Source organism: Streptomyces sp. NPDC059828, from assembly GCF_042731955.1.
Lineage (GTDB): Bacteria > Actinomycetota > Actinomycetes > Streptomycetales > Streptomycetaceae > Streptomyces.
Genome location: NZ_JBHWIW010000039.1, coordinates 1 through 55,748 on the forward strand (window position 1 = coordinate 1; position 55,748 = coordinate 55,748).

54 protein-coding genes and 2 pseudogenes are annotated in these 55,748 nt (G+C 70.5%); 36 read left to right on the forward strand and 20 right to left on the reverse strand.

Annotated elements, in window-relative coordinates; all coding sequences use genetic code 11:
- Positions 1-258 precede the first annotated feature (258 nt).
- Positions 259-1,515 carry a beta-propeller fold lactonase family protein gene (locus tag ACFV6V_RS22285; protein WP_385567671.1) on the forward strand — a complete coding sequence of 419 codons (1,257 nt, stop codon included), beginning with the start codon at positions 259-261 and terminating at the stop codon, positions 1,513-1,515.
- A gap of 65 nt (positions 1,516-1,580) precedes the next feature.
- Positions 1,581-2,177 carry a hypothetical protein gene (locus tag ACFV6V_RS22290; protein WP_385567673.1) on the forward strand — a complete coding sequence of 199 codons (597 nt, stop codon included), beginning with the start codon at positions 1,581-1,583 and terminating at the stop codon, positions 2,175-2,177.
- A gap of 90 nt (positions 2,178-2,267) precedes the next feature.
- On the opposite strand, the gene ACFV6V_RS22295 is transcribed toward ACFV6V_RS22290, so the two are convergent.
- Both ACFV6V_RS22295 and ACFV6V_RS22300 read right to left on the reverse strand, forming a co-directional pair.
- Positions 2,268-3,023, reverse strand: a complete 756-nt coding sequence (locus ACFV6V_RS22295) for a decaprenylphospho-beta-D-erythro-pentofuranosid-2-ulose 2-reductase (RefSeq protein ID WP_385567676.1) — start codon at positions 3,021-3,023, stop codon at positions 2,268-2,270.
- A gap of 52 nt (positions 3,024-3,075) precedes the next feature.
- Complete coding sequence (locus ACFV6V_RS22300) at positions 3,076-4,512, reverse strand: FAD-binding protein (RefSeq protein ID WP_385567678.1); 1,437 nt, start codon at positions 4,510-4,512, stop codon at positions 3,076-3,078.
- 150 nt (positions 4,513-4,662) lie between these two features.
- On the opposite strand from ACFV6V_RS22300, the gene ACFV6V_RS22305 reads away from it, so the two are divergent.
- The 3 genes from ACFV6V_RS22305 to ACFV6V_RS22315 are packed head-to-tail and all read left to right on the forward strand — an operon-like array spanning position 4,663 to position 7,174.
- Complete coding sequence (locus ACFV6V_RS22305; RefSeq protein ID WP_385567682.1) at positions 4,663-5,217, forward strand: phosphatase PAP2 family protein; 555 nt, start codon at positions 4,663-4,665, stop codon at positions 5,215-5,217.
- Complete coding sequence (locus tag ACFV6V_RS22310; RefSeq protein WP_385567685.1) at positions 5,210-6,187, forward strand: decaprenyl-phosphate phosphoribosyltransferase; 978 nt, start codon at positions 5,210-5,212, stop codon at positions 6,185-6,187. Before ACFV6V_RS22305 ends, ACFV6V_RS22310 begins: the two co-directional genes overlap by 8 nt.
- Positions 6,188-6,238: 51 nt before the next feature.
- Positions 6,239-7,174 (forward strand): YihY/virulence factor BrkB family protein, encoded by a 936-nt coding sequence (locus ACFV6V_RS22315; protein WP_385567687.1) that lies wholly within the window; start codon positions 6,239-6,241, stop codon positions 7,172-7,174.
- On the opposite strand, the gene ACFV6V_RS22320 is transcribed toward ACFV6V_RS22315, so the two are convergent.
- Complete coding sequence (locus tag ACFV6V_RS22320) at positions 7,122-8,441, reverse strand: D-alanyl-D-alanine carboxypeptidase family protein (protein ID WP_385567690.1); 1,320 nt, start codon at positions 8,439-8,441, stop codon at positions 7,122-7,124. The two genes, ACFV6V_RS22315 and ACFV6V_RS22320, sit on opposite strands and share 53 nt — an antisense overlap.
- Positions 8,442-8,571: 130 nt before the next feature.
- Between ACFV6V_RS22320 and ACFV6V_RS22325 the strand changes: the two genes are divergently transcribed.
- The 3 genes from ACFV6V_RS22325 to ACFV6V_RS22335 all read left to right on the forward strand — a co-directional run bounded on the left by ACFV6V_RS22325 (position 8,572) and on the right by ACFV6V_RS22335 (position 11,075).
- Positions 8,572-8,826 (forward strand): SCO4848 family membrane protein, encoded by a 255-nt coding sequence (locus ACFV6V_RS22325; RefSeq protein WP_385567692.1) that lies wholly within the window; start codon positions 8,572-8,574, stop codon positions 8,824-8,826.
- A 14-nt stretch (positions 8,827-8,840) separates the two neighbouring features.
- The gene (locus ACFV6V_RS22330) at positions 8,841-10,196 is read left to right on the forward strand and encodes a metallophosphoesterase (protein WP_385567695.1); all 1,356 of its coding nucleotides are present in this window, start codon (positions 8,841-8,843) and stop codon (positions 10,194-10,196) included.
- Positions 10,197-10,403: 207 nt separating this feature from the next.
- Positions 10,404-11,075 carry a TMEM175 family protein gene (locus tag ACFV6V_RS22335; protein WP_385567824.1) on the forward strand — a complete coding sequence of 224 codons (672 nt, stop codon included), beginning with the start codon at positions 10,404-10,406 and terminating at the stop codon, positions 11,073-11,075.
- 61 nt (positions 11,076-11,136) lie between these two features.
- Here ACFV6V_RS22335 and ACFV6V_RS22340 read toward each other — a convergent pair whose 3' ends face one another.
- Genes ACFV6V_RS22340 through ACFV6V_RS22355 form a run of 4 tightly spaced genes read right to left on the reverse strand, consistent with a single transcriptional unit; the run spans position 11,137 to position 13,734 of the window.
- Positions 11,137-12,099 carry an alpha/beta fold hydrolase gene (locus tag ACFV6V_RS22340; RefSeq protein ID WP_385567698.1) on the reverse strand — a complete coding sequence of 321 codons (963 nt, stop codon included), beginning with the start codon at positions 12,097-12,099 and terminating at the stop codon, positions 11,137-11,139.
- 35 nt (positions 12,100-12,134) lie between these two features.
- Positions 12,135-12,875 carry a TetR family transcriptional regulator gene (locus tag ACFV6V_RS22345; RefSeq protein WP_385567700.1) on the reverse strand — a complete coding sequence of 247 codons (741 nt, stop codon included), beginning with the start codon at positions 12,873-12,875 and terminating at the stop codon, positions 12,135-12,137.
- A gap of 11 nt (positions 12,876-12,886) precedes the next feature.
- Positions 12,887-13,291 carry a thiol-disulfide oxidoreductase DCC family protein gene (locus ACFV6V_RS22350; RefSeq protein WP_385567826.1) on the reverse strand — a complete coding sequence of 135 codons (405 nt, stop codon included), beginning with the start codon at positions 13,289-13,291 and terminating at the stop codon, positions 12,887-12,889.
- Between the two features lie 8 nt (positions 13,292-13,299).
- Positions 13,300-13,734, reverse strand: a complete 435-nt coding sequence (locus tag ACFV6V_RS22355) for a hypothetical protein (RefSeq protein WP_385567703.1) — start codon at positions 13,732-13,734, stop codon at positions 13,300-13,302.
- Between the two features lie 174 nt (positions 13,735-13,908).
- Between ACFV6V_RS22355 and ACFV6V_RS22360 the strand changes: the two genes are divergently transcribed.
- Positions 13,909-14,733, forward strand: a complete 825-nt coding sequence (locus ACFV6V_RS22360) for an alpha/beta fold hydrolase (RefSeq protein ID WP_385567706.1) — start codon at positions 13,909-13,911, stop codon at positions 14,731-14,733.
- Here ACFV6V_RS22360 and ACFV6V_RS22365 read toward each other — a convergent pair.
- Positions 14,719-15,279 carry a hypothetical protein gene (locus ACFV6V_RS22365; RefSeq protein ID WP_385567708.1) on the reverse strand — a complete coding sequence of 187 codons (561 nt, stop codon included), beginning with the start codon at positions 15,277-15,279 and terminating at the stop codon, positions 14,719-14,721. The genes ACFV6V_RS22360 and ACFV6V_RS22365 overlap by 15 nt on opposite strands.
- Positions 15,280-15,359: 80 nt before the next feature.
- Positions 15,360-16,292, reverse strand: a pseudogene (locus ACFV6V_RS22370) (SMP-30/gluconolactonase/LRE family protein).
- Between the two features lie 100 nt (positions 16,293-16,392).
- Between ACFV6V_RS22370 and ACFV6V_RS22375 the strand changes: the two are divergent.
- Positions 16,393-16,839, forward strand: coding sequence for an Lrp/AsnC family transcriptional regulator (locus ACFV6V_RS22375; protein WP_385567828.1), 447 nt, complete (start codon positions 16,393-16,395; stop codon positions 16,837-16,839).
- A 36-nt stretch (positions 16,840-16,875) separates the two neighbouring features.
- Positions 16,876-17,148: pseudogene (locus ACFV6V_RS22380) on the forward strand (MarR family winged helix-turn-helix transcriptional regulator); the annotation flags it as partial.
- A 44-nt stretch (positions 17,149-17,192) separates the two neighbouring features.
- On the opposite strand, the gene ACFV6V_RS22385 reads toward ACFV6V_RS22380, so the two are convergent.
- The 6 genes from ACFV6V_RS22385 to ACFV6V_RS22410 form a co-directional block, all read right to left on the reverse strand.
- Positions 17,193-17,741 (reverse strand): hypothetical protein, encoded by a 549-nt coding sequence (locus ACFV6V_RS22385; protein ID WP_385567711.1) that lies wholly within the window; start codon positions 17,739-17,741, stop codon positions 17,193-17,195.
- Positions 17,742-17,855: 114 nt separating this feature from the next.
- On the reverse strand, positions 17,856-18,620 hold the full coding sequence (locus tag ACFV6V_RS22390) for a succinate dehydrogenase iron-sulfur subunit (protein WP_385567714.1): 765 nt from the start codon (positions 18,618-18,620) through the stop codon (positions 17,856-17,858).
- Complete coding sequence (gene sdhA / locus ACFV6V_RS22395) at positions 18,620-20,374, reverse strand: succinate dehydrogenase flavoprotein subunit (RefSeq protein WP_385567716.1); 1,755 nt, start codon at positions 20,372-20,374, stop codon at positions 18,620-18,622. The genes ACFV6V_RS22390 and sdhA overlap by 1 nt, the downstream gene beginning before the upstream one ends.
- Positions 20,375-20,398: 24 nt before the next feature.
- Positions 20,399-20,875 carry a succinate dehydrogenase hydrophobic membrane anchor subunit gene (locus tag ACFV6V_RS22400; RefSeq protein ID WP_385567719.1) on the reverse strand — a complete coding sequence of 159 codons (477 nt, stop codon included), beginning with the start codon at positions 20,873-20,875 and terminating at the stop codon, positions 20,399-20,401.
- An 8-nt stretch (positions 20,876-20,883) separates the two neighbouring features.
- The gene (sdhC, locus tag ACFV6V_RS22405) at positions 20,884-21,264 is read right to left on the reverse strand and encodes a succinate dehydrogenase, cytochrome b556 subunit (RefSeq protein WP_147987791.1); all 381 of its coding nucleotides are present in this window, start codon (positions 21,262-21,264) and stop codon (positions 20,884-20,886) included.
- A 155-nt stretch (positions 21,265-21,419) separates the two neighbouring features.
- Positions 21,420-22,070, reverse strand: coding sequence for a 2-oxo-4-hydroxy-4-carboxy-5-ureidoimidazoline decarboxylase (locus ACFV6V_RS22410; protein WP_385567831.1), 651 nt, complete (start codon positions 22,068-22,070; stop codon positions 21,420-21,422).
- Positions 22,071-22,312: 242 nt separating this feature from the next.
- On the opposite strand from ACFV6V_RS22410, the gene ACFV6V_RS22415 reads away from it, so the two are divergent.
- From ACFV6V_RS22415 to ACFV6V_RS22425, 3 genes are all read left to right on the forward strand, one after another.
- Positions 22,313-23,941, forward strand: a complete 1,629-nt coding sequence (locus tag ACFV6V_RS22415; protein WP_385567833.1) for a glycoside hydrolase family 20 protein — start codon at positions 22,313-22,315, stop codon at positions 23,939-23,941.
- A 143-nt stretch (positions 23,942-24,084) separates the two neighbouring features.
- Positions 24,085-24,906 carry a DUF4328 domain-containing protein gene (locus tag ACFV6V_RS22420; RefSeq protein ID WP_385567721.1) on the forward strand — a complete coding sequence of 274 codons (822 nt, stop codon included), beginning with the start codon at positions 24,085-24,087 and terminating at the stop codon, positions 24,904-24,906.
- A 115-nt stretch (positions 24,907-25,021) separates the two neighbouring features.
- Positions 25,022-25,549, forward strand: coding sequence for a hypothetical protein (locus ACFV6V_RS22425; RefSeq protein WP_385567724.1), 528 nt, complete (start codon positions 25,022-25,024; stop codon positions 25,547-25,549).
- A 7-nt stretch (positions 25,550-25,556) separates the two neighbouring features.
- Here ACFV6V_RS22425 and ACFV6V_RS22430 read toward each other — a convergent pair whose 3' ends face one another.
- Positions 25,557-27,215 (reverse strand): N-acetylmuramoyl-L-alanine amidase, encoded by a 1,659-nt coding sequence (locus ACFV6V_RS22430; protein WP_385567726.1) that lies wholly within the window; start codon positions 27,213-27,215, stop codon positions 25,557-25,559.
- 271 nt (positions 27,216-27,486) lie between these two features.
- Between ACFV6V_RS22430 and ACFV6V_RS22435 the strand changes: the two genes are divergently transcribed.
- The 9 genes from ACFV6V_RS22435 to ACFV6V_RS22475 all read left to right on the forward strand — a co-directional run bounded on the left by ACFV6V_RS22435 (position 27,487) and on the right by ACFV6V_RS22475 (position 35,298).
- Complete coding sequence (locus tag ACFV6V_RS22435; RefSeq protein ID WP_385567729.1) at positions 27,487-27,945, forward strand: hypothetical protein; 459 nt, start codon at positions 27,487-27,489, stop codon at positions 27,943-27,945.
- Positions 27,946-27,992: 47 nt separating this feature from the next.
- Positions 27,993-28,544: a hypothetical protein gene (locus ACFV6V_RS22440; RefSeq protein WP_385567732.1), complete on the forward strand. Its 552-nt coding sequence runs from the start codon at positions 27,993-27,995 to the stop codon at positions 28,542-28,544.
- Between the two features lie 25 nt (positions 28,545-28,569).
- Positions 28,570-29,817, forward strand: coding sequence for an MAB_1171c family putative transporter (locus tag ACFV6V_RS22445; protein WP_385567735.1), 1,248 nt, complete (start codon positions 28,570-28,572; stop codon positions 29,815-29,817).
- Positions 29,814-31,379, forward strand: coding sequence for an amidase (locus ACFV6V_RS22450; protein WP_385567738.1), 1,566 nt, complete (start codon positions 29,814-29,816; stop codon positions 31,377-31,379). Before ACFV6V_RS22445 ends, ACFV6V_RS22450 begins: the two co-directional genes overlap by 4 nt.
- A 226-nt stretch (positions 31,380-31,605) precedes the next feature.
- Positions 31,606-32,088 (forward strand): MarR family winged helix-turn-helix transcriptional regulator, encoded by a 483-nt coding sequence (locus ACFV6V_RS22455; protein WP_385567740.1) that lies wholly within the window; start codon positions 31,606-31,608, stop codon positions 32,086-32,088.
- Entirely contained in the window at positions 32,085-32,531 is a 447-nt protein-coding gene (locus tag ACFV6V_RS22460) for a MarR family transcriptional regulator (RefSeq protein WP_385567743.1), read from the forward strand. The genes ACFV6V_RS22455 and ACFV6V_RS22460 overlap by 4 nt, the downstream gene beginning before the upstream one ends.
- A gap of 183 nt (positions 32,532-32,714) precedes the next feature.
- On the forward strand, positions 32,715-33,239 hold the full coding sequence (locus tag ACFV6V_RS22465; RefSeq protein WP_385567745.1) for a GNAT family N-acetyltransferase: 525 nt from the start codon (positions 32,715-32,717) through the stop codon (positions 33,237-33,239).
- Positions 33,240-33,487: 248 nt separating this feature from the next.
- A complete protein-coding gene (locus ACFV6V_RS22470; protein WP_385567836.1) occupies positions 33,488-34,228 on the forward strand; it encodes an RNA polymerase sigma factor in 741 nt (246 codons plus the stop codon).
- A complete protein-coding gene (locus ACFV6V_RS22475; RefSeq protein ID WP_385567748.1) occupies positions 34,228-35,298 on the forward strand; it encodes a hypothetical protein in 1,071 nt (356 codons plus the stop codon). The genes ACFV6V_RS22470 and ACFV6V_RS22475 overlap by 1 nt, the downstream gene beginning before the upstream one ends.
- Positions 35,299-35,527: 229 nt before the next feature.
- Here ACFV6V_RS22475 and ACFV6V_RS22480 read toward each other — a convergent pair whose 3' ends face one another.
- A complete protein-coding gene (locus ACFV6V_RS22480) occupies positions 35,528-36,397 on the reverse strand; it encodes a L,D-transpeptidase family protein (protein WP_385567750.1) in 870 nt (289 codons plus the stop codon).
- A 155-nt stretch (positions 36,398-36,552) separates the two neighbouring features.
- Between ACFV6V_RS22480 and ACFV6V_RS22485 the strand changes: the two genes are divergently transcribed.
- Together ACFV6V_RS22485 and leuE are read left to right on the forward strand one after the other, a co-directional pair.
- Positions 36,553-38,142 carry a methylmalonyl-CoA mutase gene (locus ACFV6V_RS22485; protein ID WP_385567753.1) on the forward strand — a complete coding sequence of 530 codons (1,590 nt, stop codon included), beginning with the start codon at positions 36,553-36,555 and terminating at the stop codon, positions 38,140-38,142.
- 78 nt (positions 38,143-38,220) lie between these two features.
- Positions 38,221-38,874, forward strand: coding sequence for a leucine efflux protein LeuE (gene leuE / locus ACFV6V_RS22490; RefSeq protein ID WP_385567755.1), 654 nt, complete (start codon positions 38,221-38,223; stop codon positions 38,872-38,874).
- A gap of 3 nt (positions 38,875-38,877) precedes the next feature.
- Here the strand turns inward: leuE and ACFV6V_RS22495 are convergent, their stop codons facing one another.
- Positions 38,878-40,347: an FAD-dependent monooxygenase gene (locus ACFV6V_RS22495; RefSeq protein ID WP_385567758.1), complete on the reverse strand. Its 1,470-nt coding sequence runs from the start codon at positions 40,345-40,347 to the stop codon at positions 38,878-38,880.
- A gap of 38 nt (positions 40,348-40,385) precedes the next feature.
- On the opposite strand from ACFV6V_RS22495, the gene ACFV6V_RS22500 reads away from it, so the two are divergent.
- Complete coding sequence (locus tag ACFV6V_RS22500; protein WP_385567761.1) at positions 40,386-41,048, forward strand: TetR/AcrR family transcriptional regulator C-terminal domain-containing protein; 663 nt, start codon at positions 40,386-40,388, stop codon at positions 41,046-41,048.
- Here ACFV6V_RS22500 and ACFV6V_RS22505 read toward each other — a convergent pair.
- Positions 41,045-42,439 carry a polysialyltransferase family glycosyltransferase gene (locus ACFV6V_RS22505; RefSeq protein WP_385567763.1) on the reverse strand — a complete coding sequence of 465 codons (1,395 nt, stop codon included), beginning with the start codon at positions 42,437-42,439 and terminating at the stop codon, positions 41,045-41,047. The genes ACFV6V_RS22500 and ACFV6V_RS22505 overlap by 4 nt on opposite strands.
- On the reverse strand, positions 42,436-43,455 hold the full coding sequence (locus tag ACFV6V_RS22510) for a glycosyltransferase family 2 protein (RefSeq protein WP_385567765.1): 1,020 nt from the start codon (positions 43,453-43,455) through the stop codon (positions 42,436-42,438). The genes ACFV6V_RS22505 and ACFV6V_RS22510 overlap by 4 nt, the downstream gene beginning before the upstream one ends.
- A 187-nt stretch (positions 43,456-43,642) precedes the next feature.
- Here ACFV6V_RS22510 and ACFV6V_RS22515 point away from each other — a divergent pair, with 187 nt between their 5' ends.
- The 10 genes from ACFV6V_RS22515 (at position 43,643) to ACFV6V_RS22560 (ending at position 55,738) form a co-directional block, all read left to right on the forward strand.
- Complete coding sequence (locus ACFV6V_RS22515) at positions 43,643-44,977, forward strand: DUF6716 putative glycosyltransferase (protein WP_385567767.1); 1,335 nt, start codon at positions 43,643-43,645, stop codon at positions 44,975-44,977.
- A gap of 32 nt (positions 44,978-45,009) precedes the next feature.
- Positions 45,010-46,302, forward strand: a complete 1,293-nt coding sequence (locus ACFV6V_RS22520; protein ID WP_385567769.1) for a cytidylyltransferase domain-containing protein — start codon at positions 45,010-45,012, stop codon at positions 46,300-46,302.
- Positions 46,303-46,312: 10 nt separating this feature from the next.
- A complete protein-coding gene (locus ACFV6V_RS22525) occupies positions 46,313-47,269 on the forward strand; it encodes an N-acetylneuraminate synthase family protein (RefSeq protein WP_385567772.1) in 957 nt (318 codons plus the stop codon).
- A gap of 5 nt (positions 47,270-47,274) precedes the next feature.
- Positions 47,275-48,363, forward strand: a complete 1,089-nt coding sequence (locus ACFV6V_RS22530) for a hypothetical protein (RefSeq protein ID WP_385567774.1) — start codon at positions 47,275-47,277, stop codon at positions 48,361-48,363.
- 198 nt (positions 48,364-48,561) lie between these two features.
- Entirely contained in the window at positions 48,562-49,785 is a 1,224-nt protein-coding gene (locus ACFV6V_RS22535) for an amidohydrolase (protein WP_385567838.1), read from the forward strand.
- A gap of 287 nt (positions 49,786-50,072) precedes the next feature.
- Positions 50,073-51,134: a BMP family protein gene (locus tag ACFV6V_RS22540; protein WP_385567777.1), complete on the forward strand. Its 1,062-nt coding sequence runs from the start codon at positions 50,073-50,075 to the stop codon at positions 51,132-51,134.
- A 224-nt stretch (positions 51,135-51,358) separates the two neighbouring features.
- Positions 51,359-52,927, forward strand: a complete 1,569-nt coding sequence (locus ACFV6V_RS22545; protein WP_385567841.1) for an ABC transporter ATP-binding protein — start codon at positions 51,359-51,361, stop codon at positions 52,925-52,927.
- Positions 52,924-54,036 carry an ABC transporter permease gene (locus ACFV6V_RS22550; protein WP_361280301.1) on the forward strand — a complete coding sequence of 371 codons (1,113 nt, stop codon included), beginning with the start codon at positions 52,924-52,926 and terminating at the stop codon, positions 54,034-54,036. Before ACFV6V_RS22545 ends, ACFV6V_RS22550 begins: the two co-directional genes overlap by 4 nt.
- Positions 54,033-55,304 (forward strand): ABC transporter permease, encoded by a 1,272-nt coding sequence (locus tag ACFV6V_RS22555; protein ID WP_385567779.1) that lies wholly within the window; start codon positions 54,033-54,035, stop codon positions 55,302-55,304. Before ACFV6V_RS22550 ends, ACFV6V_RS22555 begins: the two co-directional genes overlap by 4 nt.
- The gene (locus ACFV6V_RS22560) at positions 55,301-55,738 is read left to right on the forward strand and encodes a cytidine deaminase (protein WP_385567782.1); all 438 of its coding nucleotides are present in this window, start codon (positions 55,301-55,303) and stop codon (positions 55,736-55,738) included. Before ACFV6V_RS22555 ends, ACFV6V_RS22560 begins: the two co-directional genes overlap by 4 nt.
- Positions 55,739-55,748: the final 10 nt, after the last annotated feature.

The following is a 55,748-nucleotide window of genomic DNA, read 5'->3' on the forward strand; positions in this document are numbered from 1 at the left end:
GACGAGGATCCGGGGCCGTCGTCTGACCGCGACCTGGTCAGGTCGGATGTATGCCCGGTCCCGTTCCCCTGAATGGTCCTGCGGCCCGGCCTGGGTTGTCGCTCATCCGGCCCCATTGGGAATGTCGGATGATTATCTGCCCATTGCCGGTGCTTAGCGTCGCAGTCGAACCGGCGAGCCCGGACCCGCTCCGGGTCCACGAGCTGCCGGGACCCTCAGACTCGAACACACACCTCGGTGTGCACGTGGGAGGTCTTCATGTCGCGTATCGCAGTGCTGCGGGTGCCTCCACGGGCACCCGCCCCAGGAAGGGAAGATGGGCACGGGCGCTCGTGGTGGCTGCGCCTGCGGTCCTTCGCCGCGGGAGTGGCCGTGGTGGCGGGGTTGACGGCCCCGCTCGCCCTGGCCGCTCCCGCGGCGGCGCAGTCCGGCACCTATGCCTTCGTGGCCAACCAGGGCTCGGACACCGTGTCGGTGATCGACACCAGCTCCAACACGCTTGTCGACACCATCAACGTCGGAGACTTCCCCACGGGTGTGGCCCTCTCCCCGGACCGCACCCGCGCCTATGTCAGCAACCTCCTCGGCGGCACGGTGTCGGTGATCGACACGTTCACTCACGACGTCGTCGCCACCGTCCTCGGCGTCGGCGGCGGACCGGGCGGGCTCGCGGTCACCCCGGACGGCACCCTGGTCTACGTCGCCAACGAGACCTCGGGCGATGTGGCGGTGATCGACACCACCACCAACACCGTCACCGCCACCATCGCCGTCGGCGGAAACCTCGTGGACGTGGCGATCACCCCGGACGGTGACACCGCCTACGTCAGCAACGTCGGCAGTGGCAGTGTCGCGGTGATCGACATCGCCACCAACACGGTCACCACCACCATCCCGGTCGGTACCACCCCCATCGGGCTGGCGGTCTCGCCGGACGGCAGCGAGGTCTGGGTCGCCGTCCAGGACTCGGACCAGGTGACGGTGATCTCCACCACGACCAACACGGTCACCAACAACATCCCGATTCCCACCACCGACCCCCGCGACGTGGCCTTCACCCCTGACGGCGCCACGGCCTACGTTCCCGACCTGGGTAACCCGGGCAACGTCTCGGTGATCGATACCGCCACCGAGACGGTCACCACCACTGTTTCCGTCAACAACAACCCCGTCCAAGTGGCCGTCACCCCCGACGGCGGGTTCGTCTACGTCACCAACTACCAGTCGAGCAACGTGTCCGTGATCAACACCACGACCAACACCGTGACGGACACCGTCGGCGTGGGCGGCAACCCGTTCGGTGTCGCGATCGGGGACATCCCCGCCTCGTCCCTCGCCGAGTGCCCGGTTGACAGCGTCATCACCGGCGGCGGACACGAGATCAGCGGGCCCCCGCCGAGCGACTTCACCAGCAAGCCGGTCGGCGACGCCTGGCAGGTGTCCCTGACCAACGAGGGCGACGAGCCCATCACCTTCACGCCTTACGCGGTGTGCGCCCCTGAGACCACGCCTTAGCGACAGTGCCCCCGTCCGGGTCCGCACGGGGCCCGACGGCCGCTCCCTGATGACAGGAGACACGTATGACCGCTCACCACACACCGCCGCCATCCAGACTGCTGGGACCCCTGCCCCGTTGGGGCGCATGGCAGACCGGCGGCGCGATCGCCTCCCTCGCGCTCGTCCTCATGGGAACCGCGATGCCCGTGGCCACCGCCGTGCAGAGGCCCGGCGCCCCCGCTGCGGCCGGTGCGGAGAATCCCGGGCAAGGCCGGGACGGCAGGGACGGGTGCGACAACAAGCCCTGGCCGAACGGCGTGAGCCTGAGCGACGGGGCCGACAGGTGCAAGCCGAACGGCCCCAAGGGCGGTGCGACCGGTGCGACCGGTGCGACGGGATCAACGGGACCAACGGGTCCGACCGGACCCACCGGCCCGACCGGAACCACCGGGGCCACCGGGTCCACCGGGGCGACCGGGGCCACCGGTCTGACCGGGGCCACCGGGGCGACTGGTCCGACCGGGGCCACCGGACCGACCGGGCCGACCGGGGCGACCGGGCCGACCGGGGCCACCGGGCCGACCGGGGACACCGGTCCCGCCGGTCCGACGGACACGTTCATCGTCGTCGGCCCCACGGTCACCGTCCCCCCGCCGGGGGACCCTGGCCTGACTTCCTGACCCACCGCGGAGTGACGAGGCTCCCGCACCGGGCACAGACCCGGGGCGGGAGCCCGTCGCCGTACGGGGCGGATGCGCCCCGCGGGTCACTCAGACCGGTAGCCTCCGGAACACCGCTCGTGGCACATGCCGCAGCGCCGACATCACCACCCGCAGCTGCCCCGGCACCCATACGGTCTCGGCCCGCCGCCGCAGCCCCGTCTCGATGGCCAGAGCGACCACATCCGGAGTGGTGGACAGCGGAGCCTGAGGCAGCCCGGCCGTCATCTTCGACCGTACGAAGCCCGGCCTGACCACCATCACGTGCACGCCGGTCCCGTGCAGCGCGTCGCCGAGACCCTGGGCGAAGGCGTCCAGGCCGGCCTTTGACGACCCGTAGATGAAATTGGCTCGCCTGGCCCGCTCGCCGGCCACGGACGACAGCACGACCAGCGAGCCGTGCCCCTGGGCCTGGAGGGCCGCCGCGCACACCAGGCCGGCGGAGACCGCGCCGGTGTAGTTGGTCTGGGCGACCCGGACCGCCGAGAGCGGCTGGGCCTCGTCCCGTGCCTGGTCACCGAGGACACCGAAGGCGAGCAGAACCACGTCGATGTCGCCTTCGGCGAAGACCTTGCCGAGCACCTCCTCGTGCCGGGCGGGTTCGAGGGCGTCGAAGGGGACGGTACGCACCTCCGCGCCCAGGACCCGGAGGGCGTCTGCGGCCTCGTCCAGGGCGGGGGACGGCCGCCCGGCCAGCCACACCGTGCGCGCACGCCGCGCCACCAGCCGGCGCGCGGTGGCCATACCGATCTCGGATGTGCCGCCGAGGACGAGCAGGGACTGGGGTGCTCCGAAGGCGTCCTTCATGAAGTGCTCCTTCTCCGATGGGGCTTCGATCAGGCTTCGATCACGGCGGACGTCACAGGGACAGGCGGCGGGACAGATCCGAGACGAACACCCCGCGCGGATCGAGCTCGGCGCGCAGCGCCCGGAAACGCTGCACCTCCGGGTACATCGCCGTCAGCAGTTCGGGACGCAGCCGGGAGTCCTTCGCCAGGTACACCCGTCCACCGGCCTCCGCCACGTCCTCGTCCAGCGCGTCGAGCAGGGGGCCGAGACCCGGCAGCCCGGCCGGGACGTCCAGCGCGAGCGTCCAGCCGGACATGGGGAACGACAGCCAGCCCGGATCGGCCGCGCCGAACCGTTTGAGCACGGCGAGGAACGAGGGGCAGCGATGCCGTGCGATACGCCGCACGATCCGGTGCAGTGCCTCCTCCTGACCGAACCCGACCACGAACTGGTACTGCACGAAGCCGCTGCGCCCGTACACCCTGTTCCAGTGCGGTACGCCGTCCAGCGGGTGGAAGAAGGCGGAGACCGACTGGAGTTCACCGGCGCGCGCACGCGGCGCCCTGCGGTACCAGAGGTCGTTGAAGCAGGACACCGACGTACGCCCGATGAGCCCTCTCGGCACGAAGTCCGGTGCGAGTCCGGCGAGTCCTGCGAGTCCTGCGAATCCGGGGGCGCCCGGGAGCGGGCGCGGCCGGAACTCCAGGGGCCGCCGCAGGGCACGCGGCGGGAGGGCCTCGAGCGGGGCGTGGTCCCCGCGGGTGAGCACCGCACGCCCGGTCGATCCGCCTCGCGCGAGCAGGTCGATCCAGGCCACCGAGTAGCGGTAGCGGTCGTCTCCGGCGGTGAGCCGGGCCATCAGCTCGTCCAGGTCCGGGGCCCGTTCCGTGTCGACGGACATCAGGGAGGACTCGACGGGGTGCAGCCCGATCGTGGCGGACAGGATCACCCCGGTCAGGCCCATGCCGCCCGCCGTCGCGTCGAACAGCTCCGTGCCGGGCAGGGTGGTGCGCACCTCGCCGTCGGCGGTGAGCAGTTGCAGCGAGCGCACATGGCGGGAGAAGGAACCGGAGGCATGGTGGTTCTTGCCGTGGATGTCGGCGCCGATGGCCCCGCCGACGGTCACATAGCGGGTGCCGGGCGTCACCGGGACGAACCAGCCGAGCGGCAGCAGCACCTCCATCAGGTGGTGCAGGCTGACACCCGCGTCGCACACCACGATGCCGGCCTCGGCGTCGATGGCGCGGATCCGGTCGAGGCCGGTCATGTCGAGTACGGCGCCCCCCGCGTTCTGCGCGGCGTCGCCGTACGCCCGGCCCAGTCCGCGCGCGATGGCGCCGCGGGCGCCGCAGCGCCGTACCGCCGCCGCCGTCTCCTCGTGGTTGCGGGGCCGGACGAGCCTCCGCGCCGCGGACGGGGCGGTGCGGCCCCAGCCGGTCACGGTGACGGGGCTCGCCGGGGTGTCGGCGGCGACGGTGCGGGAGTCGGTGGGGCGGTCAGCGGACATACCCGGACGCTAGCGCCCCTTATAAGTGAATTTGCCCGGATCTGTCGGCTGACTCGGCTGACTCGCCTGACTCGCCGAAATGGGTGATTAAACGAGTGTCATTAAAGATGTGCCGCGAATGACGGCCTCTAGTTGAGAAGAGTCGCCCATATGCGACACGTCAACTGGGAGCACGCCGACCGCCGTCTGCTGGCGGCCCTGCGCGACTGCGGACGGGACCCACGGGTGGCCGCCACGGCCCGCGCCCTCTCGCACGGCGGCGAGCACGGCGCGGTGTGGCTCGCGGCGGGTCTGGTGTGCGCGGCGGCCGACCGGGAACGCCGCCAGGGCTGGCTGCGCGGTACCGCGCTGGTGGGCGCCGCCCATCTGGCGAGCATGGGCGTCAAACGCGTGGTACGCCGCCCGCGTCCCCGGCTGCCCCGGCTCGAGCCGCTGGTGAAGACCCTGGGCAGGCACTCCTTCCCCAGCTCGCACGCCACCGCCGCGGCAGCGGCCACCGTCGTCTTCGGCGCCCTGCGCCCGGCGGGAGGACGGCTTGTGCCACCGCTGGCCGCCGCGATCTGTGTGTCCCGGCTGGTCGTCGGGGTCCACTACCCGACCGACGTGGCCGCTGGAGCACTGCTCGGCGGCCTGACGGCACGTCTGGGCGCGGGCTGGCTGCGGGCCGCGGCCGACGCCTGTTGCGGGAGCGACAGTCATGGCTGAGCCCAGCACCGCCGTCCTGGACCAGCCGGAACGGCGTCCGGAACGCCCGGACGCCACCGAGTCCGCCCCCGCCCGCCGCCATCCCGGCGTCATGCTCACCGGCCTGGTCAGGACGGCCCGCCCACGCCAGTGGATCAAGAACATTCTGGTGGCCGCGGCCCCCGCGGCGGCCGGTGACCTGGCTTCCTGGCACACCGCCGCCCAACTGGCCCTCGTCTTCGTTCTCTTCACCACCGCCGCCTCGTCGGTCTATCTGATCAACGATGCGCGTGATGCCGAAGCCGACCGCGCCCATCCGGTGAAGTGCCACCGCCCCGTGGCGGCGGGCGAGGTTCCGGTATCCGTCGCCTACGCCGCGGGGACCCTGCTGACGCTCGCCACGATCGGCGCGGCCGTGGCCCTGTGCGACGCGCTGTCCGCCGGGCTGCTGAGCGCGTACATCGCGATGCAGCTCGCCTACTGCGTACGGCTCAAGCACGTGCTCGTCGTGGACCTGGCCGTGGTCACCACCGGATTCCTGATGCGCGCCATGATCGGCGGGGTGGCGCTGTCCATCCCGCTGTCCCGGTGGTTCCTGATCACCGCGGGGTTCGGGGCGCTGTTCATGGTCGCGGCCAAACGCTACTCGGAGGCCGTGCGGATGGCGGACTCGGGCGGGGCGACCCGGGCGCTGCTCACCTCCTACACCACCAGCTATCTGCGCTTCGTCTGGCAACTGGCGGCCGGGGTCGCCGTCCTCGGCTACTGCCTGTGGGCACTGGAGTCCGGCGGCGGTGCCGCGGGCGGCTCGGTGCTGCCCTGGCGCCAGCTCTCGATGATCGCCTTCACCCTGGCCGTGCTGCGGTACGCGGTCTTCGCCGACCGGGGCGCGGCCGGTGCCCCCGAGGAGGTCGTCCTCCGGGACCGGCCGCTGGCCGTCATCGGGCTCGTCTGGCTGGCGATGTACGGCATGGCCGTGGCGGGCATCTGACATCCAGGTTCATGGATGGATCGTTCCCGCTCAGAAGGGCAGGCGTACGGCATGGACTGGCTGACCCGACTCCCCGTCATCGGACCGCTCGTACAGCGCCTGATGAAGACCCACGCCTGGCGCACCTACGAGCGGCTCGACCGGGTGCACTGGACCCGGCTCGCCGCCGCGATCACCTTCATCAGTTTCCTGTCCCTCTTCCCGCTGATCACCGTGGCCGCGGCGGTCGGCGCGGCGCTGCTCAGCGACAGCCAGCTCAAGGACCTGGAGAAGAGGCTCACCGACCAGGTGCCGGGGATCTCCGACCAGCTCGACATCGAGGGTCTCGTCGCCCACGCCGGCACGATCGGGCTGATCGCCGGTGCGCTGCTGCTGCTCACCGGCGTGAGCTGGATCGGGTCGATGCGCGACTGCCTGCGCGCTGTCTGGCAGCTCGACGACACCGACGAGGGCAACCCCATCGTGCGCAAGGCCAAGGACGCCCTTGTGCTGCTCGGCTTCGGAGCCGTGGTCCTGGCCTCGTTCGCCGCTTCCGCACTCGGCTCCACCGCGCTCGGCTGGAGCGCCGACCGGCTCGGCATCGACCGCGCCGGGGCGGGCGGGGTCCTGCTCCAGACCTGTGCCCTCGCCATCGCCGTGCTCGCCGACTTCCTGATGCTGCTCTACGCCCTGACCCTGCTGCCCTCCGTGCAGCCGCCACGCCGCAGGCTGATCGTCGCCGCACTGCTCGGCGCGGTCGGCTTCGAGCTCCTCAAGCTGCTGCTCAGCGGCTATATCTCGGGCGTCGCGTCGAAGTCGATGTACGGCGCCTTCGGGGTGCCGGTGGCCCTGCTGCTGTGGATGAACTTCACCGCGAAGCTGCTGCTGTACTGCGCGTCCTGGACGGCGACCGGAAGCGCGGGGGCCGCCGCCCAGGAGTCCGCCCGGACAGGCTCTAGCGACGAGGGAGACGGCGGACCAGCTCCGGCAGCGGCCAGCGCCGGTTGACCAGGAACACCCCACCGGCCAGCAGCACCAGTACGCCGCCGGTGATGGAGAGCGCGATCCCGACGCCGCTGGAGCCCTCGTGGGCAGCGGCGGACGCGTGCTGCGGACCGGAGCCGTTCTTCGGGCTTTCCTTGGCGCCGCTGACGGTGCCCTCGTCCTCACCGTCTCCGCCCGACGACGCCTCAGAGCCGCCCGAGGGGCCGGTGTTGGCGGACCGGGGGGCGACCAGCTCGCCGACCGGCTCCACCTTTCCGGCCGCGGTGAAACCCCAGTCGAGCAGGCGGGCGGTTTCCTTGTAGACGGCCTGGGGCTCCTTCGACGACGGGTTCATCACCGTCACCAGCAGCACCTTTCCGTTCCGCTCCGCGACGCCGGTGAAGGTCGAGCCCGCGTGCGTGGTGTTGCCGTTCTTGACTCCGGCGATGCCCTGGTAGGGGGAAACCCCGGAGGCCCCGGTGAGCAGCCGGTTGGTGTTCTGGATCTCGAACGTCTCGCGCTTCTTGCCGGGCTTCTGCTCGCCGGGGAACTGGGCGCGCACCGTCGAGCAGTACTCCCGGAAGTCCTTCTTCTGGAGGCCGCTGCGGGCGATCAGCGTCAGGTCGTACGCGCTCGACACCTGCCCCGTCTCGTCGTAGCCGTCCGGGGTGACCACATGGGTGTCCAACGCCTGGAGTTCCTCCGCGTGGTCCTGCATGTCCTGGACGGTCTGCTCGACGCCGCCGTTCATCGAGGAGAGCACGTGGACGGCGTCGTTGCCCGAACGGAGGAACACGCCGAGCCAGAGGTCGTGGACGCTGTAGCTCTGGTTCTCCTTGACCCCGACGAGGCTGCTGCCCTCGCCGACGCCCATGAGGTCCGCACGCGTGACCGTGCGCACGTCGTCCTTGTTCATCCGGGGCAGGAGCGTGTCCGCGAACAGCATCTTCAGCGTGGAGGCGGGCGCGAGCCGCCAGTGGGCGTTGTGGGAGGCGAGCACCGCGCCGCTCTCCGCGTCCGCGACGATCCAGGAGCGGGCGGAGAGGTCCTTGGGGAGCACCGGGGCGCCGGCACCCAGGTTGACCTGGGTGCCCGGAATGCCGAGCTGAGAGCCGCCGACCGTGGACATCTGCGCGGGAGGGTTCGGTGCCTTGGCGTCCGTTTTGTTCGCATGGTTCGCGCCGGCCGCTGCTCTGGTTCCTGAGGTGGCCGCCAGGGCGGGTGCGGCGGTGATCGAAGGCAGCAAAGCGGCGGCGATGACCGTCAAAGCGGTCTTTTTCAAAGCAGACACGATCGAGAAAGTACATGGACTAGTCAGAGAATCTGACACCGGTGGGATGACCCGCCGCGAGCTCCGCCAGGACAGCCCATCCACCGGACCCCGCCGCACCGGTGTGGCGGACAGCGGTGATACTGACTCCATGAAGCTCAGCCGCCCCGTCTCCTGGTTCCTGCTCGCGTTCGGGGTGTGGAGCTGGGTCATCTGGGTCACTTTCGTCAAGAACCTGTGGCAGGACGCCAGCGGGCTCGCCTTTGACGACGCGGGTGACCCGACTGCGTACTTCTGGGTCCATCTACTGCTCGCCATCACGTCCTTTCTCCTGGGGACGGCGATCGGGGTCATCGGGTTGCGTGGTCTGCGCGCCTTGCGCCGCGGCCCCGAGAACCACGGGTGAGGGGGAGCGCTGTCGTGCTGGTGGTCCTGCTGGTGATCGTCCTGGTCCTCGCCCTGCTCGTGGGCGTGCACGGGTACGTGTGGCGGCGACTGGTCCGCGACACGACGGCGCCGGGCAGTGCCGTACGTCACGCCGGCACCGCGGCCGTGGTGCTCCTGCCGCTGCTCTCCGTGGGGGCGTTGACCTCCGGACGGGCGGGCGCCCCGTTCTGGCTCCAGCAGGTGCTGGCCTGGCCCGGCTACCTGTGGCTCGCGGTGCTGCTGTATCTGACGCTCGCCCTGGTGGTCGCGGAGGGTGTACGGCCGCTGCTGCGGCGGTGGCTGGAGCGCAGGGCTGACGCGGCCTCAGCCGACGCCGGGGCGGTGGTCGTGACGATGGCCGCCGAGGCCCCTGCCACCGCGGTCGCCCAGGGCGCCGGGGCGACGGCCCCGACCGCCGTGCTCCCGGAAGCCGCACCCCCGGGCACGGCGGCGAACGAGACCGCTGACGGGACCGTCACCGACGCGGCGGACCCGGTGGGTCGCCGGCCCGCCTCCTCCGGGGAGCTGACGCGGCGGCTGTTCGTCGCGCGCGCCGCGGGCGGTGCGGCGGTGGCCGCCGCCGCGGGGACCGTCGGCTACGGGACGTACGGCGTGCTGCGCGGGCCCCGGGTGAAGAGGGTCACCGTGCCGCTCGCCAAGCTGGCCCGCGGGGCGCACGGCTACCGGATCGCCGTCGTCAGCGACATCCACCTCGGGCCGGTCCTCGGCCGCGCCCACAGCCAGCGGATCGTGGACACGATCAACGCCACCCAGCCCGATGTTGTGGCCGTCGTCGGCGATCTGGTCGACGGCAGCGTCGCCGATCTCGGCCGGGCCGCCGAGCCCCTGGCACAGCTCAGGGCACGCGACGGGGCTTTCTTCGTCACCGGCAACCACGAGTACTTCTCGGGCGCCGACGCCTGGGTCGACCATGTCCGCGAGCTCGGACTCACCCCGCTGCGCAACGACCGCGCCGAGCTCGCGGCATTCGACCTCGCGGGCGTGGACGACGTGGCGGGCGAGCGCGAGGGCCATGGCCCCGACTTCGCCCGCGCACTCGGGGACCGCGACCGCTCCCGTGCCTCGGTGCTGCTCGCCCACCAGCCCATCGTGATCCACGACGCGGTACGGCACGGCGTGGACCTCCAGCTCTCCGGCCACACCCACGGTGGCCAGCTCTGGCCGGGCAACTTCATCGCCGAACTGGCCAACCCGACCGTCGCGGGCCTGGAACGCTACGGCGACACCCAGCTCTACGTCTCGCGCGGCGCGGGGGCCTGGGGCCCACCCGTCCGCGTCGGCGCGCCGTCCGACATCACCGTTGTGGAGCTGGCCTCCCGCCAGGCCTGAGACCTCGGGACCGTGGCCACGGTCACGGGAGCGAGAACACGGGACGCCATCACGTTCGACGACAGGGCAGCCGGCGGTCGGCCGGCTCCGCACTCGTTGTCATACAGACGGATCATGGGGGCTGATCCTTTCGCGGCGATGTGCACCCGGCAGGACGGTCCGGCGCGGGGACAAGGCGCGTGAGCGGTCTACGGTGCGGTCATGGGTGTGATCGGCACGGAAAGCACGGCGGACGCCGGCGAGCCCGCGCACATGGAGAGCCCCGTGCGACTGGCCGCCCTGTCCGACGGGATCTACGCGATCGCCATGACGCTCCTGGTCCTCGACGTCTCCGTCCCCGGGGGCCTGGACGCGGCGGGCTTCCGGCACGAGATGGGTCAGGTCTGGCCCCAGCTCGCCGCCTACGCCCTCAGTTTCGCCGTACTCGGCGCCTTCTGGCGCGACCAGCGCCAGATCCTCCAGCGGGTACGTCGTGTCGACACTTTCACCATCCGGCTGACCCTGGCAGGCCTGGGCGCGGCCGCGCTGCTGCCGTTCCCCACCGCGCTGCTCTCCGAGTACGGCAGCGAGGAACCGCTCGCCGTGTCCGCCTACGCGGCCGCCATCGCGCTGCTCAGCCTGCTGCACCTCGCGCTGTTCACCAGTGTCTGGAGGCGTGAGCACCTGCAGGCCCGGCCCATTCCCGACCGTGTGGGCTGGACCGTCGTCACGGAGCAGGGGTCGGTGGCACTGGTCTGTGCGGCGTCCGTGGTGGTGGCGTTCGCCGTCGCCCCTCAAGTGGCGCTGTACACCTGGCTTCTGACGTTTCCCCTCAAGCACGCGATCCGCTGGCGCGGCCGAACGCCTCGCCACCGGGATCGCGGCCGGCGAGGGGCCTGACGACAGGCCTGGAACGGCGGGGCCGGGGCAGGTCTGGACGAAGGTCGCCTCAGGATCAGGATCAGGAACCGGAACATGTGCGGAGGAATTCGACGAGTGCCTCGCTCACCTCGGCCGGGCGTTCCTGCTGGGTCCAGTGTCCGCACCCGGCGAGCTTGAGGGGTTTGCTCTGCAGGTTCGGCATCAGCGCGGGGAGACGCTCGATGAGTTCGGGCATTCCGGGAAACGCGGGAACGGGGTCGCGGTCGCCGTAGACGTAGAGGGCGGGCCTGGTGACGAGGGCGCCCTGCCACGGTGCGGTGAGTTCCCAGTTGCGGTCGAGGTTGCGGTACCAGTTGAGCGCGCCGGTGAAACCCTGCGAGAAGCTCTCGGTGAGCGCGTCGAGGTCGTCCTCGGTCAGCCACGGCGGCAGCACTTCGGGGTCGGGCATCTCCGCGAGCCAGCCCCGGTCGAGGTCGACCAGCGGCTGCTTGGTCCCGCCGGGGGAGTCGCCGGAGGCCGAGTAGAGGAACTTCCGCAGCGTGGTGCGCGGGTCCCTCGCGAACTCGGCGTCGGCGACGCCCGGAAGGTTGAAGTAGTTCCAGTAGAAGCGGCCGCCGAACTTCTCCTCCATGGCGGCCAGCGGAGGCACCGGTCCGCGGAACGAGGGCGCCACGCTCAGGCCGGCCACCCCGAGCACCATGTCCGGACGCAGCAGCGCGGTGTGCCAGGCGACCGGCGCTCCCCAGTCGTGGCCCACGACGTACGCCTTCTTCTCCCCCAGGGCCTGGACCAGACCGACCACGTCACCGACCAGGTGGAAGATGGTGTACGCCCCGACGTCGGCGGGATGGTCACTGCGCCCGTACCCCCGCTGGTCCGGGGCGACCACCCGGAAGCCCGCGTCCGCCAGGGGGCCGAACTGGTGGCGCCAGGAATGCCATGACTCGGGGAAGCCGTGCAGGAGCACTACCAGCGGGCCCTCGCCCTGCTCGGCGATGTGCAGCCGGATCCCGTTCACGTCGACCAAGCGATGCTCAACCATGAAAAGGAGCGTATGCCGCAGAGCGAAACATTTCGCTACTTGGCCACGCCGCTGCGCACCTTCGGCACCACGAACTCCTGCATCAGCTCCACAGCGTCACGCACCAGCGGGCGGACGATCTTGAAGCGGGAAAGCCTGACCGCGCGGGCCACGAGCGGAGTGCACTTGTGCACGAAGGCCAGGGTGCGCTCCGCGTCCTCGCTCCGGTCGAACACCCAGTACAGGACCACTCCCATGAGATACAGCCACAGGAGATCCGGCAGCAGGTCGCTCAGCTCCGCGTCCAGCTTCGCGCCCACCTTCGAGCCCCCCAGCACCTCCCGGAAGATCTGCACCGCCTGTGCGCGAGCGGGGTGGGACTCGTCCGAGAAGGGGCTCAGGGGGCTTTCCGGGTCCGCCGCCGTGCTGAAGAACTGGGCCGCGAACTCGTGGTACGGGCGCGCGCAGTCGACCCAGGCTGACACCGCGACTTCGAGGCGCTCCTCGAAGTCGTCGATGCCCCGGAGGCGTTCCTTCGTCACGGCGGCGTGCTCGCGGGTCATCCGGTCGTAGAAGCCGGTGATCAGGGACGCCTTCGAGTCGAAGTAGTAGTAGGCGTTGCCGACCGAGACTCCGGCTTCCTTGGCGATGGCCCGCATGGTGGTCTTGTCGTACCCACGCTCCTGGAAGAGCCGCATGGCGGTTTCAAGGATGAGCGTCCGGGTCTGCTCACTCTTGACCGGTTTCACCACGGGCTTGCCGCGCTTCTCGTCCTGGGGGTCGTTCGCATGGGTCACGATGTCCGAGCCTAACGGGGTGTGCCGGGCACCTCGCACTGCCCGTCCGCGCAGGGAGCCGCGGTGGCCTCCCGGTACTTCGCGGCGGCCAGCACGGTGACCCGGGCGAAGGGAGCGCCCGCCGGGGTCGCCAGCCAGTGGGCCTTCGGCCGGTGCTCGGCGAGGGCCCAGAGGCAGACGATCCACGCGGCGGTCGACCGGTACACCTGCCCGCGGTCCCCTACCACGGTGATCTCCCGCAGGGTGCTCTCATGGTCGAGCCCGGGGAAGCGGCGCCGGGCCTCGTCCGACGCGGCGGGCACCAGATCCAGCGGGATCAGCTGCCGTTGCCGCATCAGCCAGTGCCGCAGATGGACGCAGAGCGAGCACTGCGCGTCGTAGAGAACCGTGAGCCGCTTCACCGGTACGCCGCCCATGGTCCCGGTCACGCTCCCGCGACAGGCGCGGCCCAGGGACCCGTACCGTCCGTTCCGGTCCAGCCCTGCGGCGGGACGGGCGGGGTCTGCTCACGCTCCATCATCCCGCGCCTGCGGATCTTGTTGAGGACATAGACGTTGCCCAGGTGCATCACTCCGAGCACCAGCAGCACGACGCCGAGCTTGACCGAGAGTGCCTCGAAGACCCCGCGGGCGGTCGTGACGGTGCTGTCCTGGTTCAGATAGAGGGCGACGAAGCCCAGGTTGACCAGGTAGAACCCGACCACCAACAGGTGGTTGACGGCGTCGGCGAGCTTCTCGTTCCCCTTCAGTACGTCGGCGAGAAAGATCCGTCCGTTGCGGCTGAGGGTGCGGGCCACCCAGATGGTGAGCGCCACGCTGATCAGCAGGTAGACGGCATACGCGAGCACAGTGAGGTCCATGCCCCACCCTCCCTTGAACGTGTTCAAAAGGTTGTTGTCATGGACTGTAGACCTGCTCTTGAACATGTTCAAGTCGGCAGGGATGGCCGGGAGGGGGGCCATCGGACGCCGCCGGGCGGGCGCGGTCGAGATGTCACATGACGCTGGTGATCGACTCTTCTAGAGTTGGAGCCGATGACTCTTACTCACGATGTGGCGGGGCACGGCCCCGCGGTGGTGCTCCTGCATTCGTCCGTCTGCGACCGGCGGATGTGGGACGCCCAGTGGAAGGTGCTGGCCGACGCCGGTCACCAGGTGGTGCGCTGCGACTTCCGCGGCTTCGGCGAGACCCCGGCCGAGGCGGTGCGGCCGTATGAGGACGCCGACGACGTACTGGCTCTGCTGGACGAGCTCGGCATCGAGCGCGCGGCCCTGGTCGGGGCCTCCCACGGCGGAAGGGTCGCCGTGGAGCTCGCCGCCCGCAATCCCGAGCGGGTGAGCGCTCTGGTGCTGCTCTGCGCGGGGCTGCCCGGGTATGAACCTGGCCCGGCGCTGAAGGACTTCGGCAAGCGCGAGAACGCCCTGCTCGAGGCGGACGACGTCGATGGCGCCGTCGAGCTGAATGTGGACACATGGCTCGGCCCCGAGGCGGACGAGCTGGTGCGTGAGCGCGTACGGGGCATGCAGCGGCATGCGTTCGAGGTCCAGCTCGCCGCCTACTACGCGGCCAAGGAGGCGGCGGCCGGGCATGCCGCGTCGGGCGAGGAAGCGCCGGCGGCGGCCACGGACGACGCGGCCGACCCGTCGTTCGACCCCGCTCCCGTTCAGGCGCCCACCCTCGTCGTCACCGGAACGCACGACGTGGACGACTTCCGCACCATGGGCGCCCTGCTCGCCGACGGTATCCCCGGCGCACACCGCGTCGAACTGCCCTGGGCCGGACACCTGCCGTCGCTGGAGCGCCCCGATGAGGTCAACGACCTGCTCACCGGCTTCCTGGGTGGGCTATCCGGCCGGTGATCCGTCGGTGCGCCATGCCGGAGGCCAGGCGGCGGCCTCGCCCACAGCGGGACCGGCCACCCCGAGGCTGGCCCGGGCGTGGTCCAGGTACTGCCGCCGGGCGGCCCGGAACTCCGCATAGGCCTGGTCCCAGCCCTGCCCGCCGGCGGTGGGCAGGCCCTGGGCCAGGTACTCGAGGTGCCAGAGGCAGTGGTTGAGCCGCTTCGCGGCGGTGTTCGCCGCGGTGTCGCCCAGCAGCTCCAGCTTGTCCGAGAGCGCCGACCGGTGAGAGTCGGCCGCCCGTATCCCGTCCAGGACCTCGCCGGTCAGCTCCAGCGGTAACGAACCCGCGGTCAGTCCCCGTCCGACCGCGATGCGCTGGTAGCGGGCGGCGAGCTCCTTGACGGCGTGGGCGTACTCCACATACGCGGCCAGCCGGGCCTCGTCCCAGCGCACCGCCTGCTGCCGCCGCCACCTCGTCCGTTCGTTCAGACCCGTCACCAGGAAGGACAGCGCCGCGCCGATGACGACACCGGCGAGCGGAAGGATCTGACCCGTCAGGCTCATGCTGCCCCCATGGCTCGGACGATCAACGCGCCGTCATCCATCCTTCCCCGAAGCGCCCCGCATCGACCCGCCGGCCGGTGTCAGGATGTCCGGGGAGGGAGCCGGTCCGTCCCGGTCACCGACACGACCAGCGAGTACAGCGATGTCGTCGCGGTGATGAACAGCCTGTTGTTCTTCGGGCCGCCGAAGGTCAGATTCGACACCGGCTCCGGCACCAGGAGCCGGCCGAGCAGGGTGCCGTCCGGGTCGTAGCAGTGGACGCCGTCCTGCAGGGCGGCGGCCCACAGACGTCCTTCGTCGTCGAAGCGGATGTTGTCGAAGCTGCCGCGTGACGCCTCCGCGAAGACCTTGTCGCCGGTGAGGCGGCCACCGTCGTCCCGGACTTCGAGGACGCGGATGTGCCCGGCGCGGCTGTCCGACACGTACAGCCGGGTCTCGTCCAGCGAGAACACCAGGCCGTTGGGCCCCGAGAAGCCGTCGGCCACCAGTCGTACCTCGCCGTCCACCGGGTCGACCCGGTAGACGTTGCACGCGCCGATCTCGCTCTCGGCGCGATAGCCCTCGTAGTCACTGGTGATGCCGAAGTCCGGGTCGGAGAACCAGATCGAGCCGTCGGAGCGCACCACCGCGTCGTTCGGGGAATTGAGCCGCCTTCCCTGGTAGCGGTCGGCCAGGACCGTGACCGAGCCGTCGTGCTCGGTACGGGTGACCCGCCGATTGCCCTGCTCGCAGCTGACCAGACGACCCTCGCGGTCCAGCGTGTTGCCGTTGCTGTGGCCGGCGGGGGAGCGGAAGACGCCGACCGTGCCGGTCGTCTCGTCCCAGCGCAGCATGCGGTCGTTGGGGATGTCGCTCCAGATCAGCTGGCGCCAGGCGGGCAGATAGACCGGCCCCTCGGCTCAGCGGCAGTCTCCGTGGAGCTGCTCCAGGCGGGTGTCCCCGAACACACAACGTCCGGTGCGGAACCGCTTGTCCAGGATCTCATACCGTCCACCCTCGATTTCAGCAGACATGATTCACATACCCCCGTCGAAAGCTGAACATTGTTCGGAGTGATTCGATTATGGCAGAACGGGATATGGTTGCGGCATGCCTGTGGACAACGTGGATCGCCTGGACGCCGTCGACCGTGCTCTGCTGGCCCTGTTGCAGCAGGACGCCGGGCAGGCGTACGCCGCCCTCGGCAAGGCGGTCGGCCTCTCGGCCGGTGCCGCCCACGAACGCGTCCGCAAGCTGCGCGAGCGCGGAGTCATCCGCCGTACGACGGTCGATGTGGACCCCAGGGCGCTGGGCCTCGGTGTGCTGGCCTTCGTGATGGTCGACTCGTCGGCGTGGATGGGCGAATCGGCCGGGGCGTTCGCCGCGATACCTGAGATCGAGGAGGCCCACGTCATCGCGGGCAGCGCCTCGGTCCTGGTGAAAGTGCGCACGGGGACGACCGGGCAACTCCAGGACGTCCTCAGGCGCCTGTACGCCATCGACGGGGTGAGCGGTACTCAGGCGACCGTCTCGCTGGAGACCTTCTTCGAGCGCGGCTGCTCGTCCCCGCCCGCACCATAGGAGCCGTCCCGGCCGGCCTCCGCGCCGTGGGTCTCGTCCCCCGCGTCCGTCACCGGCCGCCTCGACGCCCTGGAACGCCGCGGTCTCATCCGCCGCACACCGTCGACCACCGACCGGCGCCGAGTCGTCGTGGAGCTCACGCCTGACGGCCGTGCGACCTGGCTGGGCGCGATGGACGTCCTCGGCCACGAGGAGTACCGCCTGCTCGGCGTACTCGGCAAGGACGAACGCGCGCTCCTCAACGACATGCTGCGCCGCATCATGGTCGTCGCGGAGGAGCGCGGCGACGCGGCCTGGGACACCCCGTGAGAAGCGCGCCGCCCCGCCCGGCCAGGGCCAGGGCCGGACAGTGCCTAGACGCTCAGTGAGCGCGCGTAGTTGACCTGCCCCATGACCCACTGGATGGTCTGCGGGCCCGCGGCCGGGATCATCGTCGTGTGGTGGCGGCCACCACTGCTGACGCTCACCTGGATGAAGCCCGTGGTGACCTTCTCCTTCATCAGCAGGAAGAACAGACCGAGCAGGCAGAAGATCGCGAAGATCACCGCCAGCACGACCCCGGCGGTGGGGATCTTCTCGTCGGTGCGGGACATGTCGGTGACGTTCCACACCGCGCCCTTGAGGGGGAGCATGCCGGCCGGGGTGACGATCGAGTCCTGGAGCACCGTGATGTCCCCGAGCGACAGCATCGTCATGCCCGGAGCGCCTGGCGCACCCGCGGCGGCCGGTGCGATCGGCGCCCCGCCCGCAGCACCCGGAACGGCCGGCAGCGTCTGCGGATAGCCGTATCCGGGCACGGTGTGGGGATAGCCGTATCCGCCGCTGTACTCGGGCGTGCCCGGAGACTGTGGCGGCCCCCACTGGTAGTCGCCGCTGTCCTGGTAAGGGTTCGGCGCGCTCATCTCGTCCCCGCTCTCACACAACAATGATCAATGACAAATGGCCATGGCAAAGGGCCCGTTCCGTACGGTGAGCGTACAGAAACGGGCCCCTGGGCGCTGCCGGACCCCGAGGGCTCAGAAGCGGCGCGTGATCAGCGCTCGCTTGACCTCCTGGATCGCCTTGGTGACCTCGATGCCACGAGGGCAGGCGTCCGTGCAGTTGAAGGTCGTACGGCAACGCCACACGCCATCACGGTCGTTGAGGATCTCCAGGCGCTGCTCCCCGGCCTCGTCACGCGAGTCGAAGATGAAACGGTGCGCGTTGACGATCGCGGCCGGGCCGAAGTACTGCCCGTCGTTCCAGAACACCGGGCAGGACGACGTGCACGCGGCGCACAGGATGCACTTGGTGGTGTCGTCGAAGCGCTCGCGGTCCTCGGCGGACTGGAGGCGCTCACGCGTCGGCTCGTTGCCGGTGGTGACCAGGAACGGCATCACGTCCCGGTATGCCTGGAAGAACGGCTCCATGTCCACGACCAGGTCCTTGAGGACCGTGAGGCCCTTTATGGCCTCGACCGTGATGGGCTTCTCCGGGTTGATGTCCTTGATCAGCGTCTTGCAGGCGAGCCTGTTCTTGCCGTTGATCCGCATCGCGTCGGAGCCGCAGATGCCGTGCGCGCAGGAGCGCCGGAAGGTCAGCGTGCCGTCGACGTCCCACTTGATCTTGTGGAGGGCGTCGAGCACCCGCTCCTTCGGGTCGATCTCGATCTGGAAGTCCTGCCACTCCGCCTCGTCCGAGATCTCGGGGTTGAAGCGGCGGATCCGGAAGGTGGCCGTGATGTACGGGGACGCGGGGCTGGCCGGGATCGCGTCCGACTTCTCGAGTACGGGGGTTGCCATCAGTACTTACGCTCCATCGGCTGGTAGCGGGTCTGGACGACGGGCTTGTAGTCGAGACGGATGGTCTCGGAGCCGTCGGCGCCGACCTCGCGGTACGCCATGGTGTGGCGCATGAAGTTGACGTCGTCGCGATTCGGGAAGTCCTCGCGGTAGTGACCGCCGCGCGACTCCTTGCGAGCGAGCGCGGAGACGGCCATGACCTCGGCCAGGTCGAGCAGGTTGCCCAGCTCGATGGCTTCCAGCAGGTCCGTGTTGAAGCGCTTGCCCTTGTCCTGGATGGACACGCTCTTGTAGCGCTCGCGCAGCTCGGCGATCTTCTCGACGGCCGTCTTGATGGTCTGCTCCGTACGGAAGACCATCACGTTGGCGTCCATCGTCTCCTGGAGCTCCTTGCGGATCTGCGCGACCCGCTCGTTGCCGGTGGAGGCACGCAGCTGCTCGACCATCTCCACCACGAGGGAGGCGGGGTTCTCCGGCAGGTCCACGTAGTCCGCCTTCGCCGAGTACTCGGCGGCTGCGATACCGGCGCGGCGCCCGAAGACGTTGATGTCGAGCAGCGAGTTGGTGCCCAGGCGGTTGGCGCCGTGCACCGACACGCAGGCGACCTCACCCGCGGCGTACAGACCCGGGACGACGGTGGTGTTGTCGAGGAGGACCTCACCCTCGACGTTGGTCGGGATGCCGCCCATCGCGTAGTGCGCGGTCGGCTGGATCGGGATCGGGTCCGTGTAGGGCTCGATGCCGAGGTACGTGCGCGCGAACTCGGTGATGTCTGGGAGCTTCGCGTCCAGCTGCTCCGGGGGCAGGTGGGTGAGGTCCAGGTAGACGTGGTCGCCCTCGGGGCCGCAGCCGCGGCCCTCGCGGATCTCCGTGTAGATGGAGCGCGAGACGACGTCACGCGAGGCGAGGTCCTTCATGACGGGCGCGTACTTCTCCATGAAGCGCTCGCCGTCCTTGTTGCGGAGGATGCCGCCCTCACCGCGGGCGCCCTCCGTCAGCAGGATGCCCATGCGCCAGATGCCCGTCGGGTGGAACTGGAAGAACTCCATGTCCTCCAGCGGCAGACCGCGCCGGTAGCAGGCGGCCTGCCCGTCACCGGTCAGCGTGTGCGCGTTGGAGGTCACCTTGAAGAACTTGCCGGTGCCGCCGGACGCGTAGATGACGGCCTTCGCCTGGAAGACGTGGATCTCACCGGTGGCCAGCTCGTACGCGACGACACCGGCCGACCTGCGGACGCCGTCGACCTCGGTGATGAGCTGGTCCAGGACGTAGAACTCGTTGAAGAACTCCACGCCCTCCTTGACGCAGTTCTGGTACAGCGTCTGGAGGATCATGTGACCGGTGCGGTCCGCGGCGTAGCAGGACCGGCGCACCGGAGCCTCGCCGTGGTTGCGGGAGTGGCCGCCGAAGCGGCGCTGGTCGATGGTGCCGTCCGGGGTCCGGTTGAACGGCAGGCCCATCTTCTCCAGGTCGAGGACGGCGTCGATGGCCTCCTTCGCCAGGATCTCGGCGGCGTCCTGGTCGACCAGGTAGTCACCGCCCTTGACCGTGTCGAAGGTGTGCCACTCCCAGTTGTCCTCCTCCACGTTGGCCAGCGCGGCGGCCATGCCGCCCTGCGCGGCGCCCGTGTGGGAGCGGGTGGGGTAGAGCTTCGTCAGCACTGCGGTGCGGCTGCGCTTCGTCGCCTCGATGGCGGCGCGCATACCGGCGCCGCCTGCGCCGACGATGACGGTGTCGTACTTGTGGATCTTCATCAGTGTTTCGCCTCAGCCCCGTGCCTAGCGGATGTTCGGGTCGAAGGTGAAGATCACCAGCGTGCCCAGAAGGATGGTGAACACTGTGGCGGTGTACAGCAGGCCCTTGAGCCACAGGCGCGTGTTCGCCCGCTCCGCGTAGTCGTTGATCACGGTACGCAGGCCGTTGGCGCCGTGCAGCATCGCCAGCCACAGCATCAGCAGGTCCCAGACCTGCCAGAACGGGGACGCCCAGCGGCCGGCCACGAAGGCGAAGCCGATCTTGGAGACACCGCCGTCCAGCACGAGCTGGATCAGCAGGTGGCCGATGACGAGGACGACCAGCACGACACCGGACAGGCGCATGAAGAGCCATGCGGCCATCTCGAAGTTGCCGCGGGTGGTCCTCGGCGTCCTTGAGGTGCGCTTGCGCGGGGCCTCGATGACGGGGGCCGGGTTCTCGACGTCGTAGAGGGCAACGCCCTCGACGGCGCCGATCGCGGAAGGGTTCTCAGCAGACATGTCTGGCGTCAGCTCCCGAACAGTTCACGTGCGGCGTGGCCGAGGACGGGGTAGAGCGCGCCTGCCATCAGCACGACCCAGATGCCCATGACGGTCCAGAGCATCTGCTTCTGGTAGCGGGGGCCCTTTGACCAGAAATCGACGGCGATGACACGAAGGCCGTTGAGCGCGTGGAAGAGGATGGCGGCCACGAGGCCGTACTCCAGCAGCGCGACGAGCGGTGTCTTGTAGGTCGCCACGACCTCGTCATAGGCCTCGGGCGAGACGCGAACGAGCGCGGTGTCCAGCACGTGTACGAACAGGAAGAAGAAGATGAGGACGCCGGTGACTCGATGAGCCACCCAGGACCACATACCTTCCCGGCCGCGGTACAGCGTTCCAGCCGGCACGGAAAAACCCTCCGGGAGCGGGGATTGGAGCCGGCCGCCAGCGTTCTCCCAAAGGTGACAGCTATGTCGGTCTGGCCCGGCCGGGTACGGTCCACCGGCCCCGGCCATGGTAGCGACGAGTTGTCGGTTCCCTCGCGCGGGGTCGTGTTGTGTGATCAAACAGGCACGGACGGGCTATCAGGACGGCCTTCGGGACAACCGGAATGGCCCTGTCGGCTCTGTCCGGGCACGACCGGGGCGGTGGCGGCCGCGTTGGCCACCAGATGGGCGAGCCGCGCGCGGGCCAGCCGACGCAGTTCGTCGGCGGCGATCACCCGTTCGTCGTCCGGATCGTTGCCGAGTCGTGAGCGGATCGCGGTCAGTATCTGGTCGGGCTGCTCGTCGGGGCGGTAGCCGTCGAGGCAGATCACGAAGGCGTGGCCGAATCTGCTCTGGTACGCGGCGTGTGCGGCGTGCAGCGCCGTGTGGGCGGCAGGGGGCGCACCCGGGGGCAGGGCGGCGGGGGTCTCGTCGGTGAGCGCCTCGTCCAGATCGGTCGCCGAGAGGTCGTAGCCGGCCTCGTCGGCGGCGGCGAGGAGGGCGTGCAGATCGGGGTAGGGCCGGTGGGTGGCGATACGGCGGCCCCAGCGACGGCTGCCGCAGCAGGCGAGCAGGGCCGCCTCGGCGGCGCCGTCGGACGCGGTGTTGAACCGTTCGAGTCCGGGCAGGCGAGGGAAACGGGAAGGGGCGCCCGCCGGACCACGTGACGGTCCGGATGGGGCGGGGACCCGCGGGAGGCCGCTGTGAGATTCGCTGGACCTGGACAGCGTGTGTGCTCCTCGGCTCCTCGGCTTGCTCCACTTGCACCACCCGGGCGTGTCGTACGCCTGCGAACAGTGGGGCGCGTGCGCCGTCACGCTATCGATTCAGGGGTGGAAACCGTCCGGTTGTTGCATGAATTTCACCCGGAAGGGAGAGTTTCGGGGAGCATGGTAGACGATTCTGCCTGACTTCGCCTGATTCATCTTGATTGGTCATACTTCTTCGGGATGAGGAGGCTGATCAGATGATCTCGCGGTCCAGGAGCGCACGGCTGCTGGCGGGCTCGATAGCCGCGGCGACGGCTGCCCTGACGACGATGGTGTCCTGCTCCTCGGGAGCGTCCGGGGCGCCCGGAGTGTCCGGCGACAGCCCGGCAGGCGCACGCGGCGAAGGGCAGCGGCCGCCCGCCGCCACCCCCACTCCCACCCCGGCCCCCACGAAGAGCTACCCGCTCTCCACGGCCCCCCGCACCATCCCCTCGGTCCGCACTCACGAGCCGGCCCGCGGCCCCGGCTGGCACCCGGCCCCCGGCAGCGTGATCGTCGTCGCCAAGGGCAGCGAGGCGCTCGCCGACGAGGCGCGGCTGCTGGCCAAGGAGCTCAAGACCGGCGTTCGCAACGGCGGCCAGGTGCGCCCCGGGGACGTGGAGCTGACGCTCGGCGCTTCGGGCGCCGGCGCCCCGGAGTCGTACACCCTCACCACACGTGGCAACCGGGTACGGATCACCGGCCCCGACGAAGCGGGCGTGTTCTACGGCACCCGCACCCTCAAGCAGGCGCTGCGCTCGGGCGGCACCGTGCCCGAAGGCGTCATACGCGACCGGCCCGACCGCCCGCAGCGCGGGCTCAACGTCGACATCGCCCGCAAGCACTACACCGCGGGCTGGATAGAGACCCGGCTGCGCGAGATGGCCGACCTCAAGCTGAACACCCTGGGCCTGCACTTCTCCGACGACCAGGGCTTCCGCATCGCGTCCGACTCCCACCCAGAGGTGGTCTCCGCACAGCACCTCAGCAAGGCCGAGGTGCGCCGGATCATCGCCCTCGCACGCAGCCTGCACATCGATGTCGTCCCCGAGATCGACTCGCCCGGGCATCTGGGCGCGGTGCTGCGCGCCCACCCGGACCTGCGGCTGCTCAATGTGCAGGGTGTGCCGAGGCAGGGCGCGATCGACATATCCAAGCCCGGCGCCGCGAAGATCGTGGACGATCTGCTGCGGGAGTACGCGGGCCTCTTCCCGGCCGGCTGGTTCCATGTGGGCGCCGACGAGTACCAGGCGCTGACCGTGCGCGACCCGGCAGCCTCGTACCCGCAGCTCGCCCAGGCCGCGGTGCGCACGTACGGGCCCGACGCCGGGGTGAAGGACCTGGCGACCGGCTGGCTGAACGACCGGGCCGCGGTGGTGCGGGCGGCGGGCAAGCAGCCAAAGGCGTGGAACGACGGGTTCTTCAGCGGCGGCGTGACCAGCCCCGGCAAGAACATCGAGGTCGAGTACTGGACCGGCAAGGAGACCGGGGCGCGGCCGCCGCAGGAGTATCTGGCCGAGGGCCGCAAGGTGGTCAACCTCAACGACGAGTACCTCTACTACGTGCTCGGCGAGCCCAACGACTTCACCTACCCCACCGGCCGCCGTATCTACGAGCAGTGGACCCCGCTCGTCCTGCGCGGCACCACGCCGGTCCCGGCCCGCTACTCCGGCCAGATCCTGGGCGGACGCCTCGCCGTCTGGAGCGACCTGGCCGACGCCCAGACCCAGGACCAGGTGGCGTCCGGCATCCGGATGCCGTTGCGGGCGGTCTCCCAGAAGCTGTGGACACCGGGTCAGCCGCCGCTGGACTGGGCGGCGTTCGGCGCGCTGGCGAACCGGCTGGGGTGAGCGCGGTGGTGTCGCCGAACCCGCTGGACTGTGTGCGGCCGGGCCGCATAGGGTCCGCGGGCGGTTTCTGACCCGGCCGCAATGGTGCCTTTGGGGAGAAGGTGCCGGATGGTCCGTACCACCTCAGGGGGGAATTCCCAGCCGTGCTCTGCTCCAACTGCACCACCCACCCGGCCGCGACGAGCGGGGGCCTCTGCGAGGACTGCGCCGCGGCCCTGGCGCCGGCGCCCGCGCCTACCCAGACGCCGGTGGCGGCCCCGCCCGCCGCTCCGGCTCCCGTGCCCGCCCCGCGGGTCGGGCCGCGCGCGCCCGTCGTGCTCTCGTACGTCGCCATCACCCTGCTCGCGGTCGTGGTGCTGGCCGACCTGGCGTGGATGGCGGCGGCCGCGCACATCCGCGGGCTCATGGAGGACGCCGGTGCGCACACCGCGGACGAGCTGGACAGCGGAGACCTGTTCATGGCCGGTTCATCGACGGTCTACAGCTTCGCCCTGCTCGTGGCGGGTGTCTTCTTCGTCATCTGGTTCCACCGGGCGCGCGTCAATGCCGGGGTGCTGCGGCCGGATCTGCAACGCCGCGGCTCCGGCTGGGCGATCGGCGGCTGGTTCATCCCCTTCGGCAACCTCTGGATCCCGCGCTCGGTCGCCGGTGACATCTGGGACGCCTCCCTGCCCGACTACGGTCAGGACAAAAAGGGCGCGTCGCACGCCCTGCTCAACTTCTGGTGGGCGCTCTGGCTGGTCTCGGCGCTGCTCGGGCAGGTCGCCGACGCCGCATACGACCAGGCGGAGAGCCCTGAAGCGATTCGTGTCGCCGCGGCTGTCCTGATGATCGGCAGCGTGGTCGACATAGCGGCCGCGCTGCTGGCGATCGCCGTCGTGCGCAGGATGACGCTCATGCAGCAGCAGAAGGCCGGCGGGAGCGTGCCGAGTGTGGCGGTGCCCCACCCGCAGCACGGAGGCTGAGCGACCGCGAGTCCAAAGTCCGGCGGTTTCTGGCCGACAGGGGTGACGATTTTGAGCCAGGCGACGCAGAATGAGGCAGTGACCACGCAGCGTCCGCATCGTTCGGGAGGCGTCGATGAGCCTGGTGGAACTGATCGCAGAAGCGGATGAGAGGAGCCTGGCTGCCAGTGGTGTGGCCTGCCTCGACCGCTGTCTGCCCCTCCTTGTCGAGGAGACCGACGTGCTGCGCCCCCTCTGGGCGGGCATCGCGGACGGTGAGGACGGCTGGGCAGGGCGACTCCGGTCCACGAGGGCGGCGCTGGACGACACCACCGCGATCGGTGAAGCCGCGGCTCCGGTGCGGAGGATGATCCGCGAGGCCCCTTCCGAGTGGTCCACCGAGCAGCTCGGCGAGTGGGCCACGGCCTGCTCGGCGCTCGCACTCGAACTCCACCAGGACCTCGACCCGTCGGGCGGCGCGGCGGGCCCGCTCGCCGCCGGCGAGCAGCGCCGGCAGGTCCAGATCCTGGAAGCCCTCTCGGCCATCCCGGGCGGCGCCGGACTGCGCAGGGCCCTGGATCTCTCGGTGGAGGGGCAGCGGGTGCTGCGCGCCGCCCTCTCCCGCAGGGCGAGGGCGGCGCGGACTCCGGCGGACCGGGCCTGAGCGGCTCTCAGCTCACAGGGCCCTTCGCGGCGATGGCCACGGCCCCGCCCGCCCCGCCCTTCGCCACGACCGCCCCGTCGGCGAGCAGCTCGTCGTAGCCGTCGCCGTCGGTGTCCTGGGCCGTGAACGCCGCGGCGGCGGCCCACTGACCGTCGATCGTCGGTGCGCCCGTGGTCGTGAGCCCGGTGGCCGAGCCGTGGAAGGTGGCGATGCCCCGTCCGGTCAGCGCGGCCAGGTCGGCGTATCCGTCACCGTTCAGATCGCCCGTGGCCAGGGCATGTCCCCCCGCGCCGAACAGCGTCGCGGGAGAGGTGGTGTCGAGCCCGCTCGCCGTGCCGTTCAGGATGAAGAGGGGGATGTCGCCCAGCGCGGTGCGGAAGGACAGTGCGGCGTCCTCGAAGCCGTCCCCGTTGAAGTCACCCGTCGTCACCTGGATCCCGGAGGCGCCGGAAGTGGTCTTCGGGGTGAGGCCGGCCGCCATGGCCGTGGCCAGTGCCCGGATCTCGGGCAGATTGGCGTACAGCTTGTCACCGGGGCAGTCGGTCGCCGAGCCGTCACGGTGACCGGAGATGCGGCGGAGGCTGACCCGCTGCCCCGCGCGGTATTTGCCGTTGTCCGTGGACACGGTGAGCGTGACGCTGCCCGCGGGGTCCTGCTTGTAGAGCCCGAGCTTCCAGGCGGCGACCCAGGCGACCGCCCTGCGCGCGGCCGCGGTCGCGCCGGCCGTCATGTAGTCCCCGAGCACCGAGACGCTGCTCGTGTCGACGTTCAGGCCGAGGGTGTGCGCCCCCTGGATGGGCTTGTCGATACCGCCCGCCCGGCCCTCGAAGATCTTGCCGCACTTGTCCACGAGGAAGTGGTAGCCGATGTCGTTCCAGCCCTGGCCCACCACGTGGTAGCGGAAGATGGCGCGGATGATCGAGGGCGACTGGGCGCAGGTGTAGTTGTTCGTCCCCGCGGTGTGGTGGACGAAGACCGCCTTGGTGGTCTTGTTGTACTTCGGCGGCTCCTTGACGAGCGACTCGTCGGCGCCCCAGCCGGAACGGGGGGCGACGGCCGGCCTAGGGGCCGTGGCCCGAACGCGGGCATCCGGGGCTGCGGGCGGAGCCGCTGACGGCGGCAGGGCGGCAGCGGCTCCGCCGGCCACCGGCCCGGGGTCGACCAGCTCCAGCCGCAGTCCGCGCGGCAGCGCGTCCCCCTGCGCCCGCAGCTGCACACCGTCGGCGGCCCCGGTCCACAGCGGCGCGGTCCCGCCCCGTAGTGCCGCACCCGCCGACTCGGGTGCGCGGATCTCGGCTTCGAGCGCCCGCCACGCGGACCAGGCACCCGTACGGCTGTCCCGGGTACGCACCTTGACGGTGCCGTCCAGCTGGGCCGTGGGGTCGTCCCAGGTCAGGCCGAGCAGGCTGAACGGCTGGGTGGCGCGGGCGGGAAGCGTCCGGAGCACCGGATCGTCGCCGGCCGGTACGGGCACGCTGTGGACGTGGCTCGCCGCCGCTCGTGCCTCGGAGGAAGGCGAGGGCGGGGGCGGAGTCAAGGGCCGGGGCCCGGGCGCACGCGGGGAGGCGGGCACGGCGGACGTCGTGGGCCCCGCGAGGGACAGCCCCACGGCAAGGGCGGCGGCGAGGGTGGCGCGTCGTGAACGCCTCTGGGCACGGCTGGTCATGGCGCGCGAGCTTACGGAGCAGATCATGCCAAACGGTGCAGGCCCGGCCCTGGCCGCTGCGCTGATCGCCCGAAATGAGGAGGTGATTGACGGGCCATCGGCGTACTTTCGACGGCTGTTCGGGTGACGCTTCCCTTTGGCGGAGCGTCAACTATAGTTACGCACGACGTGTGCGCGTCAACTATAGTCACGCCTGCGGGAAGGGGGTTGGTGCGCAGTGGTGGAGTGGGACGAGCAGGGGTATCGGCCTCAGGAGTCTCAGGCAGCCCAGGTGCCTCAGGGGCACGTTCGGCCGGTTCCCGTCCCGGGCCCTGGAGCGTCCTTCGGTGACCGCCTCAACTTCCTGTTCGACCGGGTGCGTCCCCCGGGGGCGGAGGAGTACACGAACGCCCATGTGGCCCGCACGATCTCGGCGTACGGCGAGGACAGCTACACGCGCTCCCACATCAGCCTGCTCCGTGCCGGCAAGCGGACCCCGACCATCACCATCGTTCCGCTGCTCGCCCGCTTCTTCGGTGTGGAGGCCGCCTACTTCGTCGAGGACGAGGTGACGCGGAAGATCGCGACGCAGTTCGAGATCCTGCGCAAGCTGAAGGAGAGCGGAGTCGAGCAGATCGCGCTCCGGTCGATGGGCGTGTCCGCGGCGGGCCAGCGCAAGGTGCTGGCCGCACTCGAAGCCGTACGAAGAGAGGAAGGACTGCTCGACGACCCCGCGAAGGACCTGCCGTGACCGGCGACCAGTGCCGGAACGAGACCGGAACGAGAGGAGGGCTCTCCATGTGGCTCAGCCGCCGTAGGCGTCGCAGCACGGCCGACAGGATCGAGCGTCAGAGCCGGGAGTTCGTCCAGAACCTCGGACTGCCCGCCGTCGACAGTGTCCTCGACCTGGTGCCGTTCATGGAGCAGCGCCTCGGCCGGTCGATCCGGCTCATGCCGTTCGCCTCGGACCCGGCCGACCCGGACTCCCTCGACGCCTCCTCCCCGTGCGGAATGTGGCTGGCAACGCAGGACACCGACTATGTGTTCTACGACACCGCCATCGGCCGGGCACACGCCGAGATCGTGGTGGGCCACGAGTTCGGCCACATGCTCAAGCGCCACCGGGGCAATGCCCCGATCGACGTGGGCAGCCTCGGCGGACTGATCACCGACATCGACCCCGCCACGGTGCAACTCGTCCTGGGGCGTACTCGATTCAACGAGCCGGAGGAGTTCGAGGCCGAGATGCTGGGGTCTCTGCTGCAAGAGCATGTGACCGTGTCCCGTACGCCGGACGTCCGGGGACGCGAAGCCGATGCCGACCCCATAGCCCGCACGTTGCTGCGCTGAGCGAAAGCCGACCGGACAGAGCCTCGTGAAAGACATACTCCACCCGCTGTGCCTCGCCATCGCAGGCACCGGATTCCTCATCCTGCTCCGCGACCTGCTGATCCGCGACGCGGGCAGGAACCAGGACCCGAGCACGAGCCAGGACAAGAGTCAGAACCTGCGCCGCCGCGACCCGGCGCTCGTCGCCCTGGCGTTCACGTACGGCTTCTCCGCACTCAGCTACGCCGTGTCCCTCACCTGGGTGTGGGTACGCGTCGACGGCCTCTTCGGCGTCCCGAACATCGTCGTCCCGATCGCCCAGGGCTTCGTGATCGTGGTCCTCGCGAGCCAGGCGACGGTCCTCGCGTACTGGTCGAAGCCCTCCGATGAGGCCCGCCGCCGCAGCCGGATCCTGCTCCTCGCCGCGGTGGCCGTCATCGCCGCGATGGCCGTGCTGTTCGCGTTGCTCACCCCGGCCTCCACCAGACCCACCGACTTCTCCCTGTACTACGCGCACGACCCGGTGTTCCAGGCCTATGTGCTGCTGTACTTCGGCACGTACAGCGTCGCCGAGACCTATCTGGCGGTGTCCTGCTGGAGGTACGCGCGCAAGGCCACCAACCGCTCGATCGCCTTCAGCCTGCGCCTTGTGACCGTCGGCGCGGTCATCACCCTCGTGTACAGCGGCATCCGGATCGCCGCGATCATCGGCGCCGAGACCGGCTTCAGCGTCAGCCATCTCAATGACTTCGCCTGGGCGTGCGGGGACATCGGTGCCACGCTCACCCAGATCGGCTACCTCATCCCCACCGTCGCCCTGCGCGCGGCGGGGGTGAGCGACTGGGCCACCGCGCACCTCCGCTACCGGCGGCTGGGGCCGCTGTGGTCCGCGCTCGACCAGGCCGACCCGGGCATCACCCTGCGCCGCCCGGCGCGCCAGGGAAGGGACGTACTCCGGGGCCGCAGCGCCCACTTCCCCCTGCTGCGCCGCCGCGTCGAGATCCGCCAGGGCCAGAAGCTGATGCGCCGCTACCTCGATCCGGCTGTCCGGACGCAGGCCGAGGAGCGTCGCGCGGCCGAAGGCCTGACCGGCTCCGAGCTCGTCGCGGCCGTCACCGCCGACCAGATAAGCGCGGCCCTCGTCCAGCACGCGGCGGACGAACCCGCCCCGTCCCCGGCCGAGTTCGCCGACGCCGAACTGACCCTCGCCACCACCGAGGACGAGCTGCTGCACCTCCAGCGCGTCGCCGTGTACTTCACTCCCGTCACTTCAGGTTCAGGAGCCCGTCCGTGATCCTCCGACGCACCCTGCTCATCGCCTGCACGGCCCTTGCCGCGACGGCGTCCATGGTCACCATGTCCGTGGCAGCCGGGCGTTCCCGTGACGGCGACGACTCCGCGAAGCCCGCGCGCGGCACCGGTGAGCTGCACCTGGCACCCGCCCGCGAACAGCTCGCCGCGCTGCGACGCCGGACGATCACCAGCCGCGCCCTGCTGGAGCAGTACCTCCGGCACATCGACAGGACCAACCCCGGCCTCAACGCCGTCGTCACCCTGGACGCCGAGGCCGCACGGTCGGCGGCCGACGCCGCCGACCGCCATCTGGCCAGGACCGGCAAGCCGCTCGGGGCACTCCACGGCCTGCCCCTGACGGTCAAGGACGCCCTGGAGACGAAGGGGCTGCGCACCACCTGCGGTTCCCCCGACCTCAGCGACCACGTCCCCGCCCGGGACGCGGACGCCGTGGCCCGGCTGCGTGCGGCCGGGGCCGTCATCGTCGGCAAGACCAACGTCCCGGTGATGTGCCAGGACCTTCAGACCTCGAACCCGGTCTTCGGCGCGACGAAGAACCCGTACGACGGCACGAAGACCCCGGGCGGCTCGTCCGGGGGTCCCGCTGCCGCCGTCGCCACCGGTATGACCAGCCTCGAGCTCGGCTCCGACCTCGCGGGCTCCCTGCGCCTCCCGTCCGCGTACTGCGGTGTGTACGCGCTGCGCCCCAGCAGCGGCATCGTCCCCACCAGGGGCCACATCCCCCGGCCGCCGGGCTGGCTGACCAGCTCCGACATGCTCACCCCCGGCCCGCTCGCCCGGAACCCCGAGGACCTCGACCTCCTCCTCGGCGTATTGGCGGCCCCGGCTCCGGCCGAGGCCGCTGCCTGGCGGATCGACCTCCCGGCGCCGAGGCACGACCGGCTGGCGGACTACCGCGTCGGGCTGTGGCAGGACGACCCGTACTGCCACGTGGACGAGGACACCCGCGGTCTGCTGGACCAGGTCTCCGCACTCCTGCGGTCCGCGGGCGCCACCGTCGACGACGGCGTCCGGCCCGTGGACTTCGCCGGCAGCGACAGGCTGTTCCAGCAGCTCATGTTCGCCACGGCGAGCGCCACCGCCACGGATGACGGCTTCGCCGCCGATGTCGAAGCCGCCGAGAAGATCCCCGCCGACGATCCCAGTGGACTCTTCCTGCACTCACGCACCATGCGGCACCGGGACTGGCTGCGCGCCAACGAGGACCGCGAGAAGCTGCGTGGCCGGTGGGCCGAGTACTTCACGACTCATGACGTCCTCATCGCACCGGCCGTGCCCGCCGCCTCCGTCGACGACCAGACGTCCACGCCGGTCCCGGGGCGGTCCATCACGGTCGACGGTGAGAAGCGTCCGTACTTCGACCAGACGGCCTGGCTGAACCTGGCCGGTCCGGTGGGCCTTCCGTCCCTCGTGATGCCCGCGGGCCGGACCGCCGACGGCCTCCCGCTGGCCATCCAGATCATCGGCCCCTACCTGTCGGACCGCACGGTGACCGCTGTCGCCGCCCACCTGTCCCGTCGCCTGCCCGTCCCGGCGACGTGACAGGACACCCATGAACCGGGCTCGCTCTGCCCCCACGGGGGTGGGGCGGGGCGAGCCCGCACAGCGGAACAGCCGCACCCCGGCCGGGACGATCCGGCCGGGGTGCGGCCGTTTCATGAGACACCGTCAGGGCTGGGCCGGCACGTGGGCGCCGCGCGCCGTTCTGGGCGCGAGGGTACTGGCAAAATAGTAGCCATGTACATAGTCGCCATGTACTGTATCCAGCGTGAGTTCAGCAACCGAGGGCGCGACGGCAGGGTTCCTGGTCTGGCGCCTGTCGATGAAGTGGCGGGTGGCCGTCGACCGGGCGGTCGCGCCGCTGGGTCTGACCCATGCCCAGTACGCGTTGATGGCATCGCTGTACGGAATGCGGCGCTCCGGGATTCAGCCCAGCCAGCGGCGCCTCGCCGACCACACGGGGCTCGAGGCGTTGTACGTCTCCAAGCTCGCCCGCGCCCTGGAGGCCGCCGGACTCGTCTCCCGGACCCGGGACCCGGACGACCCGCGTGCCATGCGGCTGTCGCTCACCGAGCAGGGGAGCGAAGTCACCCACCGTGCGATCACGGTGGTCCAGGGGCTGCTGGACCAGCTGCTGGAGCCGCTCGGTGGGCAGGACGGCCCGCGCACACGGCAGTTCACCCGCGAGCTGGTGACCCTGCTCGACGTACCTCTTGATCCGTACCCCGAGAACGACAAGGAGCAGTCATGACCACCACCGCACCCACGGTCAACGGACGGGTCATCGCCTTGGCGCACTATGCCGCGCGCGCCCTCCTCGAGGGCGTACTGACCCGCCACGGTGCCACGTTCGACCAGAGCGTGACGCTCAGGGCCGTCGTCGCCGCGGGCGGGACCATCGGCCGGGACGAGCTCGTGGCCGACGTCACCGGCTCACTGAAGACCGACGAGTCGCTGGTACGCGGCGTGATCGACGAGCTCACGGCCGCGAAGCTGCTGGAAGGGGACCTGCCCGAGGTGTCCCGGACACGACTCACGGACGCCGGAAGGGAGCTGTACGAGACCACGACCGCGGAGACCGCCGAGATCTCCGCCCGGCTGTACGCAGGTATCCCCGCCGAGGACCTCGTGGTCGCGGGCCGTGTGCTCGGGCTGGTCACGGAGCGCGCGAACGCCGAGTTGGCCGGCGTCTGAGTCCTGCGTGAGGGCGCCCAACGCAGAATGGCCCGGATACCGACGGGGGATGCGGTATCCGGGCGCGTGATCATCCTCTCACAGGAGTGGGCCACGGGCACCGACGTCGCTGCCCGATGGCTGGATACGACCGCGTGTCGCCCGCGTGGCCCCGCTATTGACCAACCCCGGCGAAGGAGATCCGTGTCTGACCTCGTGCGCTCCGCGAGCGCTGCCGACCAACCCGTACTGGAGCGACTGTGGCTGATGTTCCATCATGATCTGTCCGAGCACTCCGACCAGCTGCCCATGCCGGATGGAACCTTTCGCGACGATCGGCTCAGGACGGCCCTTGCCGATGCCGACTGGGCGCCGTATCTGCTGATGAGCGACGACCGCCCCGCCGGTCTTGCGCTCGTCCGCGGTCTGAACGGCCCGGCGCGCGTGCTGAACAGCTTCTTCGTCGTCCGCGGGGCACGCAGGAGAGGGATCGGGGCGCAGGCTGTTCAGGAGATCACGGCCAGGCATCCGGGGCCGTGGGAAGTCGCCTTCCAGGACGCCAACCAGGCCGCGGTCCGATTTTGGCGCCATGTCGCGACCAGGGTCGCAGGCGAGGGATGGTCCGAGGAGCGCAGGCCGGTGCCGCGGCGGCCTGACCTGCCACCGGATGTCTGGATCTCGTTCAGCTCCGCCGGCCCGAGCGATCAAGGTCGAGGCGCCCGGGAGTAGTGGGGGGAGGACGACCGGGGCCGCCACCCCCCACAGGAGAGGCCCCGGTCGTCGTCCTACGAAGCCGCTGCGCGGCCCCGTACTCCGTTCAGCGCCGGGGGTGCGTTTTCTGTCACACGCATCGACAGCGCAGAATGTTGCAGGTTGTACAAGACGTGGACGTACGCAGCGGTAGCCGCGTAGCGTGCTTCTGCGCGAGGGCGTGTGCGGCGGCGGTGACCAGCCGCGATGACGAACGGGTAGTGGGAGTGCTGGGGGACGACGCGGAGCTGACCGCCGCGGTGCTCGCGGCTCAGGACGGAAGTGAAGACGCCTTCCGGACTGTGTACCGCGCCGTGCACCCGCGGCTGCTCGGTTACATACGCACACTGGTCGGTGAAGCGGACGCCGAGGACGTCGCGTCCGAGACCTGGTTGCAGATAGCCCGGGACCTGGAACGGTTCAGCGGGGACGCGGACCGGTTCCGCGGGTGGGCGGCGCGGATCGCGCGCAACCGCGCCCTGGATCACATACGGATGCGTGGGCGGCGCCCCGCGATCGGCGGCGACGAGACCGAACTGACGGGGAAGCCCGCCCAGTCCGACACCGCCGGCGAGGCCATGGAGGCGCTTGCCACCGGGCGGGCGATGGAGCTGATCTCGCAGCTGCCGCAGGACCAGGCCGAGGCGGTGGTGCTGCGGGTGGTCGTGGGGCTCGATGCCAAGACCGCCGCGCAGACCCTCGGGAAGCGGCCCGGGGCCGTCCGCACCGCCGCGCACCGGGGGCTGAAGCGGCTGGCCGAGCTGCTCGGCGCGAATGACGGCCCGGTGGCCGACGGCCCGGGTGACGGAAGTCACGGCGGTCAGCCGAACGGCGGAAGGCGCGGTTCCGTGAGTCTTGGAAAGGGCGCCGAACTGGGCGCCGTACCCCCGCAGCGACGCCCCCGGCGCGGAGTGGCGCGCTCCGCGGGTGTGACGCATTCGCGTCTGCGGACGCAGAAGGACATGTGATGGCCTACGAGCGCTACCCATGGCTCGACCAGGAGGCCGCGGAGCGGTTGCTGCGCGGTGAGCCGGTCGAGCCTGCTGGCGTTGACGCGCGTAGTGCGGTCGAGGCGCGGCGGCTCGCCGCTGCTCTCGATGCTGCCCGTACGCCCGAGGCGGCAAACGATCCCCTGGCGCTGCGCGGTGAGGAGGCGGCGCTGGCCGCCTTCCGCAAGGCGCGTGACGGTGGCGCGGAGGAACTCCTGCCGACTGCGGTGCGGCTCGGCGGCGCGGCGCCCGACACTCCCGTGACACCCGTGGGGTCCGGCGCTCCCGTATCCCGCCCGGGACGCTGGGCGCGGCCCATGCGCTGGGGACTGGCCGCCTCGCTCGCCGGGTTCGCGGTGGGCGGTGTGGCCGTGGCCGCCGGCACAGGTGTGCTGCCCACTCCCTTCGGTGACGATCGCGCGCCACTGCCCGGATCGTCCGTATCCGCTCCGGTTTCACCAGGTCCGCTCGAGTCCGGTCCTGCGACCGGCGGTTCCGGCGCAGCGACCCCGGATGGCCCGCCGACCGGCGATGGCGGTGCCGTGGCGCCGTCGTCCCCCGGCGCCGAAGAAGCCACCAATGGAGCGGACGGCGGTGGCACGGCGAGTCCGGACGGCCGCGGCCGAAGCGACAAGCAGGGCGGCGGCCACTCCCGGGACTGGGACAACGACGGGGACAGCCGCAGCGAGTGGTACGCCAAGACCCTCGAGGCTTGCCGCGACTACCGCAGCGGGCAACTCGGCGAGGAGAGCAGGCGTCAGCTCGAGTCCCTCGCCAAGGGCTCGGACCGGGTCACGCGGTTCTGCGACCGGCTGCTCAGCGGCGCGACCGGGAGCGCCGGTGACGGGACTTCCGGCGACGGTGACGACAGCGGCGACGATGACGCCGACAACGACGGTGACGGCGACGGCGGCCGTGGCGGGAACGACGACCGCGGCGACGACCCGGGCAAGGGCTGGAGCGACGGCGGCAGCACCCAGGGGACGAACTCCCTGACGGTCGTTCCGCTGCCCGCGCTCTCCATGTCGGCCACGATCCACGTGCTCTGACGCGCTCTGAGCTGCGCTTTTCTCTTTCCCGGAAAAAATTTTCGGCCAGGTGTGACGTTTTTCGGCGGTGCGGCGCAGTTGTAAGTGAGCCGACTGGTCATCGGCAGCGCGAGCCGGGGTTCCCCCCGTACCTACGGCTCAGCGCACATGGCGCGGGCGGGACACGTTCCCCCGGTCCCGCCCGCGCCCCCACTCTCCTCTCCGTCCCAGGGACGGGATTCCCAGAGCGTCACCAGTGGACGACGACCTTGTCGCCCTTCTGCACCTGGTCGAATACCTGCGCGATCTTCTGCTTGTTCCGGACGTTGACACAGCCGTGCGACGCGCCGTTGTAGCCCCGGGCAGCGAAGTCCGCCGAATAGTGCACCGCCTGGCCGCCGCTGAAGAACATCGCGTACGGCATCGAGGTGTGGTAGATCGTCGACGTCCACTTCTTGGCCTTCCAGCCCACGGTGAACGTGCCTTCACGGGTCGGGGTGTTCTCCGATCCGAAGCGCACGTCCATCGCCGCGACCACCTTGCCGTCAATCATCCAGGCGAGCGTCCTGCTCTCCTTGCTGACGCACAGGACCCGGCCCTTCAGGCAGCGCGGATCGGGCTTGTCCAGCTCGTTGGTGGTGGCCGGGCTCAGCTCCTCGGCGGTCGGCTTGCGCGAGGCGCCGGTCAGGGTGGTCCAGGTGGTCCCGTCGACCATGCCCGTCGCGGGCAGTCCGCTCTTCTGCTGGAAGGCGCTGACGGCCTTCGCGGTCATCGAACCGTAGAAGGCGGTGGGGGAACGGTGGAACTGGCCGATCTGGCGCAGCCGCGCCTGGAGCTCCCGTACCTGCTCGTTCTCCGTGCCTTCGCGCATGAGCACCCCGGCCGGCTTGCCCGAGGGGCTGGAAGCCGAGGGGGACGCCGAGCCGCCCGGCTTGGCGTCCGTGACCGGATCGGCCGAAGCACCCGGGGCCTTCGACGGGGTACCTGCCGTGGACGGCCGTGCCGGTGACTTGCTGTCGCCCGGCGACGGGGCGGTGCAGCCCGCGGCGAGGGCGATGGCGACGGCGGCCAGCGCGGTGCGGCTGAGGACGGTTCTCTTCAGGACAGAGGTGTGACGCATAGGGGCCCCCCGGGACGAATGTGTGTGCCAGTAGGGATGCTTTCCTGCCGTGCTTGGTTGCTGCCGGGGGAGCATCCTGTGAGGAAGCTGACAGAAGCAGCGCGGAAGAACACCTTTAGCACCTTTGGCACCAGCTCCAGCGGGAGGCAGGGCACATGGCGCGCGAGTCGGAGTCGGGTCTGCCCATCCAGCCGGTGTACGGGCCGCAGGCGCTGAGCGGCCCGGACGGCTGGGACGCCGCCGAGCGGCTCGGGGAGCCCGGCGGGTACCCCTTCACCCGTGGCGTCTACCCGACCATGTACACCGGGCGGCCCTGGACGATGCGGCAGTACGCGGGCTTCGGCACCGCGGTCGAGTCCAACGCCCGCTACCGGGAGCTCATCGCCCACGGGACGACGGGACTGTCCGTGGCGTTCGACCTGCCGACCCAGATGGGCTACGACAGCGACGCGCCGCTCGCGCACGGGGAGGTCGGCAAGGTCGGGGTGGCCGTCGACTCGATCGACGACATGCGGGTGCTGTTCGACGGGATCCCGCTCGACCAGGTGTCCACGTCGATGACGATCAACGCCCCGGCCGCCGTACTGCTGCTGCTCTACCAGCTTGTCGCCGAGGAGCAGGGCGTGGCGGCCGGGCGGCTCACCGGCACCATCCAGAACGACGTGCTCAAGGAGTACATCGCCCGGGGCACGTACATCTTCCCGCCCAAGCCCTCGCTGCGGCTGATCGCCGACATCTTCAGGTACTGCAAGGCCGAGATCCCGAAGTGGAACACGATTTCGATCTCCGGCTACCACATGGCGGAGGCCGGGGCCTCGCCCGTACAGGAGATCGCTTTCACCCTCGCGGACGGCATCGAGTACGTCCGGACGGCGGTGGCGGCCGGGATGGCCGTCGACGACTTCGCCCCCCGGCTCTCCTTCTTCTTCGTCGCGCGTACGACCCTGCTGGAGGAGGTCGCGAAGTTCCGAGCCGCGCGGCGGATCTGGGCGCGGGTGATGCGGGAGGAGTTCGGGGCGCGCGATCCGAAGTCGATGATGCTGCGCTTCCACACCCAGACGGCGGGTGTGCAGCTGACCGCACAGCAGCCCGAGGTCAACCTGGTGCGGGTCGCCGTCCAGGGCCTGGCCGCCGTGCTGGGCGGCACCCAGTCGCTGCACACCAACTCCTTCGACGAGGCCATCGCCCTGCCCACCGCCACCTCGGCGAGGCTGGCGCTGCGCACCCAGCAGGTGCTCGCGTACGAGACCGATGTGACGGCGACGGTGGACCCGTTCGCCGGTTCGTACGCCATGGAGAAGATGACCGACGACGTGGAGACGGCGACGCTCGAGCTGATGGCGAGGGTGGAGGACCTCGGCGGGGCGGAGGCCGCGATCGAGCACGGGTTCCAGAAGAACGAGATCGAGCGCAACGCCTACCGCATCGCCCAGGAGACCGACAGCGGCGAGCGCGTGGTGGTCGGGGTCAACCGCTTCACGCTCGACCAGGAGGAGCCTTACGAACCGCTGCGCGTGGACCCCGCGATCGAGGCCCAGCAGGCCGAGCGGCTGGCACGGCTGCGGGCGGAGCGGGACGGGGACGCGGTGGGGTCGGCGCTCGCCGGGCTGAGGGAGGCGGCGGAGGGGACCGCCAATGTGCTCCACCCGATGAAGGAGGCGCTGCGGGCGCGGGCGACGGTGGGGGAGGTGTGCGACGCGCTGCGCGGGGTCTGGGGGGTTTATGTGCCGAGTGACACGTTCTGAGACGGACGTCTGCCATGAGAGAGCGTCACGCTGAAACGCCGAGGCGGAGTGTCGTACTCGTGTGCGACACTCCGCTTCATGCTGGGTGTGACAGATCTGCCGACGTACCTCGCGGGCGTGATCCTGATCGTGCTGCTGCCAGGGCCGAACTCGCTGTACGTGCTCTCGGTGGCGGCACGCCGTGGAGTCCGGGCGGGGTATACGGCCGCGGCCGGTGTGTGGTGCGGGGACACGGTGCTGATGACGCTGTCCGCGGCCGGGGTCGCCTCGCTGCTCCAGGCCAACGCGGTGCTCTTCGGCATAGTGAAGTACGCGGGCGCGGGCTATCTGGCCTGGCTGGCGATCGGGATGATGCGGGCCGCCTGGGGGATGTGGCGCACCCGGCGTGAGCGGGTGCTGCAGAACGGCGAGCCCGGTGTGCCGTCCCAGGGTGAGCGGCCGTTCCGGCGGGCGATGGTGGTCAGTCTGTTCAACCCCAAGGCGATCCTCTTCTTCGTCGCCTTCTTCGTGCAGTTCGTGGATCCCGGCTATGCGTATCCGGCGCTCTCCTTCCTCGTGCTCGGCGTGTTCGCCCAGGTGGCGAGCTGTCTGTACCTGACGCTGCTGATATTCGGAGGCACGCACCTGGCGTCCGCGTTCCGCCGTCGCAGGCGGCTCTCGGCAGGGGCCACGTCCGCCGTCGGGGTGCTCTTCCTCGGGTTCGCGGCGAAGCTGTCGCTCAGCAGCGCCTGATGGTCATGAGCGCCTCGGCGCCGTGACCTTCGCCAGGTAGTCCCGGAGACCCCTGGCGTCCTCGCCCGCCCAGCCGACGTAGCCGTCGGGGCGTACCAGGAAGAGGCCCTTGCCGTACGCCTCGTATGTCTCGTGCGGTGCGGTCCGCAGGGTGCGGACGGTGCCGGGGAGCTCCTGAGGGCCGGGTGTGTCGGTGTCCACCGCCAGCAGGGTGAAGTGCGGACCGCGGAAGGCATCGAACAGCCGGGTGCCGTCTGTGCGGCGGCGGCCGTCGGGGGCGCGGTCGCCCGCCGTCAGAGCGCCCGCGGCACCACTGGACAGGGGGCCGCCGCGGTAGCCGAGGCCGAGCTGGCGGGTGCTGCTGCCGCGCTTGTCCTCGCCGCGGTGGATCCGGGTGGACAGACCCAGCATCTCGGCGGCGACCGGGCGGCGTTCCTCTTCGTAGGAGTCCAACAGCGTCTCGGGTGCTCCGTGGCGCAGCACCTGGCCCAGCTTCCAGCCCAGGTTGTAGGCGTCCTGGACGCTGGTGTTGAGGCCCTGGCCGCCGGCGGGGGAGTGGACATGGGCGGCATCCCCGGCAAGGAAGACCCGGCCGTCGCGGAACCGCTCGGCGAGCGCCGCGCGCGGACGGAAGTCCGATGCCCAGCGCACCTCGGTGACCTGGTCCGCCGACAGATGGGTGCGGCTCGCGACCAGGGCGCGTACGCCGTCGGCGGAGATGTCCGGTGCGCCTCTGACGAACTGGGCGACGAGCTGGAAGTCCTCGGTGCCGGGCAGCGGGCAGAGTGCCGCGTAGCCGTCGTCGCCGCCGAACATGTGCCAGTTGTTCCGGTCGAGGTCCCGTACGCGTACGTCCGCGACCAGCAGTGGCGCGGGGTCTACGCTCTCACCGGCCATGCCGATGCCGAGGGCCGCGCGCACCGCGCTGCGTCCGCCGTCCGCCGCGACGGCGTACCGGGCGCGGACGACCGCGCCCGACCGCAGCCGGGCGGTGACCCCGTCGGGATCCTGCGCGAGCTCCGTGACCTCGTGGCCGTAGGCCACGTCGCCGCCGAGCTCGCGCAGGCGGGCGAGCAGGATCTCCTGGGTGCGCCACTGAGGCAGCAACCAGGGCTCCCCGTACGGTTCGGCCTCCGTCGACGCGACCCGGTCGAACATGTCGTGCTCGCCGTGCCGCTCGCCGTCCTGCCAGAGCAGGCCCATCGGCGCGCCGGCACCGGCGTCGAGCACCGCGTCGAGCACGCCGAGGTCATGGAAGACCTCGAGGGTGCGCGGCTGGAGGCCCTTGCCCCGGGAGCCTGAGGACAGCCCGGCTGATTCGTCGGTCCTTTCGGCGACGAACGCGCCGACTCCCCGGCGGGCCAGATCCACGGCGAGGGCCAGACCGGTGGGACCGGCTCCGATGATCAGGACGTCGGTCGTGGCGGATTCGGCCACGCCGTCGATTTCCTTAACGATGTTAAGTGACTGCATGTCCCGGAGGATGCCCTTAACGGCGTTAAACTGTCAAGGTGGGACCCACGAAGATCGACCGAGCCCGAGTCGCCGACGCCGCCCTGCGCCTGCTGAACGAAGTGGGCCTGGAAGGGCTGACCCTGCGTGCCATCGCCAAGGAGCTGGACGTCAAGGCGCCCGCGCTCTACTGGCACTTCAAGGACAAGCAGGCGCTGCTCGACGAGATGGCGACCGAGATGCTGCGGCGCATGACCGGGGACCTGGCAGGGCCGCCCTCCGGGGACTGGCGCGAGAACCTCACCTCGGCCATGCGCGGACTGCGCTCCCACCTGCTGCGCTACCGCGACGGCGCCAAGGTCTACAGCGGCACCCACTTCACCGACACCAGTTACGCCGAACCCATGGAGGCGCAACTGCGGGCCCTGACTGGGGCAGGCTTCACTCCGGCTTCCGCCGCACGGGCGTGGTTCACCGCGTACAGCTACACGATCGGCTACGTGATCGAGGAACAGGCCATGGGCCCCAGCCCCGTCAACGGCTCCGACGGCTATGACCTCCAGGCCCGTGCCGAGCGCCTCGACGGCCATCCGCTGGCCGTCGAGGCCGGTACCGAGCTCTTCGCCGACCACGACGAGGGCTTCGAGCTGGGGCTGGCCGCCGTGGTGGCGGGCATCGGGCAGCTGATGCTGACCGCGCGGACCGCCCCGGACGGGACCTAGGAGCGCACCGCCCGCCCGGACAGCATCTGGAACAGGACCCGCGTCCTGCGTGCCACCTTGCGGAGCGTCCCGTTCGCCCGTGCCCTGCGCACCATCCTGCGCACCGCGGCATGGCGTGGCACCGGGACGCCGCCGGGCAGGCCGAGCAGCGTCAGCCGGCGGCGCGTGAAGTAGCGCCAGGTCTCCGGGGACAGCCGCGCCCCGAGATAGCCTTCGGCAGCCGACCGGAGATCGGACCTGACCCGCGGCTGCATCGCAAAGCCCACCGCCTGGACCAGCCCGGAAAGCCGCTCGTCGACCCCCGCCGGAGCGCCCGCCGTGCCCTGCTCCAGATCAGGCACCAGTGCGTCCGCGATCGTGACGGGCACCCGATTGCTGTTCTCGTACGGGGACAGCCGGGCGAGCAGCAGCTCAGTGCCGACCCGCGCGACCGGGATGCCGTAGAACGTGCCCGCCGTGAGCAGCCCGGTGGAGAAGCAGCCCACCACCAGCTCGGGCTTCAGTCGCTGGTACAGCACCTCGGCGAGGCAGGGTTCCTCCCATACGGTCAGCTCCGCGCCGAGCCGTTGCGCCTCCCGTTCCAGAGCCCGGGACCAGGCCGAAGGTGCCACCGGGTGCGGCTTGAAGACGACGCGGCGGTGGCCGAGGGCGACGGCGCCCCGGAGCATCCGCAGATGCAGTTCCTCCTCCTCGGCGGCCGTGAGGATGTCCAGAGCCGCGAGGTACTGGCCGAGCAGCAGCGCCGGGGGTGTCGCCGGAGGTTCGGCCTCCGCCGACTCGGCCGACTCCGCGGCCAGCTCACCCACCACCTTGGTGAACGCGTCCACCGGCACCAGCTCCGGCCGTGCGCCGAACTCCGCAAGCAGCAGCGGTTCCAGGCCCGGCACCAGATCCAGATGCAGCAGCCGCCGCACCCGCCCGCCGACCAGGGGGTCGATCTTGTTGCGCGTCGGGCCGTAGCTCATCAGACCGTCCGCGTACACGTCGAGCCGCGCGTCCGGGAAGAGCTGGGCGAGTGTCAGCGCCGGACTGACCTGGACGGACTCCACGGCGAGCTGGATGCGGTCATCGCCGAGACCCCACAGCCGCCTCAGGTGCCGCTCCCAGATCGGGATGTCCTCCGGGCGGGGCGTCCAGCCGCCCGGGTGCAGCGGGGCGATGGTCTCGTTCCAGGACAGCACCTCGTCGAAGCGGCCCCGGAGCCGTTCGAAGCCCGGCATCTCGTCCAGGGCGGGGGTCGTCTCCGGAACGGCCGAGTTGTTGCTGACCAGCAGCATCCGGCGGTCCGCGGGCGGAAAGCGGCCGCTGTCCAGCGCCGCCGCGAGGGTCGCGGCTCCGTAGAGCGTGGAGGCGTAGAAGAGCTGGGTGGTGCGAGGGAGGGGCGTGGTCATGGGGCGACGGCCCCCGTGGGTGCCGGCTCGGTGAGCGGCCCGCGGAGCACCGGGCTGAGCCGCTGGATGCGGCGGACACGGCGCACCCGGGACGCCCGTGCGACGTCCATCGAGCCCAGTGCCTCCCGCACCATGTCCTGGGGCATCCTGTTCAGCGCCGCCGCGCTCATCGCGCGCAATTTCCGGGCCACGGCCGCCTCGTACCTCTCCGTCGATCCCAGATGGTGGGAAATGAGCGCGCAATAGGTGCGCACGGCTTTGGGCAACAATTGTTCGGAATCCGGATCCTCTGCCGTTTCCTCGATCACCTGGTCGAATGCTCTGATGAAATCGAGCTGCCGAATATCGCCGATCTGTGTGAGTGACGAATCGATGCCGCGCCGGTAGAAGATTCCGAGCAGACTCACCGCGGCGAAGGATTCCGCCTCGCGGTGCAACCGCCAGATCCACGGCCGGTCCTCCGCCGTCCGCAGCCCGTCGGTGAAGTGCAGCAGCCCGCGGTCGAGCAGCGTGCGCCGGTAGACACCGGCCCAGGCCATCGGATAGTCGACGGAGGTGGTGCGGTCGGCGGGCAGGATCGCGTCGCGCGGCCGCAGCACCTCGTTCCTGCGGCTGACCGGGGCCCGGGTCACCCTGCGCTCGCGGCCGGTGCAGCGTACGTGGTCGGTGCGGACGAAGTCGGTGCCCAGCCCCTCGATCGCGGCGACGAGTTCGGCGAGATAGCCGGGCGCCAGCCAGTCGTCACCGTCGAGGAAGGTGACGAACTCGCCTCGGGCCGCGTCGAGTCCGCTGTTGCGGGCGGCGGCAAGACCGCCGTTGCGTTCGTGCCGGATCAGCACCGCGCCGGGCAGTTCGCGCTCCGCGCGCTCCAGGCTCTCCCGGGTGCCGTCCGTGGAGCAGTCGTCGACAAGGACGAATTCGAAGTCGGTGCGCGCGTTCGCGTGCAGGCTTCTGAGGGCGTCGGACGCATACGGCAGCACGTTGTAGAACGGCACGATGACGGAGAGCTTGACCACTCACCGGACACTAAGCGCGGGGCTGTCATTCGCTCTGACTCCGGGGCGGACGGCGGATGAACAAGGTGCGGCGGAATTGTTAACCGGTCAGGCTCCCGGGTCTTTTCCCGTTTCGTCGGCCCGCTGTTAACCATTTGTTGCTGCCCAGTTGGGCCGCCGAGCGACATGCCTTTCTAACGTCCTCGACGTGCCATCACGTACCAGTAGCGAGGCGCTGCGCGTCGCCGTGCTCGCCGACTCCGACACCCGGTGGAAGTGGGGTGCGCTCACCGCGCGCCGGATCACCACGACGGGCACCGCACTCACCGGATTCCTGCTGCGGGGCCGGGCGACACCCACCGCACGCCAGCTCGCCGAGGTCGGCGCCACGGCGGACGCCCTGCGCGAGGTGACCGGCGCCGAGTTCCTCCGGGCCGTACGGGACGAGGGGTACGACGTGGTCGTCCTCGCCCTCGTCGGCGGCGCTGTGCAGGCCCTGCTGCACGGACTGGCCGCGCTGCGGCTGCCGCGCAGGCCGGTGCTGGTCACCGGCTATGTCGGGGTGGTCTACGAGAAGCTCGCCGACGGACTGCTGCTGAGGCATGGTGCCGATGTCGTCCTCGCCAACTCCCGCCATGACGCGGACCGGTTCCGAGCGGTGTACGAGGGCGTCGGTGCCGATGCCTCGGCCGTGACCGAGGCCGCGCTGCCGTTCCTCGGCGGAGCGCCGTACGGACGCGAAGCAGGCCGCGAAGACCGCGAAGTGGGGCGCGACACCGTGGTGTTCGCGGCCCAGCCGTCCGTGCCGGAGACCCGGGCCGAGCGCATGTACCTGCTGTGCAGGCTCACCGAGCACGCTCGCCGGCACCCGCACCGCGAGGTGCTGCTGAAGCTGCGCTCCAAGCCCGGCGAACACACCACGCACCTGGAAGAACTCCCGTACCAGAAGCTGGCGGACAGGCTCCCCGGCGGACTGCCCCCCAACGTCCGCCTGGTGTACGGGAACATGGGCGAGGTCCTCGACCGGACCGATCTGCTCGTCACGGTCTCGTCGACGGCCGCCCTCGAAGCGCTGCACCGCCGCATCCCGACGGCGGTCCTCACCGATTTCGGCGTCCGCGAGGCACTCGGCAACCACCATTTCCTCGGTTCCGGGCTGCTCACCTCCTGGGACGCGCTCGACGGCGGCCACCGGCCCCGGCCGGACGAACGATGGCTGCACAGGCAGGGCGTCGCGGCCGACGGCGCCTACGAGAGCGCCTTCGACGTGGCGCGGGAGCGGGTCGCCGAGCTGCTCGCCCGGCCGGAACTCCCGCCGGTCGACCCGTACTACACCGCTGCCTCCGCGCCCGGATACCTGCCCGGCATCCTCGCCCGACACCACCTCGCCCCCGACGGCACCCCGCTGCCCGGCGCCGCGGCGACCGAACCCACCGGTGTGCGCCGGCTGCTGCGGGACGCGGTACGGGGCGCGGCGCGCGGCGCGTACCGCCACGGCGTGCAGCGCGTCGCCCCCGTCATCCGTCGCATGGGCGCGCTGTGACCTCCCTGAAGGCATCGAAGGAGCCCTCCGCCATGTCGCCGTCCACCGTTCTCGCCGTGATCCCCGCCAGGGGCGGTTCCAAGGGCGTCCCCGCGAAGAACCTGGCCCGGGTGGGCGGGGTTCCCCTGGTGGCCCGCGCGGTGCGGGCCTGCCTCGGGGCACGTCTGGTCACGCATGTCGTGGTGTCCACCGACGACGCCGCGATCGCGGACGCGGCCCGAGCCGCAGGCGCCGAAGTCGTACAGCGTCCGCAGGCCATCGCGGGGGACACGGCCACCAGCGAGTCCGCCGTGCTGCACGCCATGGACGCCCATGCGGCGATCCACGGCCGCCCGGTCGCTGTGGCGCTGCTCGTCCAGTGCACCAGCCCCTTCCTGACCAGTGAGGACGTGGACGGTGTCGCGTCGGCGGTGATCGTGGGAGGTGCGGACACGGCCGTCACGGTCGCGCCCTTCCACGGCTTCGTCTGGCGCCGCACCCGGGCGGTGGTTCAGGCACAGCCGGAGGACGGCGAGGGCGTCAACCACGACAGGTCCTGCCGCCCGCGCCGCCAGGACCGTCCCGAGGACTTCCTGGAGACCGGGGCCGCCTACGCCATGGAGGCCGCCGGCTTCCGTACCCACGGCCACCGCTTCTTCGGCCGGACCGCGCTGGTCGAGACCGACCCCGCGCGGGTGCTGGAGATCGACGATCCGCATGACCTGGCCCGCGCCCGCGCGCTCGCGCCGCTGCTCGACCCGGCGCCCCTGCCGACCCGCGCGGACGTCGACGCCGTGGTCCTCGACTTCGACGGCACCCAGACCGACGACCGCGTACTGATCGACGCGGACGGCCGTGAACTCGTCGCCGTGCACCGCGGGGACGGTCTCGGTGTCGCCGCACTACGCCGCGCGGGCCTCAAGCTGCTGATCCTCTCCACCGAGCAGAACCCCGTGGTCGCCGCGCGCGCCCGGAAGCTCAACATCCCCGTGCTGCACGGTGTCGACCGCAAGGACCTCGCACTCAAGGAGTGGTGCGAGGAGCAGTCGATCCCGCCCGAGCGGGTCCTCTACGCCGGCAACGACGTCAACGACCTGCCCTGCTTCGGGCTCGCCGGCTGGCCGGTGGCCGTCGCGAGCGCCCACGACTCCGTACGGGCCGCGGCCCGCGCCGTCACCACCACCCCGGGTGGCGCCGGCGCGATCCGGGAGATCGCCGCCTGGCTCCTCGGCCCCGGCCTCACCAACACGTCCTCCCTCCCTGCCTCCTCCCTCAGCACGTCCTCCCGCAACACCCCGAGCACCCCGGGCACGCCTGCCCCCACGCTCAACACCCCGATCCCGTAAGGAACCCCGCATGAACTCCCGTCTGCGCGTCCTCGGCGGCAAGATCGCCGGCCCCGGCCACCCCGTCTACATCACCGGCGAGATCGGTATCAACCACAACGGCGACCTGGAGAACGCCTTCGCGCTCATCGACGCCGCCGCCGACGCCGGCTGCGACGCGGTCAAGTTCCAGAAGCGCACCCCGGAGATCTGCACCCCGCGCGACCAGTGGGACATCGAGCGCGACACCCCCTGGGGCCGGATGACGTACATCGACTACCGGCACCGCGTCGAGTTCGGTGAGGACGAGTACGGCGCCATCGCCGAGCACTGCGCGAAGCGCGGTATCGACTGGTTCGCCTCCCCGTGGGACACCGAAGCCGTCGCGTTCCTCGAGAAGTTCGACGTACCGGCCCACAAGGTCGCCTCCGCCTCGCTCACGGACGACGACCTGCTGCGCGCCCTGCGTGCCACCGGCAGGACGGTCATCCTGTCCACCGGGATGTCGACGCCGAAGCAGATCCGGCACGCCGTCGAGGTGCTCGGCAGCGACAACATCCTGCTCTGCCACGCCACCTCGACCTATCCGTCCAGGGCCGAAGAGCTCAACCTGCGCGTGATCAACACCCTGATGCGCGAGTACCCGAACGTCCCGATCGGCTACTCGGGCCACGAGACCGGTCTCCAGACCACCCTGGCGGCCGTGGCCATCGGCGCCGCGTTCGTGGAGCGTCACATCACCCTCGACCGCGCCATGTGGGGCTCCGACCAGGCCGCGTCCGTCGAGCCCGGTGGTCTCCAGCGCCTGGTCCGCGACATCCGCACCATCGAGACCGCTCTCGGTGACGGGGTCAAGAAGGTGTACGAGTCCGAGCTCGCCCCGATGAAGAAGCTGCGGCGCTTCGCGGGCGTCGTCGCCGAGACCGAGCAGACAGGCGACACCGAGCAGGCGGGCCGGTCCCAGCAGCTCGAAACGGTCGCGGTCTGACGACCATGGACCTCGCCTTCGTCGAGAGCCCGGTCCAGCTCCTGAACGTCCTGGAGTGGGCCCACACCAGGACGTCCGGCCTGCTGCACGGCATTCCGGCGCAGCCGAAAGGACCGGGCTCGGCCGGAAGCGGCGGGACGGCACACGCGCTCACCGTGGTGGTGCTGTCCCCCACCGACCCCATGTCGCGCGGTCAGCTGCGCCGGATGGCGGAGCTCGCCCGCGACGAAGGCGTCACGGTCCGCTGGCAGGAGGCGCGCGCTCCGGGAGCCGGCGCGCCCCTGCGCACGGTCCGGGAACTGGCGCCGCTGCTGCGCGGGGCGCGGCGGGTCGTCGTGGGCGATCCCTTCTCGCGCTATGTGCAGCTCCTGCTGGCCCTGGTGGGCACCAAGGACCTGACGGTCGTGGACGACGGCACCGCCACCATGGAGTACGTCGCCCAGGTGGCCAGGGGCGAGCGCCTGGTGCGCTGGCACCGCCGCGGGCGGCGTGGGGCGCGAGAGCTGGCGCTGGCGCCGGTCTCGGCCGTCGCGCGCCGCAGGCTCTCGCCGTCCACCGCCCGCGAGGTCGAGGTGTTCACCGCGATGCCCGTGGACCCACCGGAGGGGATCCGGGTGAGGGCCAACACCTTCGCCTGGACCCGCGCCCGGTTCGGACCGCCGCGCCTCACCCGGGGCGCCGACCTGGTCGGCACCTCGCTGGTGGAGACGGGCGTGGTCGACCCGGCGCGGTACGAGGAGGCCGTCGCCGCGCTCGCGGCGCGGCACGGGGCCACCCGCTACTTCGCCCACCGCCGCGAGAGCACCGGGAAGCTGCGCCGGCTCGCAGCCCGCACCGGCCTGGAGATCGTGCGCCCGGATCTCCCGCTGGAGCTGATCGCACGGCGCGGCCCGATCGGGCGCACGGTCCTGAGCTTTCCCTCGACCGTCGTGCACACCCTGCCGCTGGCCCTCGCGGGTACGGAGGTGGCGGTCGCGGTGTGCGACATCGCGCCCGAGTGGCTCAGGGACACCGCCTCACCGCGCGCCCAGGGCTTTCTCGCGGGAGTCACAGGCACCGCCCGTGGTGTGCACCGCATCGGAGCCCCTGCCTGACGGGCCCGGCGACGACGGGCACCTGTGCCCGGTGTCCACATCGTGGGCCGCACGATGCCGAATCGCGTGAGCTTACCCACACGGAGGGAGGGCTATGCGTCGTCAGGCGTGGTTTCTTTCCCCTATTGGCTGAACTTTTGTTGATCTCGAGTTAGTTGGGACGCGAAGGGGCCTACCCTTCAACGGGTGAGCCAGTTGATGTCCCGTGACCCTGATGCCGACCTGACCGGCGCAGTCCGACTGCCCGGCACACTGTCCGACGCCCTGCGCACGGAACTGATCCACTTCCGCCGGGACCTGCACATGCACCCGGAGCTGGGGAACCAGGAGTTCCGTACCACCGCCGCGATCAAGGCGCGGCTCGAGGCAGCGGGGCTGCGTCCCCAGGTACTGGCGACCGGCACGGGACTCATCTGCGACGTGGGCACCTGGGACGGTGTCCGCCCCATGCTCGCACTGCGCGCCGACATCGACGCCCTGCCCATCCCGGACACCAAGGCCGGGGTCCCGTACCGCTCGACCGTCCCGGACCGCGCCCACGCCTGCGGTCACGACGTGCACACGACCGCCGTGCTCGGCGCCGGTCTCGTACTCGCCGAGCTCGACCGGCAGGGCCTGCTGCCCCATCCCGTGCGGCTGCTCTTCCAGCCCGCCGAGGAGGTGCTCCCGGGCGGCGCCGCCGACGCGATCGCATCCGGGGTGCTGGACGGGGTCGGCAGGATCATCGCGGTGCACTGCGACCCGCGGGTCGACGCGGGCCGGATCGGGCTGAGGGTGGGGCCCATCACCTCCGCCTGCGACCGGCTGGAGGTCACCCTCGACGGACCGGGCGGCCACACTGCCCGTCCGCACCTCACCACGGACCTGGTCACCGCGGCGGCGAAGGTCGTCACCGAGGTTCCCGCGGTGCTGGCCCGACGCGTCGACGCCCGCGCCGGTCTCGCCCTGACCTGGGGACGTATCGAATCCGGCCACGCCTGCAATGTCATTCCGCAGCACGCGGAGCTGGCCGGCACCGTGCGCTGCCTGGACCTGCACGCCTGGCGGGACGCCCCCGACCTGGTGCACGCGGCGATCGACGAGGTGGCCACGCTGCACCGGGCCAAGTCGCAGATCAACTACATCCGCGGGGTCCCCCCAGTGGTCAACGACCCCGTGGTGACCGAGCTGCTGCACGAAGCCCATGCCGCGCGCCGGGGCGTGCCGGCGATCGAGGACACCGAGCAGAGCCTCGGCGGCGAGGACTTCTCCTGGTATCTGGAGCATGTGCCGGGCGCGATGGCCCGGCTCGGGGTGCGCCCGCCGGGGTCCGCTGCCAGGCTTGACCTGCACAGGGGGGATTTCGATGTGGACGAGGAGGCGATCCGTGCGGGTGTGGAGCTGTTCACGGCCGCTGCCCTGCTCGACGCACGGCGGTCCTAGGTCCTGTCCGAGCGGACCTGGCCACCGCTCGCGGAGTGAGCTGCCGGGTAGCGCGTGCCACAGGAAACACGCAGGTCGCCCTGGGTCTGGCCACCTCGGCACGGTTCGTCGTGCCGGCCGATTTTTGGACACCGTTCGTAATCGGACAGTTCATCTGAGGTTCGTCCTACGCGACGATCCGATAACGGCTGTCGAACACGTCTTTACCTGACATCTACGCGCGTTACGATCGCGGAAAACCAGCGCCGGAAGTGGCGCTTTCGGTCAGGTTTAGAAGGAGCCTCCCAGTGCGCCGGATCACCAGGATCGCCACCGTGGGCATCGCGTCCGCGGCTCTTGCACTGTCCGCCACCGCGTGTGGCGGCAAGAAGTCGTCCGACGCGGGCGCGGACAGCGGCACCAGCGGCAAGCAGATCAAGGCCGCTCTCGCCTACGACATCGGTGGCCGCGGCGACCAGTCGTTCAACGACGCCGCCTTCGCGGGCCTCGAGAAGGCCGAGAAGGACCTCGGCGCCAAGGGCACCGAGGCCGAGCCCAGCGAGGGCGAGGGTGACCCCGACAAGGTCCAGCGCCTCACCGCGCTCGCCCGCGCCGGCAACAACCCGGTGATCGGTGTCGGCTTCGCGTACGCCACGGCCATCGCCGAGGTCGCCCCGAAGTTCCCGAACACCACCTTCGGCCTGATCGACGACACCTCGAAGACCGGCAAGAACATCGCCAACCTGGTCTTCAACGAGGAGCAGGGCTCGTACCTGGCCGGCGTCGCCGCCGCCAAGGTCACCAAGTCCAACACCGTCGGCTTCATCGGTGGCGTCGAGACCCCGCTGATCAAGAAGTTCGAGGCGGGCTTCGTGCAGGGCGTCAAGGACACCAAGAAGGGCGTCAACGTCAAGGTCCAGTACCTGACGCAGCCGCCGGACTTCGGTGGCTTCTCCAAGCCCGACCTGGGCAAGGCCGCGGCTGAGGGCCAGATCGACGCGGGCGCCGACGTGGTCTACGCCGCCGCCGGTCTCGCCGGCTCCGGCTCGATCGAGGCCGCCGCCAAGGCCAAGAAGTGGGCCGTCGGCGTCGACTCCGACCAGTACAGCCAGAAGGGCCTGTCGGCCTACAAGGAGCACATCCTCACCTCGGTGACCAAGGACGTCTCCGGCGCCGTCTACAACCTGATCAAGTCGGTCAAGGACGGCAAGGCGCAGTCCGGCGAGGTCCGCTACGGCCTCGACAAGGACGGCGTGGGCCTGGCCACCTCCAACCCGGCCTACACCAAGCTGTCCGATGTGACCGCCGCCGTCGAGAAGGCGAAGGCCGACATCATCGCCGGTAAGATCACGGTCAAGACCGCTCCGTAACGTGCGGCTCTGACCTTGGGGCCCCAAAACCCCGGTCCGATGGGTTCGGAGAGTGCTGGAGACAGCACTCTCCGGACCCCGGATCAGGTTCTGGCCAAGGCTTTTTGCTCTTTGGTACTGCTACGCGCGTAGAACACTCTCCGGCGCGATAATTTCGCTCCACCCCCTGCTCGCGACAGCCTCCTTGCCCTGCCCGCTCCCTCTCTCGCCAAGGAGAGTGCGTCATCAACGCGTCCAGTCCGTCAACGCCGCCGGCTGTAGAACTGCGCGGCATCACCAAGCGCTTCCCCGGCGTCGTCGCCAACCACGACATCGACATCACGATCCGCAAGGGCACGGTCCATGCCCTTGTCGGTGAGAACGGTGCCGGCAAGTCGACCCTGATGAAGATCCTCTATGGCATGCAGAAGCCGGACGAGGGCACCATCACCGTCGACGGCACCCAGGTCAGCTTCCACAGTCCTGCCGACGCCATCGCGGCCGGTATCGGCATGGTGCACCAGCACTTCATGCTGGCCGACAACCTCACGGTGCTGGAGAACGTCGTTCTCGGCGGCGAGAAGCTCTACGGCATCGGTGCCAAGGCGCGCAAGAAGATCAAGGAGATCTCGGACGCGTACGGCCTCAACGTCCGTCCCGACGTTCTGGTCGAGCAGCTCGGTGTCGCCGAGCGCCAGCGCGTGGAGATCCTCAAGGTCCTCTACCGGGGTGCCCGCACCCTGATCCTCGACGAGCCGACCGCCGTGCTCGTCCCGCAGGAGGTCGACGCGCTCTTCGACAACCTGCGCGAGCTCAAGGCCGAGGGCCTCACCGTCATCTTCATCTCCCACAAGCTGGGCGAGGTGCTGTCCGTCGCCGACGACATCACCGTCATCCGCCGTGGCACCACGGTCGGCACCGCCGACCCGCGCACCACCACGCCGAAACAGCTCGCTGAGCTGATGGTCGGCAGCGAGCTGCCCTCGCCGGAGACCCGTGAGTCCACGGTCACCGACGTGCCGATGCTCAAGGTGAACGATCTGCGGCTGGCGGAGACCGACCCCGAGGGCATCGTCCGCGAGGTCCTGGGCGGCATCAGCTTCACCATCCACAAGGGCGAGGTCATGGGCATCGCCGGTGTGGAGGGCAACGGCCAGACCGAGCTGATCGAGGCCCTGATGGGCATGCGCGACCCGGACGGCGGTGTGATCACCCTCGGCGGCGCCGACATCTCGCACGTCCCGACCCGCAAGCGCCGTGAGGACGGCATCGGCTACATCCCCGAGGACCGCCACCGGCACGGTCTGCTGCTGGAGTCCCCGCTCTGGGAGAACCGTATCCTCGGCCATGTGACCGAGCGCCCCAACAGCAAGCGGGGCGTGCTCGACCTCAAGGCCGTGCGCAAGGACACCGAGCGGATCGTGCGTGAGTACGACGTCCGCACCCCCGGTATCGAGGTCACCGCGGCCTCCCTGTCCGGCGGCAACCAGCAGAAGCTGATCGTCGGCCGCGAGATGAGCCACAACCCCAAGCTGCTCATCGCCGCCCACCCCACCCGCGGTGTGGACGTCGGCGCTCAGGCGCAGATCTGGGACCAGATCCGTGAGGCGCGTCGTGAAGGCCTGGCGGTGCTGCTGATCTCCGCCGACCTGGACGAGCTCATCGGGCTCTCCGACACCCTGCGGGTGATGTACCGCGGCCGTCTGGTCGCGGACGCCGACCCCGCCACGATCACCCCGGAGGAGCTGGGCTCGGCCATGACCGGCGCTGCCACCGGCCACCTTGAGCACGACGAGAACGGTGAGGGCCGATGAAGAAGTTCGACAAGGACCGGCTGCTCCTGGGCATCGCCGGCCCGGCGCTCGCCCTGGTCGTGGCCTTCCTGCTGACCACGGTGGTGCTGGTGGTCTCGGGCCTCGACCCCTTCCAGCCGTACGCGCTGATGGTCGACCAGATCGAGTACACCGATGTGCAGGTCCTGGTCCTCAACCAGACCGGCATCTACTACCTCGCCGCGCTCGCCGTAGCCATCGGCTTCCGGATGAACCTCTTCAACATCGGCGTCGACGGCCAGTACCGCCTCGCGGTCATGATGGCGGCCGTCGTCGGTGCGGCGGTGGACCTGCCCGGTCCGCTGCACATCCTGCTGATCGTGATCGTCGCGATGCTCGTCGGCGCCCTCTGGGCCGGTATCGCGGGCATCCTGAAGACCACCCGCGGGGTCAGCGAGGTCGTCTCCACGATCATGCTGAACGCCATCGCGACCAGCCTGATCGCCTGGATGATCCTGCCCGCCAACTTCGGTGTGCAGGAGAAGGGCTCCAACGACCTGACCACCGGCATGATCGCCGAGTCCGCCTGGTTCCCGGGTCTGGAGCTCGAAGGCGGCACGGTCTACGGTTTCACCTTCATCGCCTTCGCGCTCGGCATCGTCTACTGGTTCGTGCTCAACCGCACGCGCTTCGGCTTCGACCTGCGCGCCACCGGCGCCAGCCAGTCCGCCGCCCAGGCGAGCGGTGTCAACGCCAAGAAGATGGTCATGACCGCGATGCTGATCTCCGGCGCGGTCGCGGGTCTGTCGGGCATGCCGATGCTGCTGGGCCAGACCCACACCTACAGCCTGAGCTTCCCGGTCGGTGTCGGCTTCACCGCCATCACCATCGCCCTGCTGGGCCGTAACAGCCCCCTCGGCATCTTCTTCGCCGCCCTGCTCATCGCCTTCCTGGAGAAGACGGCTGAGGGCCTTGGCCTTGAGGGCTACCCGAAGGAGATCGCGATGATCATGCAGGGTCTCATCGTGATCGCCGTGGTCGTCTCCTACGAACTCGTCCGCCAGTACGGGCTTCGCCGCCAGCAGCAGAAGGTCGGCGAGGAGCTTGCCGCTCAGGCTGCCCGTAAGAAGAAGGAGGGGGCCGCGGCATGAGCGAGTCCACCAGCACCGTCTCGGCCGCGGCGATCGCGCCGAAGAAGAACGGCGGAAGCCGCAAGCTGTCCCTGCCCGTCATCATGCTGATCATCGCGGGCGGTCTCGCGCTGTTCTCGCTGGTCCGGGTGATCAGCGGGGCCAATGACCTCACCTCCGTCGGCCAGGTCTCCGGCGCGCTCCAGCTCGCCGTGCCCATCGGTCTCGCCGGTCTCGGCGGTCTGTGGGCCGAGCGGGCCGGTGTGGTCAACATCGGCCTCGAGGGCATGATGATCCTCGGCACCTGGTTCGGCGCCTGGGCGGGCTACCAGTGGGGCCCGTGGACCGGCGTGATGCTCGGCATCGTCGGCGGCGCGATCGGCGGTCTGCTGCACGCGATCATGACGGTGACGTTCAACGTCAACCACATCGTCTCCGGTGTGGCCATCAACATCCTCGCCGTCGGTGTCACCCGCTACATCTCGGAGTTCACCTTCGCCGAGGCCGAGGGCGGCTCCTCCAAGCAGTCCCCGCGTATCGAACGGATCCCTGACATCACCGTCCCCGGGCTCTCCGACGCACTGGGCGATCTTCAGGCCAAGCACTGGTTCTTCGTGTCCGACCTCGCCGGCGTGCTCGGCGGTCTGGTCACCAACCTGTCGGTGCTGACCGTCGTCGCCATCCTTCTGGTCCCCGCGACCTGGTGGATCCTGTGGCGCACCGGCTTCGGGCTGCGGCTGCGGTCCTGCGGTGAGAACCCCGTCGCCGCCGAGTCCCTCGGCGTCAACGTCTACAAGTACAAGTACATCGCCGTGATCATCTCCGGCGGGATGGCCGGCCTCGGCGGCGCCTTCCTCGCGATCGTCTCCACGGGCATCTACCAGGAGGGCCAGACCGGTGGCCGCGGTTACATCGGTCTCGCCGCGATGATCTTCGGAAACTGGATGCCGGGCGGACTGGCGCTGGGCGCCGGGCTCTTCGGCTTCACCGACAGCCTCAAGCTGCGCGGTGGCGCGGAGAACGTCCACGCCATGCTGCTGCTGCTGGCGATCCTGCTGGTGCTGGCCTTCGCCTGGCAGCTCTACAAGAAGAAGCACTGGCAGGCCGCGATCTGCCTGGGCGTCTCCGCCCTGATGTTCGCCTGGTACGCGCTGACCAGCACGCTGCCCAGCCAGTTCGTGGACGCGGCGCCCTACGTCACCACGCTGCTGGTGCTGGCGTTGTCGGCACAACGCCTGCGTATGCCAAAGGCGGACGGAATGCCCTACAAGAAGGGCCAGGGCAAGTGACCTCCGCGTCCTCCCCGAGCCATGACGCCGCCGACGCCTTCGACTGGGAGGCCCTGCGGGAGGTGGCGCGGGACGCGATGTCCCGTGCGTACGCCCCCTACTCGGGCTACCCGGTCGGGGCCGCGGCCCGGGTCGACGACGGCCGCACGGTCGCCGGGTGCAATGTCGAGAACGCCTCGTACGGGCTCGGGCTCTGCGCCGAGTGCGGCCTGGTCTCGCAGCTCCAGGCCACCGGTGGCGGCCGGCTCACGCACTTCACCTGTGTGGACGGCAACGGCGACGTACTGATGCCGTGCGGGCGCTGCCGTCAGCTGCTGTACGAGTTCGGTGGACCCGGTCTGCTGCTGGAGACCGCCAAGGGCGTTCTCACGCTGGCCGAGATGCTGCCCCTGGCCTTCGGGCCCGAGCAGCTGGGCCCGGAGAAGCTCGGTTAGATCAGCGGCC

What these genes read in the sequence shown, in the direction of transcription:
- ACFV6V_RS22285 (WP_385567671.1), top strand. Translation starts at nt 259, where the DNA reads ATGTCGCGTATCGCAGTGCTGCGGGTGCCTCCACGGGCACCCGCCCCA.
- ACFV6V_RS22290 (WP_385567673.1), top strand. Translation starts at nt 1,581, where the DNA reads ATGACCGCTCACCACACACCGCCGCCATCCAGACTGCTGGGACCCCTG.
- ACFV6V_RS22295 (WP_385567676.1), bottom strand. Translation starts at nt 3,023, where the DNA reads ATGAAGGACGCCTTCGGAGCACCCCAGTCCCTGCTCGTCCTCGGCGGC.
- ACFV6V_RS22300 (WP_385567678.1), bottom strand. Translation starts at nt 4,512, where the DNA reads ATGTCCGCTGACCGCCCCACCGACTCCCGCACCGTCGCCGCCGACACC.
- ACFV6V_RS22305 (WP_385567682.1), top strand. Translation starts at nt 4,663, where the DNA reads ATGCGACACGTCAACTGGGAGCACGCCGACCGCCGTCTGCTGGCGGCC.
- ACFV6V_RS22310 (WP_385567685.1), top strand. Translation starts at nt 5,210, where the DNA reads ATGGCTGAGCCCAGCACCGCCGTCCTGGACCAGCCGGAACGGCGTCCG.
- ACFV6V_RS22315 (WP_385567687.1), top strand. Translation starts at nt 6,239, where the DNA reads ATGGACTGGCTGACCCGACTCCCCGTCATCGGACCGCTCGTACAGCGC.
- ACFV6V_RS22325 (WP_385567692.1), top strand. Translation starts at nt 8,572, where the DNA reads ATGAAGCTCAGCCGCCCCGTCTCCTGGTTCCTGCTCGCGTTCGGGGTG.
- ACFV6V_RS22340 (WP_385567698.1), bottom strand. Translation starts at nt 12,099, where the DNA reads ATGGTTGAGCATCGCTTGGTCGACGTGAACGGGATCCGGCTGCACATC.
- ACFV6V_RS22350 (WP_385567826.1), bottom strand. Translation starts at nt 13,291, where the DNA reads ATGGGCGGCGTACCGGTGAAGCGGCTCACGGTTCTCTACGACGCGCAG.
- ACFV6V_RS22355 (WP_385567703.1), bottom strand. Translation starts at nt 13,734, where the DNA reads ATGGACCTCACTGTGCTCGCGTATGCCGTCTACCTGCTGATCAGCGTG.
- ACFV6V_RS22360 (WP_385567706.1), top strand. Translation starts at nt 13,909, where the DNA reads ATGACTCTTACTCACGATGTGGCGGGGCACGGCCCCGCGGTGGTGCTC.
- ACFV6V_RS22365 (WP_385567708.1), bottom strand. Translation starts at nt 15,279, where the DNA reads ATGAGCCTGACGGGTCAGATCCTTCCGCTCGCCGGTGTCGTCATCGGC.
- ACFV6V_RS22385 (WP_385567711.1), bottom strand. Translation starts at nt 17,741, where the DNA reads ATGAGCGCGCCGAACCCTTACCAGGACAGCGGCGACTACCAGTGGGGG.
- ACFV6V_RS22390 (WP_385567714.1), bottom strand. Translation starts at nt 18,620, where the DNA reads ATGGCAACCCCCGTACTCGAGAAGTCGGACGCGATCCCGGCCAGCCCC.
- sdhA (WP_385567716.1), bottom strand. Translation starts at nt 20,374, where the DNA reads ATGAAGATCCACAAGTACGACACCGTCATCGTCGGCGCAGGCGGCGCC.
- ACFV6V_RS22400 (WP_385567719.1), bottom strand. Translation starts at nt 20,875, where the DNA reads ATGTCTGCTGAGAACCCTTCCGCGATCGGCGCCGTCGAGGGCGTTGCC.
- ACFV6V_RS22425 (WP_385567724.1), top strand. Translation starts at nt 25,022, where the DNA reads ATGAGCCTGGTGGAACTGATCGCAGAAGCGGATGAGAGGAGCCTGGCT.
- ACFV6V_RS22430 (WP_385567726.1), bottom strand. Translation starts at nt 27,215, where the DNA reads ATGACCAGCCGTGCCCAGAGGCGTTCACGACGCGCCACCCTCGCCGCC.
- ACFV6V_RS22440 (WP_385567732.1), top strand. Translation starts at nt 27,993, where the DNA reads ATGTGGCTCAGCCGCCGTAGGCGTCGCAGCACGGCCGACAGGATCGAG.
- ACFV6V_RS22460 (WP_385567743.1), top strand. Translation starts at nt 32,085, where the DNA reads ATGACCACCACCGCACCCACGGTCAACGGACGGGTCATCGCCTTGGCG.
- ACFV6V_RS22475 (WP_385567748.1), top strand. Translation starts at nt 34,228, where the DNA reads ATGGCCTACGAGCGCTACCCATGGCTCGACCAGGAGGCCGCGGAGCGG.
- ACFV6V_RS22480 (WP_385567750.1), bottom strand. Translation starts at nt 36,397, where the DNA reads ATGCGTCACACCTCTGTCCTGAAGAGAACCGTCCTCAGCCGCACCGCG.
- ACFV6V_RS22485 (WP_385567753.1), top strand. Translation starts at nt 36,553, where the DNA reads ATGGCGCGCGAGTCGGAGTCGGGTCTGCCCATCCAGCCGGTGTACGGG.
- leuE (WP_385567755.1), top strand. Translation starts at nt 38,221, where the DNA reads ATGCTGGGTGTGACAGATCTGCCGACGTACCTCGCGGGCGTGATCCTG.
- ACFV6V_RS22495 (WP_385567758.1), bottom strand. Translation starts at nt 40,347, where the DNA reads ATGCAGTCACTTAACATCGTTAAGGAAATCGACGGCGTGGCCGAATCC.
- ACFV6V_RS22505 (WP_385567763.1), bottom strand. Translation starts at nt 42,439, where the DNA reads ATGACCACGCCCCTCCCTCGCACCACCCAGCTCTTCTACGCCTCCACG.
- ACFV6V_RS22520 (WP_385567769.1), top strand. Translation starts at nt 45,010, where the DNA reads ATGTCGCCGTCCACCGTTCTCGCCGTGATCCCCGCCAGGGGCGGTTCC.
- ACFV6V_RS22525 (WP_385567772.1), top strand. Translation starts at nt 46,313, where the DNA reads ATGAACTCCCGTCTGCGCGTCCTCGGCGGCAAGATCGCCGGCCCCGGC.
- ACFV6V_RS22530 (WP_385567774.1), top strand. Translation starts at nt 47,275, where the DNA reads ATGGACCTCGCCTTCGTCGAGAGCCCGGTCCAGCTCCTGAACGTCCTG.
- ACFV6V_RS22535 (WP_385567838.1), top strand. Translation starts at nt 48,562, where the DNA reads ATGTCCCGTGACCCTGATGCCGACCTGACCGGCGCAGTCCGACTGCCC.
- ACFV6V_RS22550 (WP_361280301.1), top strand. Translation starts at nt 52,924, where the DNA reads ATGAAGAAGTTCGACAAGGACCGGCTGCTCCTGGGCATCGCCGGCCCG.
- ACFV6V_RS22555 (WP_385567779.1), top strand. Translation starts at nt 54,033, where the DNA reads ATGAGCGAGTCCACCAGCACCGTCTCGGCCGCGGCGATCGCGCCGAAG.